Below are 57671 nucleotides of genomic sequence, written 5' to 3'. Positions count from 1 at the left end.
CAGCGCGGAGTTCGTCGAGAAGGTCCGCCGGCTGCGCAAGATGCTCGGCGGCGGGATGCGCCAGTCCGGCCTGCTGGCCGCCGCCGCCCTGGTCGCCCTGGACACCCGGGGGCGGCTGGCCGAGGACCACGCCAACGCCCGGCGGCTGGCCGAGGGGCTGGCCGTGCTCCCCGGCGTGCGGCTGGACGTCGACACCGTCGCGACCAACATCGTCATCTTCGAGGTCACCGACGAGCGCTTCACCTGGCGCACCTTCCTGGACTCGCTGGCCCGCCGCGGCGTGGCCGCCACCGAGTTCGGCCACGGCCGGATCCGCCTGGTGGTCCACCACGGTGTGAGCGCCGAGGACGTGACGGCCGCCGTCGCGATCGTGGCCCGGGTGCTCCAGGACGGCCCCGTGCCCGCCTGATCCGCCTGCGGCCGGTCTCCCCGGGCAACCGCACCGGCCTCCCGGGCAACCGCACCGGCCCCCGGGCAACCGCACCGGCCCCCCGGGCAACCGCACCGGCCCCCCGGGCAACCGCATCGGCAACCGCACCGACAACCGTGCCAGGGCGCGAACGACCCGTCCGCGCTCCGGGCCTGACGTTCACGAATCGGTGTCGGCGGGTAGTCGGATGGGTGCCGAGAGTAGCCGAGTGGGGGGTGATGCAGGGAGCGACGATGCCGGAACACGAGGAGAGCGGCGCGCGGGCCGGGACCGAAGGCCCGGAGGGCCGACGGGTACCGCCCCAGGGAAGACCGGGCGCGGCCGATCCGGCCCCCGCCCGCCCCGGGGCGGGCGGCGCGGTCCGCTGGCCCGAGCAGATGCTGCCGCTGCTGCGCACCCCCACCACCGCCCACGCGCCGGCCGACCACGGCGAGGAGGACGACGGCGGCGCGGACGGGCCGGCCCCCGGTGAGGTGGCCGCCGTGCTCGGCCTGGCGCTGCTGGTGGGCGAGTTGATGCTGGCCTGCGGCGAGGCCGCCGAGGACGTCGAGGCGGCGATGCTCGCCGTGGCGCGGACCTACCGGGCCCGTCCCTGCGAGCCCCAGGTGACCTTCACCCGGGTGGCGATCTCCTACCAGCCCGGCCACGGCGAGCCGCCGGTGACGGCCGAGCGCTTCGTGCGCCGCCCCGCCGGGGACTACGCGGGCCTCGCGGCGCTGTTCCGGCTGGTCACCGAGATCACCGCGGGCGGGGTCGCCGTGGACGACGCCCACCGGCGGCTGCGGGCCGTGCGTCGGCACTGCCGCCACTACCCGGCCTGGGTGCTGGTGCTCTCCTCCGGCCTGCTGGCCGGCGCCGCCACCCTGCTGGTCGGCGGCCGGGCCGACGCCCGGGCCTGGCTGGTGTTCGTGAGCGCCGTGATCACCACGATGGCGGGCGCCCTGCTGGCCGCCCTGGTCGAGCGGCACGACCTGCCGGAGTTCTACCGGATCGCCGCGGCCGCGACCCCGGCCGCGGTGGTCGGCATGCTGATGTCCTTCAACCAACTGCACCTGCGCGGCTCGGTGGTGATCACCGGCGGACTGTACGCGCTGCTGCCCGGCTGGCCGATGGTGGCGGCCGTGCAGGACGGCCTCGCGGGCTTCTACCTCACCGCCGCGGCCCGGCTGCTGGAGGTGCTCTACCTGCTGGCGGGCGTGGTCGTCGGGGTGATGACCGTGCTCTACATCGGGGTCAACAACGGCGCCGACCTGGCCGCCCAGAGCGGCCCGGCGGCGCCCGCCAACCCGCCGCTCCAGCTGGCCGCGGCGGTCCTGCTGGCGCTGGCCTTCGCGGTGCTGCTCAACACCGAGCCGGCCACCCTGCCGGCCGTCCTGGCCAACAGCGCGACGGGCTGGACGACGTACTCGGTGCTGGTCGGCGCCGGCGCGGAGCCGATCATGGCCAACGGCCTCGCCGCGGTGCTGGTGGGCCTGTCCGGCCAGCTGATGGCCCGGTACCGGGGCAGTTCGGTGCTGCCGTTCGTCACCGCCGCCCTGGGGGCGCTGCTGCCCGGGTCGGTGCTGTACTTCGGGCTGCTCGCCTTCGTCCGCGGCGAGCCCGAGGCCGGACTCAGCGGCCTGGGGCACGCCACGGCCACCGCGATGGCCCTCGCCGTCGGTGTCAACCTGGGGCGGGAGGCGGCCCGGCTGTTCCTCCCGGCGCGGGGGCCGGCCCCGGCCGTCCGCCGCCGGGGTCGGCACCGCCGCTGACGGCCGCTGACCGCCGCTGACCGGCGCTGACGGGCGCAGACGGACGCTCTCGGTCGGGCCGGCGGGCATGAACGGGCGGGACGGGGTTAGACGAACGGGGCAACCACCCCGACCGGAAGGATCCGCCGTGGCCGACCTCTCCCGCCTGCCCGAAGCACCCGAGCGCCGCTGGCGCCCCGCGCCGACGGCGGCCTGCCGCGGCGCCGACCACGGGCCGCTGTTCCTCCCCGCCGCCGAGCACGGCGCCGCCGCGACGGCGCGGGAGGAGGCGGCGAAGGCCCTCTGCGCGGGCTGCGAGGCACGGGTGGACTGCCGTCGGCACGCGCTCGCGGTGCGGGAGCCGTACGGCGTCCGGGGCGGTCTGACGGCGGCGGAGCGCCGTGCCCTGTTCACCGGCGACCCCGGTTCCCCGGCTCCCCGCCTTTGAGGACGGAGGGCCGGTCGGGGTTTGCCGGGCCCGGACAGCGGTAGACGCGGTTCATGGGTACGGCGGAGGACGTGACGGCTCCGCCACCCGGGCCGGCTCCGCGCCGAGCGTGCCGCGGTCGGCCTTCTCGGCCACCGTCCCCATCACCCTAGGGAGACACCGTGATCATCCTGGGCGTCATCCTGCTCATCGTCGGCTTCGTCATCGGGTTCCCGATCCTGTGGACCATCGGGATCATCCTGGTCGCCATCGGCCTCGTCCTGTGGGTCGCCGGCACCCTCGGGCACGCTGTCGGCGGACGGCGTCACTACTACTGACCGGCAGTCGCTCGCACGCGGGTCGGGCCGGCCAGGAGGATCCTCCTGGCCGGCCCGTGCCGGTTGCGCCGGACTGCCGTCAGGGCGCCACCGCGTCCGCTGCGGGCGGCTCCGGGTCGTCGTCGTGGGTCTCGGCCCGGCGCCGGACGTCCGCCGGGGTGGGGGCGGTGATCGAGCGCTCCTCGGCGGACCGCTCCCGGTCCCCGACCGGCCCCTCCGCCTTCTCCCGGACGTCGGCCGGGGTGGGCGACGTGATCGAACGCTCCTCGGCGGACCGCTCCTGCGCCGGTTCGTCCGGCTCGGTCCCGTGGTGGTCACGCGTGGTCATGGTTCGCTCCCCTTCCGAGGCGGCTGCGGATGGACGATCAGGCGGGTGCCCGGAAAGCCGGTACCGAATCAGCCGGCACGGGCCGGACGGCTGCGGTGCCCGGGCCGCCCTGGCGCCTCGGCGCAGTAGCGGGAGGAGCTCCTCAGCGCAGCAGTGGGAGGAAGAGGGAGTCGACGATCTCCTCCAGGACGGCGTCGGGCACCGGGGCGTAGGTGGTGAGGATCTCGTGGCGCAGCAGGTCGAAGGGGAGGGACTTGAGGCGGGCGGTGAGGCGGTCCGGGTCGACCTCGCCGCGGGCGGCGGCGCGGGCGTAGAGGGTGTCGAGGGCTTCCGCGCGGCCGGTGACGAGGGGGTCGCGCAGTTCGCCGGGGGCGGTGCCGGTCTGCTGGTGGTGGTCGGCGAGGTGCAGGTTCATCACGGTGATGAACTGCGCCCGGGTGGAGTTGATCTCCCGCATCAGGGTGAGCACGTCCCCGCGCAGGCTGCCGGTGTCGGGGGTGTCGAGGCGGGCCCGGCGGAGGGCGTGGACGAGGGCGGCGCGGACCAGTTCGTCGCAAGGTGATGGCGATCATCACCGTGCCCACCGCGCTCGGCCCGATCCTCGGGCCGGTCCTCGGCGGCGCCATCCTCCACCTGGCCGACTGGCGCTGGCTGTTCCTGGTCAACATCCCGTTCTGCCTGGCCGGCCTCTGGCTCGCCGGGCGCAACCTGCCCGAGGACCGGCCCGCGCCCGGTGAGCCCCGCACCCCGCTGGACGCCGTCGGACTGCTGCTGCTCTCCCCGGGCTGCGCCCTGCTCGTCTACGGCCTCTCCCGGATCGACGGCCGGACCGGCCTCGGCGGCGCCGGGCTGCTGCTCGTCCCGCAGGGCGTCGGGGCGCTGTTCGCCCGCGGGCTGGCGGGCCGGTACACCGACCGGATCGGGCCGCGCCGGGTCGCCCTCGGGGCCTTCACGCTGGTCGCCGCGTCCACCGTGCCGTTCGCCTTCGTCACCGCCGAGACCGGTGCGGTGCCGCTGATGGCGGCGCTGTTCGTGCGCGGGCTCGCGCTGGGCGCGGCCTACGTCGGGCTGGAGCGGGCGCAGATCCCGGACGCCAGCATCATCACCCGGGTCGCCCAGCAGATCGGCGGCTCGGTGGGCATCGCGGTGCTCGCCGTCCTCCTCCAGCACGGCAGCGGCGACGCCCGCACCCCGGCCGCCCTGGCGGCGGGCTTCGACCAGGCCTTCGGGTGGTCGGTGGGGCTCACCGCGGTCGCCGTCCCGCTCTGCCTGCTGCTGCCCGGCCGCCCGTCGGCCGCCCGGTGACGGTGCCCGGTGACGGTGCCCGGGCACGCCGGGGCCCCGCGTCCTCCCGGGGAATCCACCGGGAGGACGCGGGGCGGCGGCGCTCAGTGCTCGTGGAGGGCCCACTTGCTGCCGTCGACCCTGGCCGTGCCGGGCAGGGCGATGAGTTCGGGCTTGAACAGCGGGGGCGCGCCCATCGCGGGCTCCCAGGTCGCCAGCGACTCGTCCTGGGGGACTTCGATCCGCCGGTCCGCGGCGAGGTCGGTGACCACCTTGAGGAGCAGCCGCACCCCGAGCGGCGCCAGGTGGTCGCGCCACAGGCTCTGGGCGGTCGAACCCGGCGGGACGAACAGGTGCTGCTGGGCGGCGATCGGACCGGCGTCGGTGCGTTCGGTGAGGTGGTAGACACTGCCACCGGTCACCTTGTCGCCGTCGCGCACCGTCCACCGGATGGCGTCCCGGCCGCGGTGCAGCGGCAGCAGGCTGGGGTGGTAGCCGATGGTGGCGACGGCGGCCCGGGCGCGGGTCTCCCGGCCGAGGAAGGCGTGGGAGTGCGCGGCGAGGATGATGTCCACCCCGTCGGGCACGTGCCGGGCGCGCAGTTCGGCCGAGTCGGTCCAGGGAATGTCCCGGGGGTACGCCCAGGAGCGCAGCCGGTCCCAGCACATCGCGTTGGCCTCGTCGGACTGCCCCTTGCGCAGCCGGGGGGCGGCCGCGCCGACGATCTTGTGTCCGCTGTCCAGCAGGGCTTCCGCGACCTGCACCGCGAACGCCCCTTGTCCCGATAGGTAGATGTTCATCCGTACTCCTGCGCTGGCTGGTCGGGTCTCGGTCGGTGTCAGGTCGTCACCCGGCTCCTTCCAGTCCGGCGCGGTCGGGCTCGAACCGCACCGGCATGGTGGAGAACCCGGTCAGGAAGTTGGAGCGGATCCGCCGGGCCGGTTCGGTCTGCTCGAAACCGGTGGTGAAGTCCCGTAGGGCGGTGAGCAGTTCGGCGATCTCCACCTTGGCCAGGTAGGAGCCGACGCAGAAGTGCGGGCCGTAGCCGAAGGCCAGGTGCTTGTTGGGGGTGCGGCCGAGGTCGAACTCCCCGGGCCGGGCGAAGACCCGCTCGTCGCGGTTGCCGGAGGCGTGCCAGAGCGTGACGATCTCGCCCGGCCGCAGCCGTACGCCGTGCAGTTCGGTCTCCCGGCGGACGCTGCGCCCGAAGTGCATGGTGGGCGAGGCCCAGCGCAGCACCTCGTCCACGGCGGTCTCCACCGCGACCTCGCGCCGCTTGAGCCGCTGCCACTGCTCGGGGCGGGCGGCGAGGGTGCGGACGCAGTCGATCATCGTCAGCCGGCTGGTTTCGTCGCCGCCGATGATCAGGCTGTAGCAGTTGAGCACCACGTCCTCGTCGGTCAGCGGCACGCCGTCGACGGAGCTGGCGATCAGCATGCTGATGACGTCCTCGCCGGGGGCTTCGCGGCGCTCCTCGACGAGGTCCATGAAGTACATCAGGATCTCGTTGCGGGCCATCTCGGAGTCGACCTCGTCGATCGACTCGTGGTCCGCGGAGAGCGCCGCCTTGGTGAGGCCGAGCAGGTAGTCCTGGTCCTGTTCGGGGACGCCGAGCAGGTTGGAGATGGTGGTCATCGGGATCCGGGCGGCGATCCGTTCGGCGAAGTCGCAGCCGCCGGACTCCACGGCCTCGCGGATCCACCGCCGGGTGTTGGCCCGGACGGTCTTCGCGACCTCGTCCAACACCCTTGGGGAGAGCACCCGTTGGAGGATCTTGCGGAGTTCGTGGTGGCGGTGGCCGTCGGTGACGGCGAGCATCCGGCCGGCCCCGGCGTCGCCGCCCTCCAGCAGGGTGACCAGCACGTTGCCGCGCTCGGAGGTGAAGTTCGCGTCGTCCCGGTAGGTGGCCATGATGTCCTCGTGCCGGGTGAGCACCCAGAAGCCGCGGCGGCCGTCCACCGGGGGGTTCCAGTGCAGTGGCGCGGTGTCCCGCAGGGTGCGCCAGAAGGCGTCGAGGTCATGGCCGGCGAAGGTGGCCGGGTCGCCCAGGTCCACGGTGGCCGGGGTCGGGGTCGGGGCCGGGGCCGGGGCCGGTGTCGGTGTCGGGGCCGGTGCGTTCATGGTCACCAGTCCGTGCGCCAGAACCGGCGCGGCCGGAACGGGTAGGTGGGCAGCGGCACCCGGTGGCTGGTCTCGCCGCGGTGCAGGGCGGCGAAGTCCACCTGCCGGCCGGTCACCCAGGCGGCGGCCAGGTCGGTCAGCGCCCGGGCGTCCCGGCCGGCCGGCACCAGCCCCTGGTCGGTGCGGGTGAAGGCGCCGGTGTCGACGGGCGTGGCGGTGGCGGTCGTGGCGGCGGCCGGGCCGCCCGCCTCCTCGGACAGCGCGGCGATCAGCTCGGCGCGGCTGCGGACCACGGCCGCCCAGCGCCGGGGCATCACCTTGCGGCCGAGGTTGAGGCTGTAGCAGACGTCGTCCAGCCGCAGGCCGGGGTCGGCCTCCAGACGCTCGCGGAGCCGGGCGCGCTGACGGGCCAGCGCCTCGTCGTCCAGGGCGGACAGGGTGGCCAGCCGGGGCCGGCCCGGCTCCTCGGGGGCCCGCCCGGCGGGGGCGGGCGGCTCCTCCAGTAGCAGGTGGGCGTTGTAGCCGCCGCCGCCGATCGAGGTGATGCCCGCGCGGCGGATGCCGGACTCCGGCTCCCAGTCCGCGCCTTCGAGCTGCGGCACGAAGGGGGTGCCGGGGAGGTCGAGGTCGGGGTTGACCTCGGTGAGGTTGATCGTCGCCGGGAGCTGCTTGTGGTAGAGCGCCAGCGCCGCCTTGATCGCCCCGAAGCCGCCGGAGACCACGCCGCCGTGGCCCACGTTGCCCTTGACGCCGCCGATCGAGGTGGTGGCGGTCTGCTTGCCGAAGGCCATGGTCGCGGCGTGCACCTCCAGCTCGTCGGTCACCGGCAGGCCCAGGCCGTTGGCCTCGTACATGCCCACCGTGTCGGGGGTGACCCCGCCGACCTCCATGGCGGCGGCGATGCAGGCGCTCAGTCGCTCGGGCTGGGCCAGGCCGTAGGCCATCGCGCTGACGCCGTTGTTGTTGACGGCCGAGCCCTTGACCACGGCGTAGATGTGGTCGCGGTCGGCGACGGCGTGGCTGAGCGGCTTCAGCAGCACGGTGACGACGCCGCTGGACAGCGCGGTGCCGGTGCCGTTGGCGTCGAACGGGCGGCAGTGGCCGTCCTTCGACAGGATCCGGTTCTCCTCCCACAGGTGGCCGCGCGGGTGCGGCAGGCGCACCATCGCGCCACCGGCGATGGCCAGGTCGGTCTGGCCGAGCAGCAGCGACTGGCAGGCCAGGTGCACCGAGTAGTGGAAGCCCGCGCAGACCGCGGCCACCGTGACGGCCTCGCCGGTGAGCCCCATGTAGTAGAGGGCGTTGGAGGTCATGGTGTCCGGGGACCACGCCAGGCTGGCCTCGATCGCCTCGGGGCCGACCGACACCCGGTCCGGCGGGGAGCTGTAGAGCGCGGCGGTCTGCGGGTTGTTGGCGCCGTACATGCCGATCTCGGCCTGGAGCCGGTCCGGGTCGTAGCCGCCGTCCTCCAGCGACTCCCAGGCGCTCTCCAGGAACAGCCGGTTCTCCGGGGTCATCGCGGCGGCCATCCGGTCGCTGATGCCGAACACCGAGGGGTCGAACTTGTCGTACGTGTCCAGCACGCCGCAGGCCCGGACGTAGAACGGACTGTGGATCAGGGTCTCGTCGACGTGGATGTCGTCCTTGGCCAGGAAGCTGACGGACTCCCGGCCGTGGACGAGGTTGTCCCAGAACTGCTCCTTGGTACGGGCGCCGGGGGCCCGCAGCGACATGCCGATGACGGCCACGTCGCCCGGGTCGTAGTCCTGCTCGGGGCGGTCGGTCATGAGGGGGCTCCTGCCTCGTTCTTCGTCGGGGGTGGGGGCGCGGCTCAGCGGTCGTCGGCGGAGCGGCCGCGCAGCGCGGCGCGGCGGGCGCCGGCGCGCCGGCGGGCGGACTGGACCACCTCGGGGGTGTCGCCGCTGTCGTCGTCGAGCCACCGGGCCAGCGAGGCGATGTCGCGGAAGCTGAAGAGGTCGGGCACCCGGACCCGCCGGTCGAAGCGCCGGGTCATCAGCCGGGCCAGCCGGATCAGCAGCAGCGAGTCGCCGCCGAGGTCGTAGAAGGCGGACTGGACGTCGATGCCGGCCGGATCGAGGTCGAGCAGCTGGCCCCAGATCTCGGCGAGCGCGACCTCGGTGGGCGTGCTCGGGGCGGTCCGCGGCCCGCCGGTGTCGGCGGCCGGCGGCTCGGGGAGCGCGTTGCGGTCGAGCTTGCCGCCCGGGCCGAGCGGCAGGGCGGGCAGGACCACCAGGGTCGCGGGGACCATGTAGTCCGGCAGTTCGGTGGCGAGCCGGGCGGTGACGGCGCTCTGCAGCGCGGCGTCCAGCCGGGGGCCGTCGGGGGCGGGGCCGTCGCCGGCCGGCACCAGGTAGCCGACCAGCCGGTTGCCCCGGACGACGGCGGCGGCCTCCCGGACCTCGGGGCAGCCGGTCAGCCGGGCCTCGACCTCCTCCAGTTCGATCCGGTAGCCGCGCAGCTTGACCTGGTGGTCGCTGCGGCCGTGGAAGCGCAGTTCGCCGTCGTCGGTGAACTCGACCAGGTCGCCGGTGCGGTACAGCCGCTCGCCGGGCGTGAACGGGTCCGGGACGAAGCGCTCGGCGGTGGTGCGCGGCCGGTTGACGTAGCCGTGGGCCAGGCCGGCGCCGCCGAGGTACAGCTCGCCGGGCGTACCGGCCGGGAGCGGCCGCAGCTGCTCGTCCAGCACGTGCAGCCGGGTGCCCTCGGTGGGCGGGCCGAGCGTCGGCTCCTCGGCGGAGTCCTCGGGGACGGGCCCGAAGGAGCAGAACACGGTGCCCTCGGTGGGGCCGTAGGCGTTGAACACCCGGGTGGCGCCGGTCTCCCGGTAGGTGCGGTCGACCAGCTTGCGGCGCAGCGCCTCGCCGCCGAAGACCACTGAGCGGAGCCCGGGCGGCAGGGCCCCGGCGTCGAGCAGGCCGTTCATCACCGAGGGGACGACGTTGAGGTGGGTGATCCGGTCGGCGTACCGGCTCTCCGGCAGGTGCACGGCGCTCTCCACCAGCACCACGGCGCCGCCCCGGCAGAGCGCGTTGAAGATCTCCATCACCGACATGTCGAAGCAGACCGAGCTGGCCGCCGCGACCCCGCTCAGGTCGCAGCCCTCCAGGACGCGGTCCATCGCGGCGAGCATCGCCACGGCGCCGCCGTGCCGCACCGCCACGCCCTTGGGGCGGCCGGTGGAGCCCGAGGTGTAGATGACGTACGCGGTGTCCTCGGGCACGACCGGGACGGGCTTCGCGCCGGGTTCGATGGTCCCGCCGCTCCCGCCGCTCCCGCCGCTCCCGCCGCCGTCGAGTACCAGGACGGTCGGGCCGGGCGGGCAACTGGCCCGGGAGGCGGGCGTGGTGAGCAGCAGCCGGGTGCCGCTGTCCTGGACCATGAAGGTCAGCCGGTCGGCGGGGTAGTTCGGGTCCAGCGGCAGGTAGCAGGAGCCGCTGCGCAGGGCGGCCAGGATGCCGACCAGCAGGTCCGGGGTGCGCTCGACGCAGATGCCGACCGGGACGCCCGGACCGGCGCCGGCGGCGGTCAGCCGTTCGGCCAACGCCCTTGAGCGCTGGTCGAGTTCGCCGTAGCTGAGGACGCCGGTCTCGGCGTACACGGCGGTCGCGTCGGGGCTCTTGGCGGCCAGTTCGACGAAGGCGGAGTGCAGGGTGTCGGTCACCGGTCGGTCTCCTCGGGCAGGCCGGCCGGCGCGACGGCGCCCAGGGCCAGGTCGGGTCGGGCGATCGAGTCGAAGAGCACGCTGCGGTACAGCGCGAGCAGTGCGGTCACGGTCTGCCTTTCCAGGTAGCTCGGTTTGAACTGGACGTGGCCGGCCACCTCGCCGTCGATGTCGGCCATCGAGATCTCCAGGTCGAACTTGGCGAGGTGCCGGCGCACCTGGAGCGGTTCGAGGGGCAGCGGGCCGTCCGGGGTGAGGGTTTCGCCGACGCCGTGGAAGAGCTTGACGGAGCGGGGGAAGGCGTCCGAGGACAGCCAGTTCACCACCACGTCGAACCACGGGGAGCGGCCCTCGGCCCGCGGCGGCTTCAGCTGGGAGGCCAGCAGGTCCAGGGGGTAGTTCATGTGCTCCAGCAGGCCGAGCGAGAAGGCGTGGACCTCGCGCAGCAGCTCGCGGAAGCTGCGGTCGGCGGCCGGGTTGGCCCGGACCAGCACGGTGTTGAGGTAGTAGCCGATCGCCGACTCCCAGCCGGGTTCGGAGCGTTGGGCGATCGCGGTGGCCAGGACGGCGTCCTCGGTGCCGACCGCGCGGTTGAGGGTGGCGAAGAACCCGGCCAGGACGACGGTGCTGATCGACACGCCCTCGCGCACCGCGAACTCCCGCAGTAGACGGGTCTCCTCGGCGCTCCAGCGGAACGCCAGGTCGCGGCCCTCGTAGGTGACGCCCGGCGGCCGCTCCTTGGCGGACAGGTCGAGGTGGGCGGGCGGGTCGGCCAGCTTCTCCGACCACCAGTCCAGCGCCGCCTCGGCGGCCGGCCCGGCCAGCCACTGCCGCTCCCAGGCGACGAACTCGGTGTACGGGGCGGCGGGCGCGTCGGCGGCCGGGCCGGCGCCCTGGTAGTACTCCTGGAGTTCGCGGATCATCACGTCGGCCGAGGCCGCGTCCGAGGCGATGTGGTGGACCAGCACCAGCAGGTAGTGGTCGGCCGGCCCGCGGTTCAGCAGGACGACCCGCACCAGCGGCCCGTTGTCCAGGTCCAGCGGCCGGTGCCCGTGCCGGGCCAGCTCCTCGCGGGCCTGCTCGTCGTCCAGCCCGGAGCCGTCCACCACCAGGTACTCGTACACCGGCTCGTCCAGCACGACCTGGTACGGCCGGCCGCCGGCCTCCACGAACAGGGTGCGCAGCGCGGGGTGGCGGGTCAGCACGGCCCGGACGGCGCGCTCCAGGGCCTGGTCGTCGACGGCCGTGCGGATCCGGGCGGTGACCATGAAGTTGTAGGGCACGGCGTCCGGCGAGACCATCTGCATGAACCACAGCGAGGCCTGGCCGTGCGAGGCCGGTGCCAGCTGCAGGCCGAGGCCCTCGGCGCGAAGCTGCTCCAGGGCGGGGGAGTCGTCGGCCTCCAGCAGGCCGCGGGCGTCCAGTTCGTCCAGCAGTTCCTCGGCGTCCAGCTCGGACAGCTCGGCGAGGAAGGCGTGGTCCGGCTCGGCCCGCGGCGGGGGAGCGGGCGTGGCGGCCGGGGCCGGGGCCGGGGCCGGGGTCGCGGCGGGGGCCGCGGCGGGGGCGGGCGCTCCGGAGGTGAGCTCGACGAAGTGCCCGACCACCTCGGAGATCGACCGGCCGTCCAGGAACACCACCGGCGACACCCGGTGCCCGAACAGCGACTGCATCCGGTTGACCAGCCGGATCCCCAGCATCGAGTCGAGGCCGAAGTCCCGCAGGCAGGCCTCGGTGTCGAAGCCGCTCACCGGCACGCCCAGGGCGTCGGCGAGTTCGGCGAGGACGACCTCGGCCACCGGCCGGCTCGCCTCCCGTTCGACCGGCCGGGCCTCGGGCGCCACCGTCGCCACCGTCGTCGTCGCGGCGGTCGGCTCGGCGGCCGGGGCCGGCGCCCGCGGCGCCGTCGGCTCGGTGTCGATCCAGTGGCGCTCCTTCTGCCACTGCACCAGCGGGGTCTCCACCAGCTCGACGTCGTCGCCGAACAGCGGGTCGAAGGTCAGCGGCAGGCCCCGGACGTACAGCGAGGCGGCGGCGCCCAGCAGGCAGCGCAGGTCGCTCTCCTCGCGCCGCAGCGAGTTGACGGCGTGCACCCGGGCGCCCCGGGTCAGGGCGATCTCCTCCACCGCGCCGCGCAGCGTCTCGTGCGGGCCGATCTCGATGAAGGTGTCGACACCCCGGTCCACCAGCGCCCCGACGGTCTCGGCGAACCGGACCTGGTTGCGCAGGTTGTGCACCCAGTACTCCACGTCGGTGGCCGGGTTGACGGTGTCGGCCAGTGCCGTGGAGTGGAAGTCGATGACCGGCGGCAGCGCGGTGATGCCCTCGATGCCCTCCCGCAGCGGCGGGAGCAGCGGGTCCATCCCGGGGCTGTGCACCGGGCGCTCCACCCGGATCCGGCGGACCGAGACGCCGTCCCGCTCCAGCTCGGCCGCCAGGGCGTCGACGGCCTCCGGCGAGCCCGAGACGGCCGCGCTGGTGGGGCTGTTGACCACGGCGACGGCCGCGTGCGCGGCGTACCGGGCGAGCCGGGGCAGCAGCTCCGCCTCCGGCAGGTCGACCGAGATCATCGCGCCCGCGGCGGCCTTGCGTTCGAGCAGGTGCGAGCGGGTGACCACGACCCGGGCGGCGTCCTCCAGCGACAGCGCGCCGGCCACGCAGGCGGCCGCGACCTCGCCCAGGCTGTGCCCGACCACGGCGGTCGGCTCGATGCCCAGGTCGAGCCAGACCTGCGCCAGCGAGACCTGGAGGGCGAACAGCACCGGCTGCTGGAAGTCCATCTCCTCGTACCGGGCCTCCTCGGCCGGCGCGGCCAGCTGCTCCAGCACCGAGCAGCCGCCGGCCGCGCGCACGGCGGCGTCGCAGGCCCGCATCCGGCTCCGGAACCCGGCGTGGGAGCGCAGCAGTTCGCGGCCCATGCCGACCCACTGGGTGCCGCCGCCGGAGAACACCAGCGCCACCCGGCGGTCGGCGTTGCCGGAGACGCTGCCGGTGACCACGTCGGGGTGCGGGCGGCCGGCCGCGACCCGGGCCAGGCCGTCCAGGACGTCCTGCCGGTTGCGGGCGAACAGCGCGACCCGGTGGCCGTGGTGGGTGCGCCGGGCGGCCAGGGTGTAGGCGAGGTCGGAGACCCGCAGGCCCGGGTCGCGCTCCACGTGGTTGGACAGCTCGCGGCAGGTGTCGGCCAGCGCGTCGGCCGTACGGGCGGTGACCGGCACCAGGTGCAGCTGCTCGTCGGGGGCACGGTCGCCGGGGCTCGGCGCGGTGTGCCGGCCCCGGTCGCCGGCCAGGAACGGGTGGGCGGGGACGGGCAGTCCGGCGGTGTACAGGGCGCCGAGTGAGCCGAGCAGGGTGGCGGCCTCGTCGGCGCCGCGGCGCATGGAGGGCAGGGTGGTCGCGGGGAGGATCTCCGAGACCGACTTGAGCAGCAGCGGGTGCGGGCTGAGCTCGACCACCGCGTCCACGTCGTGGTCGCGCAGCCCGGTCAGGGCGTCGACGATCCGGATCTCCCGGCGCAGGTTGTCCGCCCAGTAGTCCGGGCCGAGTTCGGCGCCGTCGACGGCCTCGCCGGTGACCGTGGAGATCATCGGGATCCGGGCCGTCCGGGGCCGGATGCCGTCGAGTTCGGCCTTCAAAGGGGCGAGGACGTGGTCGACCAGCGGGGAGTGCGGGGCGTGGCCCATCCGCACCCGGTGGTTGGTGACGCCCAGGTCGGTCAGCCGCCGGACCAGGCCGTCGATCTCCTGCGGGGTGCCGGTGACCAGGGTGGAACGCAGCCCGTTGCGGCCGGACAGCGTGAGCCCGCCGGTCAGGTACGGCTCGACCTCCTCGGCGGCGGTCATCACCACGATGCCCTCGCCCCGCCCGACCGCCAACTGCTGGAGCAGGCGGCCGTGGTGGGCGGCCAGCCGGGAGGCGTCCGCGAAGTCCAGCGCCCCGGCGACGTGGGCGGCGGCGAACTCGCCGACGCTCTGCCCGACCACGACGTCCGGCTCCACCCCCAGCGCGCGCCAGGCCTCGGCCAGCGCGACCTGGAGCGAGAACAGCAGCGGCTGGAAGACGTCCATGTCGTCCAGCCGGCCGTCCGGCGACAGCAGCTGGTCGACCAGCGAGAAGCCCAGCAGCTCCCGCATCCGCCGGTCGGAGCGCATCATCGAGCGGCGGAACACCGGCAGCCCGGCCAGCAGTTGGCGGCCCATGCCGACCCACTGCGAGCCGTTGCCGGAGAACAGGAAGGCCACCCGCGGCCGGCGCCCGACGGCCTCCCCGACGCTCAGCCCGTCGGCCTTCGCGCCGCTGCCGAAGGCGTCCAGCTGGGAGCGGAGTTCGGCCAGGTCGTGGGCGGCGGCCGCGAGCCGGAACGGGCCCTCGCCGGGGGTGCGGCGGCAGAGCGCGCGCAGGTCGGTGGCGTCGCGCAGCGCGTGGGCCCGTTCGGCCAGCTGCTCCGGGGAGTCGGCGGCCAGCAGCAGCAGCGAGCTCTCCGGGCGCGGCAGTTCCTCCACGGCGACGTGGCAGATCGCGCCGCCGAAGCCGAAGGAACTGACGCCGCCCCGGCGGGCGTCCGAGCGCCGCGGCCAGGGCGTCAGCCGGTCCTGGACGGTCAGGTTGTACTCGTCGAACATGATCTGCGGGTTGGGCGCGCTGAAGTGCAGGCTCGGCGGCAGCACGCCGTTGCGCATCGACATCGCCAGCTTGACCAGCCCGACGATGCCGGCCGCCGCCTCCAGGTGCCCGACGTTGGACTTGACCGAGCCCAGCCGCAGCGGCTCGGTGCGGTCGCCGCCGAGGACGGCGCCGATGGCGTTGGCCTCGATCGGGTCGCCGAGCGGCGTCGCGGAGCCGTGGCACTCGATGTAGTCCACCAGGTGCGGGGCGATGCCGGCCCGCCGGTACGCGGTGCGCAGCATCTTCTCCTGCGCCAGCGGGTTGGGCGCCGTCATGCCGTTGCTCAGGCCGTCGTTGTTGGAGGAGCTGCCCTTGATCAGGCAGTACACCGGCAGGTCGCGTTCGAGGGCGACGCTCAGCGGGGCGAGCACCACCACCCCGGCGCCCTCGCCCCGGACGTAGCCGTTGGCGCGGGCGTCGAAGGACTTGCAGCGGCCGTCCGGGGCGAGCGCGCCCATCGCGTCCATGGCGGTGTAGTAGTCGGAGACGAAGCTCAGGTTCACCCCGCCGGCCAGCACGAGGTCGCTCTCGCCGAGCTGGATGGACTGGCAGCCCACGTGCACCGAGACCAGCGAGCCGGCGCAGGCCGCGTCGATGGCCATGCTGGGGCCCTGGAGGCCGAGGACGTAGGAGACCCGGTTGGCGATGATGCCGTCGTGCATGCCGGTCGCGGTGTGCGGGGTGATCTGGGCGTCCGGGCCGCGGTAGTGGGCCAGCGCGGCGTAGTCGCCCCAGCAGGAGGCCATGAAGACGCCGGTGTCGCTGCCGAGCAGGGTGTGCGGCGCGATGCCCGCGTCCTCCAGGGCCTCCCAGCACAGTTCCAGGACCAGCCGCTGCTGCGGGTCCATCTGGACGGCCTCTCGGGGCGAGATGCCGAAGAACAGCGGGTCGAAGCGGTCGATGCCGTCGATGAACCCGCCCCAGCGCACCGCGTCGTTCATCAGCTCGCGGCGGGCGGCGGGCACCGGTCCGACCGCGTCGCCGCCCTCGACCAGCAGCCGCCAGAACGCGGACGGGTCCGGCCCGCCGGGGAACCGGCAGCCGATGCCCACGATCGCGACCGGCTCCTGGGCGGGCCGGCGGCGCTCGTCGCCGGGGGCGGCTTCGGCGGCGCGCGGGCCCGCGACCAGGGCGCGGGCCAGCTCGTCCACGGTCGGGTACTGCCAGAGCCAGGTGGCGGGCACCTGTCGGCCGAGGAACTCGGACAGCGCGGCGGCCAGGGCCACCGACCGTCCGGAATCCAGTCCGTAGCGGTGCAGCGGCGCCCGGCGGTCCAGGGCGGTCGGGGCCACGGCCAGCAGCTCGGCGGCGCGGGACAGCAGGAAGTCCGTGACGGCGGACAGGTCTCGCGCGGCGCGTTGTTCGGGCATGGCGACTCCCTCGGCGGGCCGGGTGGAATGGGCGGTCAGGGGGGTGGGGGTGCGCGTGGTCAACGGCTGTTGTGTCGTTCAGGATTGAATGAAAGCGCGGGCGGGCCGGGGGCGGCTGGGGCGCGGGAATCCGTGGCGCTGGTCGCTTCATCCGCCGTGGGGAACCGGGCGGGCGGGAACGCATGGTCGCTGAGGTGAGGGCAACGAGTATGCGGATTAAATGGGGCCGGATTGCCTGATGCTTACCTGATCTGCACACATCAGAGTGCCACCCTGTGAATGGTGAGACAAGCGCACTTTGAGGGTCGGCTGAGGCAGTGGCGGGTTCTGACCTCGAACGTGTCTGAATCATTCTCTTCAGGCGCGAAAACTGCGCAGAATCCTTCGGAATCTTTCGGATCACCCGGCCGAAACCACGCATCCTCGGCCAAGCCGGACCACCCTCCCGCCCGGCCCGAGCCCTCGCGCCCGGCTGCCCGCCGGGGTCGGCCGCCCAGGTCAGCGGCACCCCCGGGGATCGGGCGGGCGGTGGCGGGCGGGTCACGGAGGATAACGGCTGACAGGTTCACGCGCACCGGAGCGAACCAGCCGCCCACGACCCGTCATCCGGAGCCCGCCGTCAGTCGGATGTCAGCCATCCGTCAGCGGACGGCCGGCCGCCGGCCGGTCGGTCGCGCCCCAACGGAGGTGGAACGAGTGGCAGTTCGGGCCCGGGCGGGGTGGACAGCAGTTGCGTGACCACTGCAGTCTGATCAGCATGGCAGTTGAGAACATTGAGACGGCGTCAGCCCGGCCCGGTCGGTCCTTAGCCGAACGCCCCCCGCACCACCCGGCGTCCACCCCCCGCGATGCCCGTACCAGTCAGCACGGTCAGCACGGCCGGCACGGAGAGGGCGGAGCGGCATGACCGACACCGCGGTCGCGCCGCTGCGCCGACCAGGACTCGCCCTCGGAGTGCTCGCCGGCGCACTCGCCCTGGACGTGAGCGGCCTCGGGGTGCTCAACGCCGCCCTGCCCTCCGTCGGAGAGCGCTTCCAGCTGCACGACAGCACCCTCCAGTGGGTGATGACCGCCTACGCCGTCACCTTCGCCGGCTTCCTGCTGGTCGGCGGCCGACTCGCCGACGTGCTCGGCCGGCGGCGGGTGTTCGAGGTCGGCATCGCCCTGTTCACCGCCTCCGCACTGGTCGGGGCGATCGCACCGAACATCGGGGTGCTGCTGGGCGCCCGCGCCGTCCAGGGCATCGGCGCCGCCCTCTCGGGGCCCGCCGCGCTGGCCCTGCTCACCGAGACCTTCCCGGCCGGCCCGGCCCGCAACCGGGCCCTCGGCGTGTACGCGGCGGTCGGCGCCGCCAGCTTCAGCGGGGGCGTGCTGCTGGGCGGTGTGCTGACCCAGTTCCTCGGCTGGCGCTCGGTGCTGGGGTTCTCGGTGCTGCTCGGGGTCGCGGTGCTCGCCGTGACCCGGGTCGGACTGCCCGACGGCACCGGCCACAGCGGCCGGCTCGACCTGCCCGGCGCGGTGTCCGGCACCCTCGGCCTCACCCTGCTCGTGGTCGGCGTCAGCACCGACGGCGCCACCGCCTGGGCGGTGCTCGGCGCCGCGGTGCTCTGCCTGGTGCTGTTCGTGGTGCGGGAGAGCCGCACCGCCGACCCGGTGCTGCCGCTCGGCCTCTTCCGGCTCGCCTCGGTGCGCTCCGCCAGCCTGGCGGCCTTCCTCCAGTACATGGGCTCGGTCGGACTGCTGTTCTTCGCGCCGCTGTACCTCCAGGGCATGCTGCACTACTCGCCCTCGGAGTCCGGCCTGGCGCTGGTCCCGATGTCCGCCGCCGTCTTCCTCACCGCCAACTTCGCCACCGGCCGCCTGCTGGCCCGCTACACCCCGCGCGCCCTGATGGCCGTCGGCCTGGTGCTGATCGGCGTCGGCGCCGGACTCTGGCTCACCACCCCGCACGAGGGCAACTACCTCCTGCACGTGATGCCCGGCCTGGTGATCAGCGGCATCGGCCAGGGCCTCAACTTCCCGTCGATGACCTCGGCCGGCCTCACCGGCGTCCCCGCCGAACAGCACGCCGTCGCCGGCGCGGTGAACGTCGTCACCCAGCAGATCGGCGCCGGCGTCGGTACGGCGGTGATGGTCCTGGTCGCCGCGACCAGCACCGACCAGCTCACCGGCTACCACCTCGCCTACGCCACCGCCGCGGGCGCCTGCGTCCTCGGCGCCGTCGTCATCGCCACCCGCCGCCAGGCCTGAACCCGCGCCCGGAGCCCGGAGAGCCCGGCGTGGCCGCCGGGCTCTCCGGAGAGGAGGCGTTCCCTTCCGGATCTTCGAGGGGTAAGAAGGAGTCCGGCCGTGGCCCGCTCCCACCACCCCCCGAAAGGCGCGCCCGATGACGTCCCTGCTGCTGTCCCGCCGTGACCTCGACTTCCTGCTGTACGAGTGGCTGGACGTGGCCGCCCTCACCGGGCGGGAGCGGTACGCCGAGCACTCCCGGGAGACCTTCGACGCCGCGCTGGAGCTGAGCGAGCAGGTCGCCACCCGGCACTTCGCGCCGCACAACCGGAGGAACGACGCGGAGGAGCCGCGGTTCGACGGGGAGCGGGTGCACCTCATCCCGGAGGTGAAGGAGGCGCTGACGGTCTTCGCCGGCACCGGGCTGCTGGGCAGCGCGATGGACCACGAGGTGGGCGGCGGCCAGCTGCCCTCCGTCGTCGCCAACGCCTGCTTCGCCTGGTTCCAGGCCGCGAACCCGGCGACGTCCGGATACCCGTTCCTCACCGCCGGCAATGCCAACCTGCTGCTGGCGCACGGCAGTCGGGACCAGATCGACACCTATGTGCGGCCGATGCTGGAGGGCCGGTTCTTCGGCACCATGTGCCTGTCCGAGCCGCAGGCCGGCTCCTCGCTGGCCGACCTGCGCACCCGGGCCGAGCCGCGGGCGGACGGCACCTACCGGCTGTTCGGCAACAAGATGTGGATCTCCGGCGGCGACCACGAGCTGTCCGAGAACATCGTCCACCTGGTGCTGGCCAGGATCCCCGGCGGGCCGCCCGGGGTGAAGGGGCTGTCGCTGTTCATCGTGCCCAAGGTGCTGGTCGGGGCGGACGGTACGGCCGGGGAGCGCAATGACGTCGTCCTGGCCGGGCTGAACCACAAGATGGGCTTCCGGGGGACGACCAACACCCTGCTCAACTTCGGTGAGGGCGTGCACCGGCCGGGCGGCGAGCCGGGCGCCGTCGGGCACCTGGTCGGCGAACCGCACCACGGGCTGGCCCACATGTTCCACATGATGAACGAGGCCCGGATCGGCGTCGGGCTGGGCGCCGCCGCCCTCGGCTACACCGGCTACCTGCACGCCCTGGAGTACGCCCGCAGCCGCCCCCAGGGCCGTCCGGTCGGCGCCAAGGACCCGGCCGCTCCGCAGGTGCCGATCATCGCCCACGCCGACGTCCGCCGGATGCTGCTGGCCCAGAAGTGCTACGCCGAGGGGGCGTTGGCGCTGGTGCTGTACGCCGGTCGGCTGCTGGACGAGGAGCGCACCGGCGCGACGCCGGAGGACCGGGCCCGCGCCAAGCTGCTGCTGGACGTCCTCACGCCGGTGGTCAAGAGCTGGCCCTCCCAGTGGTGCCTGGAGGCCAACAGCCTCGCCATCCAGGTGCACGGCGGCTACGGCTACACCCGCGAGTACGCCGTGGAGCAGTTCTACCGGGACAACCGGCTCAACCCGATCCACGAGGGCACCCACGGCATCCACGGGCTGGACCTGCTCGGCCGCAAGGTGGTGATGGACGGCGGGGCGGGGCTGCGCCTGCTGGCCGGGACGGTCGCGGCGACGGTCGCCCGGGCCGAGGCCCTCGGCGGGGAGGCCGGAGAGTACGCGGCGCGGCTGGACGCGGCCGTCCGGCGCGTCGTCGAGGTCACCGAACGGCTCTGGGCGACGGGCGATCCGGAGACCGCGCTGGCCAATGCCACCGTCTACCTGGAGGCGGTCGGCCACACCGTGGTCGCCTGGCTGTGGCTGGAGCAGCTGCTCGCCGCCGAGGGCGGCAGCGGCCGCCCCTTCTACCAGGGCAAGCGGCACGCCTGCCGGTTCTTCTTCCGCCATGAACTACCCAGGACGGAGGCGCAGTTCCGGCTCCTGGAGAGCCTGGACCGGACCGCCGTGGAGATCCCCGACGACGCGTTCTGAGCACCCTCTACGACCGCAGCGCGGCGTACGTCGACGTGGTGAGGTACGCCGTGGTGAGGGCGGCGGCCTCCCGGAGGGCCTCGGCCCAGGGCGCGGGCGCGAGCCGGGCGGCGAGCAGGCAGGCGAACAGGATGTCGCCGGCGCCGACGGTGAGCGGCTGCCCGTTGATGGTGGGGGCGGGCTGGTGGAGCAGGTCGCCGCCGTCCCCGGGGACGAGCACCGAGCCCTGGGCGCCGAGGGTGACGAGGGCATGGCCGTCGGCGGTGACGAGCTTGCGGGCGGCGGCGATCGCCCCGTGCTCGGCCAGCCCGGGCAGGCCGGACGGCTCGGGGAGTCCGGGCAGCTCGGTGCCGGCCCAGAGCGAGAGTTCGCGGGCGTTGAGCGAGACGAAGGCGGCCTGCTCGCCGTCGGGGACCAGCTTGTGGACCTCGGTCGGGTCGGCGGAGAGCAGCCAGAACGGGACGCCGCGCTCGCGGGCGGTGGCGGCCAGCCAGGCCAGGGTGGCGGGGTGGCCGTCGGTGCCGGACACGATGACCGACGCCTGGTCGAACAACTCGGGCCGGGTGCTGAGCAGTTCGGGGGTGAGCAGGTCGAGCGCCTCCTGCCCGACGAAGTGCTTGTCGACGACCGAGCCGTCCACCAGCTGGGCCTCGAACAGCGGCAGCGGGGTCGGGACGGGCAGGGCGATCCGGTCGACGCCGTGGGCGGCGAGGTGCGCGGCCACGGCGGGGGCGAGGTCGCCGGTGTAGTCGGCGGTGAGGAACAGCGGGTCGCTGCCGCGGGCGGCCATCGCACACGCGACGTTGTGGATGACGCCGCCCCAGCGCAGGGCCGCGGGCGGCAGGGCGCGGCCGACCGGCCCCTCGTGGAGGTAGTCGAGGGTGACGGTGCCTATCAGCAGGGGGCGCTTGGTGGTCATCTGCGGTCCAGTAGTTCGGCGAGGTGGAGGCTCTCGCGGTGGGCGAGCTGGTCGAGCTGGGTGCGGCAGGAGAAGCCGTCGGCGAGCAGGTCGGTGTCCGCGCCGGCGGCGCGCACGGCGGGCAGCAGCGAGGTTTCGGCGACCTGCACGCTGGTCTCGTAGTGGCCGCGTTCGGCGCCGAAGTTCCCGGCCAGCCCGCAACAGCCGTCCACCGCCCGGACGGTGGCGCCGGCCCGGGTGAGCAGCTCGCGGTCGGCGGCCCAGCCGAGGACGGCGCGGTGGTGGCAGTGCGGCTGGGCGAGGACCTGGGTGCCGGTGAGCGGCGGGGGCGTCCAGCCGGGGGTGTCGGTGAGCAGTTCGGCCAGGGTGCGGGTGGCCCGGGCGACGGCGGCCACGGCCGGGGTGGCGCCCAGGAGTTCGGCGGCGTCGCCGCGGAAGACGGCGGTGCAGGACGGCTCCAGCCCGACGACCGGGACGCCGGCCTCGGCGTGCGGGGCGAGGGCGGCGACGCTGCGGCCGAGGGTGCGGCGGGCGAGGTCCAGCTGTCCGGTGCTGATGGTGGTGAGGCCGCAGCAGAGCTGCCGGTCGGGGATCCGCACCCGGTAGCCGGCCCCTTCGAGGACCCGTACGGCCGCCTGGCCGACCTGCGGGGCGAAGTGGTTGGTGAAGGTGTCGACCCAGAGCAGCACCGGCTCGCCGGTGGCGGCCGGCCGGGGGCGGGCGGCGAACCACTGGCGGAAGGTCCGGGGGGCGAAGCGCGGGAGGTCCCGGCGCGGGTCCACCCCGGCGGCCCGCCGGCCCAGCCGGCCGAGCGGCCCGGCCAGGGCGCGGTTGGTGAGCCCCGGGGCGAGGGCGGCGAGCCGGGCCCAGTACGGGAGCAGGCCGAGCGAGTAGTGGGAGGCGGGGCGCAGCCGGCCCCGGTAGCGCTGGTGGAGGTACTCGGCCTTGTAGGCGGCCATGTCGACGCCGCTGGGGCAGTCGGAGGAGCAGCCCTTGCAGGCCAGGCAGAGGTCCAGGGCCTCGGCGAGTTCGGGGGCCTGCCAGCCCCGCACCAGGGTGCCGTTGACCATCTCCTGGAGCACCCGGGCGCGGCCCCGGGTGGAGTCCTTCTCGTCCCGGGTGGCCAGGTAGCTGGGGCACATCACGGAGTCCGGGGCGGGGCTGGGGGCGCGGCACTTGCCGACGCCGGTGCAGCGGTGGACGGCCCGGGTGAAGTCGCCGCCGTCGCGCTGGTGGGCGAGGGCGAGGCCGGTGCGCAGCGGGGCGGCGGCGGGGATCCGCAGGTCGGCGTCGAGCGGGGCCGGGTGCACCAGGACGCCGGGGTTGAGCAGGCCGTCGGGGTCGAAGACGGCCTTGACCGCGCCGAAGGCCTCCAGCGCGGCGGGGGAGTACATGTGCGGGAGGAGTTCGCCGCGGGCGCGGCCGTCGCCGTGCTCGCCGGACATCGAACCGCCGTGCCGGCCGACCAGTTGCGCGGCCTGCTCCAGGAAGGAGCGGAACACGGCCGGGCCGCCCGGCCGTTCGAGCGGGAAGTCGAGCCGGACGTGGACGCAGCCGTCGCCGAAGTGCCCGTACGGGATGCCGGTGAGGCCGTGCTCGGTCAGCAGGGCCTCGAACTCCCGTAGGTAGGCGCCGAGTCGGTCGGGCGGGACGGCGGCGTCCTCCCAGCCGGGGTGGGCGCGGCCGGTGCGGGCGACCAGGCCGGCGCCGTCCTCGCGGATCCGCCAGAGCGCCGCGGCCTCCGCCGGGTCGGTGATCAGCCGGGAGTCCAGGGCCCCGGCGGCGGCGATCACCCGGGCCGCGCCGGCCCGGGCCTCGGCCGCCGTGTCGCCGGGCACCTCGACCAGCAGCCAGCCGCCGCCGCGCGGCAGTCGGGGCAGGGCGGCGGCGCCGCGCAGTCCGCGGACGATGTCGACGATGCGCCGGTCCAGGCCCTCGACGGCGACCGGTGCGCAGGGCAGCAGTCGGGGGACGTCGTCGGCGGCGTCCGCCATGTCGGGGTAGCCCAGCACCGCCAGGGCGGTCGCGGCCGGGACGGCGGTGAGCCGTACCCGGGCCCCGAGCAGGACGCCGAGGGTGCCCTCGGAGCCGGTGAGGGCGGCCGGGAGGTCGAAACCCCGTTCCGGCAGCAGGTGTTCGAGGGAGTAGCCGGACACCTGCCGCCCGAACCGGCCGAGTTCGGTGCGGATGACGGCCAGCCGCTCCCGCACCACGCCGGAGAGCGCGGTGAGGGTGGGCGAGCCGGTCGGGTCCGCGCCCCTGCGGGCGGTGAGGCGTTCGCCGGTGCCGGTGACCACGTCCAGTTCGGCCACGTTGTCGGCGGTGCGCCCGTAGCCGAGCGCGCGGGAGCCGCAGGCGTTGTTGCCGATCATCCCGCCGATGGTGCAGCGGCTGTGGGTGGACGGGTCGGGGCCGAAGCGCAGCCCGTGGGGGGCGGCGGCCCGCTGCAGGTCGTCCAGGACGACTCCCGGGTCCACCACCGCTGTTCGGGCCTCCGGGTCGATCGAGTGCACCCGGTTCAGGTGGCGGGAGAAGTCCAGCACGATGCCGGGGCCGACCGCGTTCCCGGCGATCGACGTGCCGGCGCCCCGGGCCGTCAGCGGAACGCCGAGCGAGCGGCAGACCTCCAGTGCCGCCACCACCTCCTCGGCGTCGCGCGGGAACGCGACGGCGGCCGGGACGATCCGGTAGAGCGAGGCGTCACTGGAGTACTCCGCTCTGCGCCGGGTGGAGCCGTCGGCCCCGACCCCGGCGTGGCGGAGCGCGGCGGTCACCTCGCCCGGCTCGATCACGTCCCCAACTCCCATGAGCTATAGCCTAGTTCTTTGATGCCCCGACCAGCCCGACCCGCTCCAGCAACTGCGGTTCGGGCAGCGCGGCGTGGAACTCCTCGACGGCCGCGGTGAGCCGCTGCTCGGGCTTCGGGGTGTCCGGGCGCCCGCCGAGCCACAGCGCGGTGAGCGCCTGGTAGACCTCGGCGGTGGCCGTCACCAACCGGGCGCTCAGGCGCTCGGGCCGCGGCCACTGGGAGCGCGGCGTGCCGTTGCGCACGGCCGCCTGGACCTGGTCGCGCAGTCCGGGGTGGAGCAGCCGCAGCAACTCCTTGCAGACCGGGGTCCCGTGGAAGTAGAAGCGGTTCTCGTCCGGGGTGCCGACGTGGTCGATCAGCAGCGGACGGCGGTGCTCGTCGAAGCCGTACTCGGCCTTGCCGTCCGCGAGCCGCAGCCCGACCGTGCCCGCGTGGGCGGTCAGCACCCCGGCGACGGTGCGGGTCAGCTCGGCGATCCCGGCCAGGTCGCCGGGGGTGACCCGGCCGACCAGGGCCGCCTCCTCGGCGGTGACGAAGCGGTCGGTCTCCTCGAACTTGGTGGTGAACTCCACCATCGGGGCGGCCAGCCAGGGTGCGCCGTCGGCGCCGTACGGGGGCACCAGGGCCCGGTCCAGGGTGCCGGCGGCGGTGCGGCGGTGCACGGACGACTCGCGCGGCAGCGCGTTGCGGTAGACCACCTGGAGCGGGATCATCCCGGCCGGGCCGGTGGCGGCGTTGCGGCCCGCGAGGTCGATGTCCAGCAGCCGGATGCGCAGCGAGCGCTCGTCGACCTGCTCCACGAAGTGGGTCGCGATGCCGGCCGCCTCCAGCAGCCCGAAGGAGTGCACGGCCATGGTGGCGGAGGCGATGCCCTTGCCGGGGATCTCGTCCGGCATCACGCCGAAGTCGTACACCGAGTAGCGGTCGGTGAAGGTGAGGATGCCGTCACCGGGGCGGCCGTCGGCCGGCGGGCGGAGGATTTCCAAGTCCTTGGTGGACCAGCGCTTCACAGGGACTCCAACAGATAGGGGCGGGCTCAGGCGGAGGCCGCGGACAGCGCGGCGCGGCCGCCGAGGGCGACGGAGAACTGGTCGGTGACCTGGGCCAGGGCGTCGGCGGCCGGCTCGGCGACCGCCACCGTGCCGTCCTCCCGCACGGTGATCTCGCGGTCGAGGGTGAACCATCCGGGGGTGACCTGCGCGGGACCCATCGAGGTGAGCACCGGGCGCAGCGCGTAGTCGATCGCCAGGACGTGCGCGGTGCTGCCGCCGGTGGCCAGCGGCAGCACCACCTTCCCGGCGAGGGCGTACTGCGGCAGCAGGTCGAGCAGGGACTTCAGCAGACCGGAGTAGGCGGCCTTGTAGACGGGCGTGCCGACCACGATCCCGTCGGCCGACTCGACGAGTCCGGCCACCGCCGCGATGGCGGGGTGCCGGGGGTCGGCGCCGAGCAGCGCCTCGGCCGGCAGCGACCGGACCTCCAACGGTGTCACCCGGTGGCCGTGGGCGGTGAGACGGGTGCCGAGGTGGCGCAGCAGGGCGGTGGTGCGGGACGTCGCGGACGGACTTCCCGAGATGGACAGCACGTGGGCCATGGCAGATCCTCCTCCGAGTGGCGTGGCGGCGAAGTGACTGGGCGGGCTGGGCGAGTTGGGCTAGTTGGGCGGGCTGGGCGGGCCGGGCGGGCCGGCCTCAGGAGACCAGGCCGCGCCAGTCGGTGCCCTCCGGGACGACCATGTTGGCGGAGGTCGCCTTGCCGTAGTCGGCGTCGGCCCCGAGCCCGGGCGGGGTGCCGCCGTTGGCGTGGGTGTCGAGGGCGTCCAGCATGTAGCGGCGGGCGCGGACGATGCCGCGGTCGCTCTTGCCCGGGTTCTCGATGGTCCGGTCGACGATCGGGCCCATGCTCTCCTGCACGGCGACGTCCTGGAGCACCAGGCCGCGGATGCCGGAGAAGCTGCGGCCGTCGGCCATCGCGGCGCGGTCCTGGCCCCAGAGGTTCTCGCGGGTGTAGCCCTCGCGGATGTTGTCGGGGTTCAGCCGGTCGAGGTCGAGGCCGAACTGCCCGGCGAAGTACGTCGGGTCGACGGGCTTGTCGTCGTTCCACCACAGGTACCACATGATGGTCTGGTGGTCGTTGACGGGCACCCAGGCGTGCCAGAGCCGGTCACCGGTGGGCAGTTCGGGCACCACGGTGTACCAGGGCATGGCGAACGGCTTGATCCGCACCAGTGAGTCACCGGAGGACAGCGAGCGGATCGCGGCGTAGCGCAGCCCGTACGGCTGCTCGTCGATCTCGTCGCGCGGGGCGGTGTCGTCCAGCAGGTCGCGCAGCGGGCCGTTGCGGGCCTCGGTCTCGTGCAGCAGTGAGACGTGCGCCGAGTCGATGTCCGCCTCGACGCCCTGGAACCAGTTGCAGTCCACCAGCGCGACGGTGGCGAAGACCTGCTCGGCCGGGAGCTTGGTGAAGGGGAACGCCGGGAAGGGGTTGGGCTCCCGGCCGGTGCCGCCGAGCCACACCCAGATGACGCCGCCGGCCTCCACCACCGGGTGGTGCTTGAGCGAGACCCGGGAGGCGAACCGGCCGCCGTCCTCGGGCTCCGACGGGGTGTCCAGCACCTTGCCGGAGACGTCGAACTTCCAGCCGTGGTAGACGCAGCGCAGCGCGCAGTCCTCGTTCCGGGCCAGCGCCAGCGAGGCGCCGCGGTGCGGGCAGGCCTCGTCGAAGCAGCCGACCCGGCCGTCCGCGCCGCGGAACAGCACGTACTTCTCGCCGAGCAGCTCGACCGGGACGGGCGCGCCGCCGGGCTCGGCCAGCCGCTCGCTGCGCATCACCGGAAGCCAGTACTCGCGGAGCATCCGGCCCATGGGCGTGCCCGGTCCGACCCGGGTCAGGGATTCGTTGACCTTCCGCGTAGCCACTGGTGGCCTCCGTTTCGGTGGTCGCGACCTGCGATCGCGATGATCGGCTTCCACTCCTGAGACGAATCGGCGATCGCGGATGTGACACCCCAGGTGAGGAGCGGTCCGACGGAATGCGGTGATTGACGGTGCGTCCGGAACCGGTCCAAGATTGCATCGCCGCGGGCCCCGCAGCCGCTTCCGGTTGCCCCGGACACGCCCCAGGGGCGTGACGCGCCGACGACCGGCCATGCCCCCGAATCCAGCGACCCCCCGGACCCCGTGTTCCGCGTGCGGACCGGCGCGCCCGTGACCGTGATCGACGATCAACCGGAGGTCCCACCATGGCACTTGACCGACCCGACCGAAGCGGTGCCGTCCGGGTGTCCGCTCCGGCCCGGCTGAGCTTCACCCTGATCAGCCTCGACGGCAGCTCGCAGCGCCGCAACGGCATCGCCGCGATGGCCGTCGACCGGCCCGGCCTGACCGCCGAGGTGCGGGAGGCCGCGGACGGGATCGTCGCGGTGACCGGCACCGCCGAGGAGACGGCGCGCGAGCTGACCGCCGCCGTGGAGACCCTGCGCAAGCTGTGGGACGGTCCGGCCGCCCGGGTCGACGTCCTCGAAGCGCTGCCCCAGCACAGCGGTTTCGGCTCCAAGACCAGCACGCTGCTGGCCGTCGGCCAGGCCTACGGACGGCTGTGCGGGCTGGAGCCGGACCAGCGGGAAGTGGCCCGCGTCCTCGGCCGCGGCCGGACCTCGGGCGCCAGCACCGGGCTGTCCGCGTACGGCGGCTTCCTGGTCGACGGCGGCCACGTCAACCCGCCGGACTTCGCCGAGCAGCCGCAGAAGTACCTGCGGCCGAGCCGCTTCGCCCAGCAGGTGGCGCCGCCGAAGCCGGTGGTCCGGCTGGACTTCCCGGACTGGCCGATCCTGGTGCTGCTCACCCACGGTCGCCACCTGGGCGGCCAGGAGGAGCTGGACTGGTTCCACTCGGTCACGCCGATCCCGGCCGAGGAGTCCTGGCGCACCTCCCACCTGGTCTTCATGGGGCTCGCCCCGGCCGTCCTGGAGCAGGACTTCGACGCGTTCTGCGCGGCGGTCAACGAGATCACCTTCACCGGCCACTTCAAGCAGGCGCAGATCGCCTTCCAGGGCGAGGCGGTGCAGAGCGTGCTGGAGGCCGGCCGGGCCGCCCCGTCGGTGGACGCGATCGCGCTCAGCGTCACCGGCCCGGCCTGCTTCGCCTTCACCCGGCGCCCGCAGGACGCCGAGCGGTGGGCCTGGGAGCTGAAGAACCGCGGCCTGATCCGGGACTTCTGGTTCACCCGGGCCAACAACCAGGGCCTGACCACCACCGAGGTCTCCTGACCCGGAGCCCCACCGCACCGGAGGCCCCGGAGGACCCGGAGCCCCACCGCACCGGAGGCCCCGGAGGACCCGGAGCCCCACCGCACCGGAGGCCCCGGAAGACGCCGTGCGGAAGACCGCGCGGACGACACCCCACCCGAAAGCAGGGCAATGAAGACCGACATCCCCGACGTCCTGGCCGCTCGCTACGCCTCGCCCCAGCTGGTCGAACTCTGGTCGGCCGAGCACAAGATCGTGCTGGAGCGCCGGCTGTGGCTGGCCGTGCTGAGCGCCCAGCGCGACCTCGGCATAGCCGTCCCGGACGGCGTGGTGGCCGACTACGAGAAGGTCCTGGACCGGATCGACCACGCCTCCATCGAGGCGCGCGAGCGGGTCACCCGGCACGATGTGAAGGCCCGGATCGAGGAGTTCAACGCCCTGGCCGGGCACGAGCACATCCACAAGGGGATGACCTCCCGGGACCTCACCGAGAACGTCGAGCAGCTGCAGATCCGGGAGAGCCTGCTGCTGGTGCGCGGCCGCTGCGTCGCGCTGCTGACCAGGCTGGGGGCGCTGGCCGCCGAGCACGCCGAGCTGGTGATGGCCGGCCGCTCGCACAACGTGGCCGCCCAGGCCACCACGCTGGGCAAGCGCTTCGCGACCGTGGCGGACGAGGTGCTGGCCGGCCTGGTGCGGCTGGAGGAGCTGGTCGAGCGCTACCCGATGCGCGGCATCAAGGGCCCGATGGGGACGGCCCAGGACATGCTGGACCTGCTCGGCGGCGACACCGGGAAGCTCACCGAGCTGGAGGACCGGGTGGCCGGCCACCTCGGGTTCGCCCACCGCCTCACCAGCGTCGGCCAGGTCTACCCGCGCTCGCTCGACTACGAGGTGCTGAGCCTGCTGGTGCAGCTGGCGGCGGGCCCGTCCTCGCTGGCCAAGTCGATCCGGCTGATGGCCGGCGACGAGCTGGTGACCGAGGGCTTCGCGGAGGGCCAGGTCGGCTCCTCGGCGATGCCGCACAAGATGAACTCCCGCTCCTGCGAGCGGATCAACGGCCTGATGATCGTGCTGCGCGGGTTCGCCTCGATGGCCGCCGAGCTGTCCGGCGACCAGTGGAACGAGGGCGACGTGTCCTGCTCGGTGGTGCGCCGGGTCGCGCTGCCGGACGCCTTCTTCGCCTTCGACGGCATGCTGGAGACGCTGCTGACCGTGCTGGACGAGTTCGGCGTCTTCCCGTCGATGGTCGGCGCCGAGCTGGAGCGCTACCTGCCGTTCCTGGGCACCACCAAGATCCTGATGGCGGCGGTGCGCGCGGGCGTCGGCCGGGAGACCGCGCACGAGGTCATCAAGGAGCACGCCGTCGGCGCGGCCCTGGACATGCGCTCCGAGGGCGGCGACAACCACATGCTGGCCCGGCTCGCCGCGGACGACCGACTGCCGCTGGACCGCGCGCAGTTGGACGCCCTGCTGGCCGACCGGATCGGCTTCACCGGCGCCGCCACCGACCAGGTCGCGGCCGTGGTGGCGCGGATCGAGGAACTCGCCGCCCGCCACCCCGAGGCGTCCGGCTACCGGCCCGCCCCGCTGCTCTGACCACCTCCCCGTCCCGAGCCCGCTCGACCCCTGAGGATTGGACTGCCGTGCGACAGGTTGAAACCGACTCCCTGGTGATCGGCTCCGGCGGTGCCGGACTGCTGGCGGCCTGCCGCGCCGCCGACGCCGGGCACCGGGTGCTGGTCCTCGAACGCACCCCCGCGCTGGGCGGCACCACCGCCGTGTCCGGCGGCATGATCTGGGTGCCCGACAGCTCCGTGATGCGCGAGCACGGCATGCCCGACTCCGCCGAGGACGCGCTGCGCTACCTGGAACTCGTCACCGAGGGCGAGGTCGAGCGGTGGCGGCTGGAGCAGTACGTCGAGGCGGCGCCGCGGGTGGTCGACTACCTGCACGCCGAGACGCCCGTCCGGCTGTTCCCGATCGACCGGCCCGACTACCACTCGGACTGGCCCGGCGCCCGGGACGTCGGCCGCACCCTCGACAACGTGCCGTTCCCGACCGCCGACCGCCCCGGCCTGCTGGAGCGGATCAGGAAGGGCAGCCACTTCGACGCCGTCACCTACGACGAGCGGCACCGCTGGCAGATCCCCGGCCGCTACGACCACGAGCTGGTCGCCCGCCGCAAGGCCGAGGGCGTCGTCACGGTGGGCGCCGCGCTGGTGGCCGGCCTGGTGGCGGCCTGCGACGACCGCGGGGTGGCCTTCGAGACCGGGGTGCGGGCCGGCGAGCTGCTGGTCGAGGACGGCCGGGTGGTCGGCGTCCGGGCCGAGGGCGCGGACGGCCCGGTCGAGTACCGGGCGCGGGCCGGCGTGGTGCTGGCCACCGGCGGCTTCGAGTGGAACGAGCGGCTCAAGCGGGCCCACCTCGGGCTGGCCGGGACGCGCCCGGTCAGCCCGCCGTGGAACCACGGCGACGGCCTGCTGATGGCGACCGTCCTGGGGGCGGCGCTCGGCACCATGTCCCAGGCCTGGTGGGTGCCCGCGGTGTCCGGCCAGGGCGAGGAGTACGACGGGGTGCCGATGTCCCGGCACCTGGTCGGCGAGCGCTGCCTGCCCGGTTCGATCCTGGTCAACCGGCACGGCCGGCGCTTCGTCAACGAGGCCGTCAACTACAACGACGTCACCAAGGCCTTCCTGGCCTTCGACCCCACTCGGCACGAGCGCCCCAACCTGCCCGCCTGGCTGGTCTTCGACGAGGCGTTCCGCCGCACCTACCCGATCGCCGGCGCGCAGCCGGGCGGCCCGGTGCCCGGCTGGTACACCAGCGCCGACACCCCCGCCGAACTCGCCCGGCTGATCGGGGTGGACGAGCAGGGCCTGACCGAGACCCTGGCCGTGTTCAACCCGGACGCCGTCCGGGGCGTCGACACCGCCTTCGGCCGCGGCGGGACCAGCCACGACCGCTACTACGGCGACCCGCTGCACGAGCCCAACCCGTGCCTGGCGCCGCTGGTCGAGCCGCCGTTCCACGCCGTCCGGGTCGAGCCGGGCATGCTCGGCACCAAGGGCGGCCTGGTCACCGACGAGCGCGGCCGGGTGCTGCGGCACGACGACACGCCCGTCCCCGGGCTGTACGCCTGCGGGAACGTCACCTCGCCGGTGATGGGCCCGGGCTACCCGGGCTCCGGCGGTACCCTCGGGCCGGCCCTGGTCGGCGGCTACCTGTGCGGGACGGCGCTCGGCAAGGAGGAGCAGCGGTGACCAGGATCGTCGTCGTCGGAGCCGGATCGATCGGCAGCTGCGTCGCCCTGCGGCTGGCCGAACAGGGCGCCGAGGTCGTCCTGGTGGACGCCCGGGAGCCCGCCGAGGGGCTCTCCGCCCACGGCTTCGGCTGGGTCAACGCGGTGGACAACGGGTTCGACCCCTACTACCGGCTCTCGGCCGAGGCCCTGCGCGCCCACGAGCGGCTGGCCGTCGCCACCGGCGGCGAGCCCTGGTTCTTCCGGCGCGGCAACCTGCACTGGGCCGACAGCGCGGAGGGGGCCCGGCGGCTGGCCGGCATCGCCGACGGCTACCGGGCCAAGGGCTACCCGGTCGAGGAGCTGGACGCCGAGCGGGTCCGGCGCGAACTCCAGCCGGGCCTGGCGCTCGACGGCCTGCACGGGCCGCTGTGGTACTACCCGGACGACGCCCACGTGGTCAGCGACCGGCTGGTCTCGGCCGTCCAGGAGCGGGCCCGGAGCCTGGGCGTCCGGCTGCGGATCGGGGACGCCGTCACCGGGCTGCTCGGCACCGACCGGGTGCGCGGCGTCCGGCTGGCCTCCGGGCAGCAGATCGAGGCGGACGCCGTGGTCGGCTGCGCCGGGCGCGGCACCCGGGAGCTGCTCGGCCACGCCGGCGCGGACGTGCCGCTGGTGGAGCCGGGGGACGACTCCGGGGTCACCGTGCGCGGGCTGCTGGTGCGGACCTCCCCGGTGCCCGTCCGGGTGGAGCGGGTGCTGCACGCGCCGCACCTGAGCATCCGTCCGCACAGCGGCGGGCGGCTGGTGCTGCACTGCCACGACGTGGACGAGGAGCTGACCGACGAGAGCCAGGGCCCGGCCGCCGCGGAGAAGGTGCTCGGGCGCCTCGCCGAGGTGCTGCCCGGCACCGCGGGGGCGGACATCACGGTGGAGGACGCCTTCGTCGGGGTCCGCCCGATGCCGGCGGACGGCATGAGCGTGCTGGGCTGGGTGCCCGGGGCCCGTTCGCTGTACGTGGTGGTGACCCACAGCGGGCTCACCCTGGCGCCGGTGCTCGGGGAGATCGTCGCGCGGGAGGTGCTGGGCGAGCCGTCCGAACTGGCGGCGGCGTTCCGGCCCGAGCGCTTCGCAGCGGTGTGAGACGGGACGAGGAGAGGAAGACGACATGGGCACGTTGGCAGTCACGGGGGCCGGGTGTGTGGTCTCCGGTGATCTCACCGCTCCGCTGGTCGACGGCGCGGACACCGTCCTGTGCGTGGACGGCCGCATCACGGCGGTGGGCCGGGCCGCCGACCTGGCGGACGGCCTGGCCGCCGCCGACCGGGTCCTGGACGCGGCCGGGGCCACGGTGGCGCCCGGCCTGATCGATTCGCACGGGCACGTCGCCTTCGGCGACTACTCGCCCCGGCAGAAGGCCGTGGACTACCTGGAGGGGTACGTCCACGGCGGCATCACCCGGACCATCTCGGCCGGGGAGGTGCACGTCCCCGGCCGTCCGCGCGACCGGGCCGGGGTCAAGGCGCTCGCGGTCGCCGCCCGGGCCTCGTACGACAACTTCCGCCCCGGCGGGATGCGGGTGCACGCCGGCAACGTGCTGCTCGAACCCACCCTGGACGAGGCCGACTTCGCGGAGCTGGCGAGCTGCGGGGTGTGGCTGGCGAAGTTCGGCTTCGGCGCCTACGAGAAGGCCGTGGACGGCGTCGAGCAGATCCGCTGGGCGAAGGCGCACGGCCTGACGGTGATGTGCCACGCCGGGGGCGCCAGCGCCGCCGGCTCCGCCTCGCTCGGCGCGGACGACCTGCTGGCGCTCGACCCGGACGTCTGCGGGCACGCCAACGGCGGCCCCACCGCGCTGCCCGACGCCGCCGTGGACCGGCTGCTGGCCGAGAGCCGGATGGCGCTGCAGATCGTCCAGGCCGGGAACCTCCGGGCCGGCCTGCGGATCGTCCGGCGGGCCGTGGAGGAGGGTGCGCTGGAGCGGATCGTGCTGGGCTCGGACACCCCCTCGGGCTTCGGGGTGATCCCGCTGGCGGTGCTGAAGACGGTGGTGGAGCTGTCCGCGCTGGGACCGGTGGAGCCGGCCCGGGTCTGGGCGCTCGCCACCGGCAACGTCGCCGACGTCTGGGGCCTGCCCGCCGGACGGCTGCGGGCGGGCGACGAGGCGGACCTCGTGCTCCTGGACGCGCCGCGCGGCTCGGCCGCGGACACCGCCCTGGAGGCCCTGGCGATCGGCGACATGCCCGGCATCTCGGCGGTGGTGACGGCGGGCGAGGTGCGCTTCCTGGCCAGCCGCAACACCCCCCGGGCGAGCCGTCCCGCGGTGCTCACCGAGCGTCCCGCCGTGATCACCGGGTAGGGTGGGCCCGTTCGCCCCACGCGGGACGCGAACGGGTCCAACGGCCCTGCGGTGCGCGGCCGATGACGTGAAATCGACGGAACGGCCGGATGAGACGGCCCGGTGGAACGCCGGATGGAACGGCCGGACGGAACGGCCGGACGGAACGAGGAGTGCTGAGGATGACGAGCGGGACGCAGACCCCCGGCCTGGCCGAGCTGCTGGGCGGCTACCGGCCCCAGGGCGCGGCCGAGACGGCGGACCACGAGCGGCTGCTGGGCCTGGTCGGCAAGCCCGACGCCTGGGACCGCGCGACCCCGCTGCACTTCACGGCCTCCGCCCTGATCGTCCACCCGGAGACCAAGCGGGTGCTGCTGCGCTGGCACGTCCGCCAGCAGGCCTGGCTGCAGGTCGGCGGGCACGGCGACCCGGGCGAGACGCTCCCGCTGGAGATCGCGCTGCGGGAGGGCCTGGAGGAGACCCACCTGACCGACCTGGTGCCGTGGCCGGACGCCACCCTGGTGCACCTCACCGTGGTGCCGGTGCCGGCCTCGCCCCGCGAGCCCGCGCACGAGCACGCGGACCTGCGGTTCCTGCTGGCCACCGGCACGCCGGAGAGCGCCCGGCCGGAGAACCCGGAGTCGCCGCTGGAGTGGCTCACGGTGGCCGAGGCGCGCGAGCGGACCACCGAGGAGAACTTCCGCGAGACCCTCGACCGGGCCGGCCGGCTGCTCGACACCCTCTGACGCACTGGGGCAACCGAGCCCGCGGACCCTGGGTGGGTCCGCGGGCTCAGCCGTGTGCACGCCCCGGTCACGCCGGGTCGAAGCCCAGCGTCCGCCCGTACAGGTCGAGTTCGGCCTCCAGGCAGCGCACCACGGTGTCCCGGCGGCGGAACCCGTGGCGCTCCCCGGGGAACAGCAGGTAGGTGTGCGGGAGCCCGGCCCGGACCAGCCGGTCCACCAGCCGCTCCGCCTGGGCGGGCGGGCAGATGCCGTCCAGCTCGCCCTGGAACAGCACCACCGGGACGTCCAGGCCCTCGGCCAGCCGGACCGGCGAGCGCTCCTCGTACGCGGCGCGCTGCTGCGGCCACGGGCCGATCAGGGCGTCCGTGTACCGGGACTCGAAGTCATGGGTGCCGCCGGTGCGCCAGGTGACCGGGTCCAGCACCGGGAAGTAGAGGCCGGCCGCCCGGTACAGCTCCGGCTCGGCGAGCGCCGACAGGATCGCCGTCCAACCGCCGGCGCTGGCGCCGCGGATGGCGATCCGGGCCGGGTCCGCCAGGCCCTCGGCGACCAGGGCGCGCACCGCCGTCGCGCAGTCCTGGACGTCCACCTGCCCCCAGCGGCCGCGCAGCCGCTCCCGGTAGGCCCGGCCGAAGCCGCTGGAGCCGCCGTACTGGACGTCCACCACGCCGATGCCCCGGCTGGTGAAGTAGCTGAACTCCTGGTTGCGCACCGGCTGGCTGCGGCTGTTGGGCCCGCCGTGGACGAACACCAGGTACGGCGGCAGCTCGCCGGCCGGCCCCCGGTACTCCGGGTGGTACGGCGGGTGGACGTAGGCGTGCACGGGGGAGTCCGGGCCCTGGAAGGTCCGCACCACCGGGCGGGAGGCGTACTCCTCGTGGGCCCGCAGCGGTGCCCGGACCACCTCGGCGGTGCCCCGGGCCGGGTCGACCAGCACCACGGTGCGGCGGTGCTCCGGACCGGCCACCACGGCCGCGATCCGCCGGCCATCGGTGGCCACCGAGGACCACTCGGTGTACGGGAGGTCGAGGTCGGTCAGCCCGCCGTCGGGGGCGAGCAGGCCGAGCCGGCGCCGGCCGGTGCCGTGGACGGTGGCGAGGGTGCCGTCGCGCAGCGGCAGCAGCCAGCGCAGGCCGATCCGCCACGGGGCCTCGCCGAACTCCTCCTCGGCCGGGTGGAGCGCGCGCACCACGCCGTCCGGCCCCAGGGCCGGTCCCAGCTCGTGGACGTTCCACCAGCCCTCCGGGTCGGAGACCGCGTACAGCCGCCCCGAGCCGTCGGCCGCCCAGTCGGCCTGCACCACGGCCTCGCGGGCGCCGCCCAGCAGCCGGACCGGCTCGTCGAGCGTGCCGTCGGGGCGGATGCCGGCGGCCATCAGCTCACTGCCGTCCCAGGGCATGTTCGGGTGGTCCCAGCCCAGCCAGCAGACCCGGCCGCCGTCGGGCGAGAGCCGTGGCCCCGTCAGAAAGGCGTGGGTGGCGGCCAGTTCGCGGACGGCCTTCGGGTCCTCGGCCGCGCCGCCGTCCAGCGGCAGGGCCACCAGGTGGCGTCGGACCTCGGTGCCGGCCTCGTCCAGGACGGTCTCGCGCAGCGACCACACCTCGGAGCCGCGCACCGCGAAGTCGCAGTAGCGCAGTTGGGTGCCGGCCGGCGGTTCGGGGCTCAGCGGGACGGGCTCCCGGCCGGGGGACCACCGGTAGAGCCGTTGGTCGCCGCGGTGGCTGAAGACCACCCCGTCGTCGGCCCGGTCGGACACCGCCGTCCACGGCCGGCCGCCGTACTCGATGACGCCGCTGCGCACGTCCCAGCCGGGCGGCAGCACCTGGACGGCGTTGCCGTCCGGGCCGCGCCGCATCAGGGCGTTGCGGCCGCCGTCCTCCGGGAGCACCTCCGTCCAGCAGGGGTCGGCTCCCAGGAAGCCGACCCACTCGACGAGGACCCCGCTGCGCACCACGTCGGCGGGGGTGACGGGGGAGGGCCAGGTGCCGTACGGCGCGCTTCGGGCGCGGTCTGCCATGCGTTCTCCTCGGCAGTCATGGGGGCCGGGTCGGGAACGGGGACCGGGGGGCGGGAGAGCACGGACGGGGCCGGCGGGTGCGTGCGGGCAGGGCGGAAGTCGCTTGCGCCGCAGGCGGGTTCGGTGACGTGGAACAGTCGGACGGCCGGCGCGGGAGTCCACCCGGGGCCGCCCCGGTCGGACTGATCATCCTGCCAGAGGCGGACCGGTCCCGCCCGAGGTCCGGACAAGTTTCTACCGGAAGGAAGGATTTCGGCCAAGCGGGTGCGCCGGGCGGGCCGGACCAGGGCGGTGGGTGTCCGGAGGACGAAACCGACGGGTGTTCCACCCAGGATCGGAGAAGTCGCTAACTCACGTGCAACAGATGGCCTTTGACGGTGGAACAGCAGGTGTCCACGGGTGCCGCCGGCGAAGTGGCCGGTGATCGTCGGGGAGACGGCGCTGACCGGAAGAGACCTGTTGACATGTCTCTGAGGGCAAATCATGCTGGTGGTGAACCCGGGGGCGGCGTTGTCGACGGTGCCCGTGTTAACTGAGAATCCTGAAACCCGGTCCGGGGCCGGGACTGCGCGGCGATACCCATGCCGCCGACTCGGGATTCCCGTCAATTCTTCCGTGTGCTTCTCCGCAAACGGTCGCGTGCCACTCCGACGCGGCCCGCGGAGTCGTGCGCGGAACTTTCTGCGATCGGTTACCGTGCGAAAACCCTCGCACATTCCGCGTAACCGAACAGGTTTGACCACCGGTCAGGCCGGAGAGGCAATCGAAGGCCTCTCGGGTCATCGTTGGATCTGCTCGGCTTTCTCATCCGGCAAGGCAAAGTGGAGGGTCCTGTGGCGAAGCGCCATGTTCTTTTCGTGAACCTGCGGAGGATTCAGCGGGAGGGTCTCGAATCCCTGCTCGCGGCCCGTCGTCTCGGATATGGTGTGGTGCTTCTCGGCCGTTCCGTCCCGGAATTCGCGAAGCCACTCGTGGACGAATTCCGCCAGGTCGACACCTACGACCGGGAGGCCTCCCTGGCGGCCGCCCGGGAGCTCGCCAAGAGCTACGACCTGGCCGGCGTCGCCAACTTCACCGAGGTCGACGTCCAGCTGGTCTCGGCGATCGCCGCCGACCTCGGCCTGCGCGGCATGTCCGAGACCGCCGCGCTGCGGGCCCGCAACAAGTACGCGATGAAGGAGGCGCTGCGCCACCTCGGCGGCGTGCTCCCGCGCTTCGCCCGGGTCACCGGCCTGGACGAACTGCGCACCGCCCTGGACGAGGTCGGGCTGCCGGCCGTCGTCAAGCCCACCGGGGCCTCCGGTTCCAAGGGCATCTTCGAGCTGCGCGAGCCGGCCGACCTGGAACCGGCCATGGCGCGGCTGGCCGGCATCGCCCGGCCGGACTTCGACCCGGTGTTCCGCCAGTTCGGCGCGGAGTTCATCGTCGAGGAGTACCTGGAGGGCGACGAGCTGAGCGTCGAGGGCTTCGTCTCGGACGGCGAGGTGCACGTCGTCACCGTCACCGACAAGGTGACCAGCGTCCCGTACCACCTGGAGCTGTCGCACCAGGTCCCCAGCGCGCTGCCCGCCGACGCCTGGGCGGAGATCACCGCGACCACCAAGGACATCGTGGCCGGCCTGGGCTTCGACCACTGCGCCTTCCACCTGGAGGCCAAGTGGGGCGAGCAGGGCCTGCGGTTCATCGAGATCGCCGCCCGCCCGGCCGGTGACTACATCGGCTCGCACCTGGTGCCGCTGGCCACCGGTGTCGACTACTTCGAGAACGTCATCCGGGTCGCCACCGGGGACCCGCTGCGGCTGGAGCACGACCGGCGGATGAACGCGGGCCTGCGGTTCGTGCTCGCCGAGCGGGCCGGCCGCTTCGAGGAGGTCGGCGGCCTCCAGGGGCTCTGCGAGCAGGCGGGCTTCGACCACGTCTTCTACGAGGTTCCGGCCGGCACCGAAGTCGCCCTGCCGCCGGAGAACTTCGGCCAGCAGCGGGTCGCCGCGGTGATCGCCCGGCACGTCGACCGGGCCGGCCTGGAGGCGCTGCTGGACCGGGTGCCCGCCGAGACGGTGGCCCGGGTGACCGCGGCCGACGGCGAGTAGGCGCCGTGACCCCCCTGGCGCGGGGACGGCGCTCGTGAGGGCGGCGCTGGTGGGTTGCGGGCAGATGGGCCGGGCCGCCGCGTACGCGCTGGCGACCGGCCCGGACACCACCGAGCTGACGCTGGTCGACCGGGACCGCGAGCGGGCCGAGGAACTGGCCCGCTGGCTGGCCGGGTTCGGCGACCGTACGGTCCGGGTCGAGACCGACCCGGCCGACGCGCTCGCCGGGCGGGACGCCGTCGCCACGGCACTGCCGTGGGCGGCGACCCGGGCGGTGATCCGCACCGTGGTGCGCACCGACCCGAGGGTGCCGGTGGCCAGCATCACCCGGCCGCCGACCGAGGAACTCCCCGGTCTGGACGCCTGGTTCCGGGCGGCCGGCGCCACCGTGCTGCTGCCGCTCGGGCTCGAACCGGGCCTCACCGAGCTGCTCGCGGTGCACGTGGCCCAGCGCCTGGACCAGGTCGAGTCGCTGGAGATCTGCTGCGGCGGCGTGCCCGAGCAGCCGCGCGAACCGCTCGGCTACACCGCCTTCTTCGGCGGCGAGAACGACCACCACCTGCCGATCGCCCAGCGCGAGGCACTCGCCCTGAGCGGTGGCCGGCGGGTGCGGCACGCCCGGTTCTCCGGGGTCGAGACGCGGGAGGTCGACGGGGTCGGCCGACTGGAGGCCTACCACGACGGCATGGCCCCCTGGCTCGGCGAGCACCCGCTGCTGCGAGGGGCCGACTGCACCCAGAAGACCCTGCGCTGGCCCGGCTTCGCCCAGGCCGTCTCCGACCTGGCCCGGCTCGGGCTGCTGGCCGAGGACACGGTGGACGTCGACGGCGTCGAGGTACCGCCCAAGCGAGTGGTCGAACGGGTACTGGCCCCGCAGGTGCGCGCCCGGGCCGGCGACCGGGACCTGGTGGTCCTGGAGGTGACCGCGCACGGCAGGCTGGCCGGTGCGCCGGCCAGCCTGCGCAGCACCCTCCTGGACTCCGCGGACGAGGCGACCGGCCTCTCCGCGATGGCCCGCACCACCGGGTTCGCGCTGGCCGGGGCGACCGGGCTGCTCGCCGACCGGTCGATCACCGGCCCGGGCTGGCACAAACCGCACCGCACCCTGTCCGCCGAGCAGTTCGACGGACTGATGCGGTCGCTCACCGCCCGGGGAGTGACCTGGCTACCGGCGCACGAGATCGGCTGACCCAGCACCCTAGTGACTACGGGAGAGACAGCATGAGTGAGATGCCGGAGACTTTCGATCTGGTGGGTGTCGGCATAGGTCCCTCGAATCTGAGTCTCGCGGCACTGACGTCGGGGGAACCGGGCCTGTCGACCCTCTTCGTCGACCACAAGGAACGATTCGAGTGGCACCCCGGCCTGATGCTGCCGGGCGCCGAGATGCAGGTCCACTTCCTGAAGGACCTGGTCACTCCGGTCGACCCGACCAATCCGTTCTCCTTCCTGGCCTTCCAGGTGGACACCAAGCGGCTCTACCGGCTGCTGGTGACCGGCCGGTCCAAGGTGCCGCGCCGGGAGTTCGAGCAGTACTGCCAGTGGGCGGTGGCCGGCCTGGACAACCTGCGCTTCGGCGTGCGGGCCGAGAACGTCGAGTGGGACGGCGGCGCCTTCGTCGTCCACACCAGCGACGGCCTGCTCCAGGCCCGCAACCTGGTGGTGGGCACCGGCCTGTCGCCGCGACTGCCGCACAGCCTGCGCGGCCACGACCCGGAGAAGGTCTTCCACACCGACCAACTGCTCCGCCGGCCGCGCGACTTCGCCGGCAAGCGGGTCGCAGTGGTCGGCGGCGGGCAGAGCGGCGCGGAGGTGGTCAACTACCTGCTGGCCGGCGAGGACCGCCGCCCCGAGCAGATCCTCTGGGGCACCCGGCGGACCAACCTGCTCCCGCTGGACGACAGCCCGTTCGTCGACGAGCTCTACCTGCCGGACTACAGCCACCACTTCTACGGCCTGCCGGAGCAGGAGCGCGAGGAGATCGTCCAGCGGCTGCGCCTCACCAGCGACGGCATCTCCATCCCGCTGCTGGAGGACCTCTACCGCCGGCTCTACGACCTGGACCTCCTGGAGGGGCGCGGGCGCAGCTGCCGGATCCTGCTCGACCACACCCTGGAGGACCTCGAGGAGACCGACGACGGGCTGGTCATCGACTGGCGCCCGGCCCGCGGCGGGAAGTCGGTGCGGGAGGCGGTGGACATCGTCATCTGCGCCACCGGCTACGAGCACGCCATGCCCGACCTGCTGCTCGGCCTCAAGGACCGGCTCGCGATCAGCGACGGCCTGCCGGTGGTGGGGCCGGACTTCAGCCTCCAGTGGGACGGCCCGGCGGAGAACCGCATCTTCGTCCAGAACGCCGCGCGGCGGGAGTACGGGGTCGCGGACCCCAACCTCAGCCTGCTCGCCTGGCGCAGCGCGATGATCACCAACAGCCTGCTCGGCCGCCGGCGCTACGACACCGGATCGGTCAGTACGGCCCTGGACTGGGCCTCCGCCGGTCCGCAGGAGGCGGGCGACGCGCCCGTCGAACTCGCCCTGCACGCCCGGCACTGAGCCGCCGCCCGGCACTGAGCCGCCGCCGGGCACCGAGCCGACACCGGGCACGGGCCCGGCACGCACCGACCGAGCACCGAAGGCACCGACCGAGCACCAATGACTCCGGGAGAGGAGCCGGGGGCGAGTCCACCCCCACCACACGATGGACATCGTGACCGTTCCACGCACCGTCAACGAGATGGGGCTGCCGGACTTCGTCCGCAGCGTCCAGCCGGCCTGGGCCCAGAACCCCGAACTCCCCGTCAACGTCCGCAGGGTGACCCTGCGGCCCGGCGAGACCACCGCCCCGCACAACCACCACGACATCGAGGTCTGGGTGATCCTCGACGGCAGCGGCGAGGTCACCGCGGACGGCGAGACCGTGCCGGTGACGGCGGGCGACGCGCTGCGCATCCCGCCGCTGGGCGTGCACACCCTGCACAACCCGGCCGAGGACCGGCCGCTGTCCTTCCTCACCTTCTGGTGGGAGGACCTGGCCGCGTTCGACGCCGAGCACGAGCGGCGCGCCGCCCGCACCGCGCAGGCCGGGCGCCCCGTCCTGCTGCTGCCCTCCTTCCCGACGCCCAACGGGGAACTCCACCTGGGGCACCTGGCCGGCCCGTTCCTCAACGCCGACCTGCTGCGCCGCGGCCTGGCCGCGCGGGGCACCCCGGTCCGGCTGCTGCTGGGCACCGTCGGCCACCAGAGCCAGGTCGCGGCCGCCGCCCAGGAGCAGGGGCTGACGTTCTACCAGCTGGCCGAGCGCAACACCGACGCGATCCAGGAGGCGCTGGCCGCCGCCCGGGTCGAGTGGGACGTCTTCGTCCGGCCGTCCTCCCCGCGTTACCCGCAGGTGGCCCTGGAGGTGTTCGAGCGGCTGCGCGCCGACGGGACGGTGGTGGCCAAGACCGTCCAGGCCAACTACTGTGCCCCGTGCGGGACGTACCTGTTCGAGGCGTTCGTCGCGGGGGCCTGTCCGCACTGCGGCTCGCGGGACACCGCGGGCATCGAGTGCGAGGCCTGCGCGCTGCCGTTCGCCGACGACGAGCTGCTGGACCCGAGCTGCCGCGCCTGCGGTACGCCGGCCGAGCAGCGCGAACTCACCCGCTACTACATGCCGTTGGAGCCGCTGCGGGCCCGGCTGACCGGCTACCTGCGGTCGGTCTCGATGAGCGCCCGGCTGCGGTCCTACGTGGACCGGGTGCTGGCCGCCCCGCTGCCCGACCTGCCGGTGAGCACCGTCGCCGCGGACGGCATCCTGCTGCCCGCGGACCCGTCCGGCGCCACCGACGGCCAGCGGATGTACTCGGCCTTCGAACTGGCCGCGCGCTTCCTCACCGCGGTGGACGACCTGGCGGTCGGGCAGGGCCTGGCCGGCTGGGAGGAGTACGCCGAGGCCGAGGCGCCGCGCACGGTGCTGTTCTTCGGCTTCGACAACGCCTTCCTGCGCGCGGTGGTCTTCCCGGCCGTCCTGGGAGCGTTCACCGACAAGCTGGCGCTCGCCGACACCATGGTGTGCAACGAGTTCTACCTGCTCGACGGGCAGAAGTTCTCGACCGGGCGCAAGCACGCGATCTGGGGCCGGGACGCCTTCCGCCCGGAGACCAGCGACCAGCTGCGGCTCTACCTGGCCGCCACCAGCCCGGACATCCGGCGCCGGGACTTCGTCGTCGCGGACTACCGGGAGTTCGTCCGCACCGAGCTGCTCGGCGAGTGGGAGGGCTGGCTGGCCTCGGTCGACGCCCGGCTGCGCAAGCACTTCGACGGCGTGGCGCCGGAGGCGGGCAGCTGGAACGGCGAGGCCGAGCAGTTCTACGGCCGGATCCGCGCCTTCGCCGCCCGGCTGGCGAACGCCCTGGAGCCGGAACGGTTCTCCGCCCGCACCGCCGCGCGCGAACTGCGCGAGTTCGTGGCCGAGGCCCGCCGGTTCACCGAGGTCTGCGAGGACGTCCTGCTGGTGCAGCCGGTCTCGGCCACCGCGCGGACCTGCACGGCCCTGGAGCTGAGCGCCGTCCGGGCCCTGGCGGTGGCGGCCGAGCCGCTGCTGCCGGAGCTGTCCGCCCGCCTCGCACGGCAGTTGGGGGAGAGCGGCCCGGCGGCCGGGGACGCCCCCGTGCGGTGGGTCGCGCCCGGCACCGCGGTCGCCCTGACCGGGCCGTACTTCTCCGCGGACGCGCCGACCGGCCCCGCGCACTGACCCGGCCCCGCCGCACCTGACCCCCCGTCCCAGACCAGACCAGACCAGACCAGACCAGACCAGACCAGACCAGACCGGACCAGACCAGACCCGGCGCGCCGGCCGGCGATCCGCCGCACCCCGCGCCGAGCGCACCCTTGCCCCGCCCCATGTCCTGCCTCTGCCCTGCCCGATTCCGAAGGCCGTCCAGGCCCGTCCCGAAGGGTTGCCCGTGAACACCGAGAAGTCCGCCGCCCTGTACGCCCGCGCCGTCGAGGTCATGCCCGGTGGCAACAGCCGCACCGCCGTCTACAGCTCGCCCTACCCCGTCTACGTCCGTTCCGGCAGCGGCGCCCGGGTCACCGACGTCGACGGTGTCGAGCGGATCGACTTCCTGAACAACAGCACCACGCTGATCCACGGCCACGCCCACCCCGAGATGGTCGAGGCCATCGCGGGGGCGGTCGGCCACGGCACCAGCTTCGGCATGCCCACCCCGGTGGAGGTCGAGTACGCCGAGGCGCTGTCGGCCCGCAACGAGACCTTCGAGCACGTCCGCTTCACCAGCTCCGGCACCGAGGCCGTGATGATGGCCGTCCAGGCCGCCCGCGCCTTCACCGAGCGCCCGAAGATCGCCAAGATCGCCGGCGCCTACCACGGCGCCTACGACGCCGTCGCGGTCAACAACGACGGCTCGGGCAACCTGATCAGCCACGCCGTCACCGGCAACCCCCAGGGCGTGGTCGGCAACACCGTGGTCATCCCGTTCAACGACCCGGAGGGCTCGCTGGAGGTGCTGCGCAAGCACGCCGACGAGCTGGCCTGCGTGCTGATCGACCCGGTGCCGTGGCGGATCGGCCTGCTGCCCGCCAGCAAGGAGTGGCTGGACGCGCTGCGCGAGTTCTGTGACGCCAGCGGCGCGGTGCTGATCTCCGACGAGGTCGGCTCCTACCGGGTCGGCTACCACGGCGCGATGCAGCTGCTCGGCGCCGAGGCCGACATCACCGTCATGGGCAAGGTCATCGCCGCCGGCATGCCGATCGGCGCGGTGGCCGGCCGTCGCCGCTTCATGAGCGTCTTCGACCCGAGCAAGGGCAAGCCGGCCCTGCCGCACTCGGGCTCGTACAACGCCAACCCGGTCAGCATGAGCTCCGGCATCGCCGCGCTGCGGCTGCTCACCCCGGAGGCGCACGAGCGGATCGGCCTGCTCGGCGAGCAGGCCCGGGCCGGGATGCGCGCCGCCCTCACCGAGGCCGGCCTGGACTGGGAGGTCAACGGCCTCGGCTCGCTGTTCCGGGTGGTCGCCAACAGCGCCCCCGCCGGGTACGACAGCGCGGCCACCGCGATGAAGGCCCTGTACTGGAAGCTGCTGGAGAACGGCATCCACCTCGGTGACAGCGGCCTGGGCTGCATCTCCACCCCGATGGGCGAGGGGGAGATCGCCGAGTACTCCGCGGCGTTCGCCAAGAGCCTGGGCCAGGTCCTGGCCGAGGGCCGCTGACACGAGCCTGCGTCCGGTGCGGGGCCGCGGCCACGTCCGCGACCGCGGCCCCGCACCGGCACAGCCCTGGGAGGCAGCACCGTTGTCCCGCCCCGTCCAAGAGCGAGAACAAGCACCCGACGAGCAGCACGACGAGCGGTTCGAGAGCCAGCGCCCCCGGCTGATGGCGCTCGCCTACCGACGGCTCGGATCCGTCGCCGAGGCCGAGGACATCGTCTCCGAGGCGTGGCTGCGCTGGTCCGCCGCACGGAACGTGGAGAACCACGCCGCGTTCCTCGCCACCGTGGTCAGCCGGCTGTGTGCCGACCACCTGAAGTCCGCGCACGCCCGGAAGGTCTCCTACGTCGGCGCCCTGGTGCCCGAGGAGGCCCTGCCGAGCAGCGGCGAACCGCACGAACTGGTCGGCGACGAGGACGCGTTGGGCGGCCGGATGACCTGGCTGCTGGAACGCCTCGGCCCGGCCGAACGCGCCGTGCTGCTGCTGCGCCGCGCCTTCGACTACAGCCACCGGGAGATCGCCGCCGCACTCGGCATCAGCGAGGCCTACAGCCGCAAGCTGTACGGCCGGGCCTGCGACCGGCTGGCCGCCGACCGCTCCCGCTTCACCCCCGCGCCCACCGAGCGCACCGAGCTGACCCGGCGGTTCCTGGCCGCCAGCCGCGGCGGCGAACTCAAGCCGCTGGAGCACCTGCTCGCCGCCGCCATGGCCGCGTGACGCGGCCCCACCACCCTTCCACCCCCTGCCTGAGGAGACCCGCCATGCGACCCACCGTGGTCCTGATCGGCTCGATGTACGCCCCCGAAGCCGAGGAGCTGCTGGAGCAGCACGCCGACGTCCGCCGGGTGGACGACCAGGACCGGCCGGCGATCCTCGCCGCCGTCGCCGGGGCGCACGGCATCGTGGCCCGCTACCCCGCCCGGATCGACGCCGAGCTGATCGCCGCCGCCCCGAACCTGGTCGCCGTCCTCTCCAGCGGCCGCGGCGTGGACAACATCGACCTGGACGCGGCGACCGCGGCCGGCGTCGTCGTCGCCAACAACCCCGGTCTCGGCGGCAAGCCGGTCTCCGAGCACGCCCTCGGCCTGCTGCTGATGGTCACCCGCGGCCTCACCGCGATCAGCCGGGACGGCATCGAGAAGGCCTGGGACGCCCGCCTGACCACCCACCGGGTCGAGCTGACCGGCAAGGTGCTCGGCATCGTCGGCCTCGGCAACGTCGGCGGCTGGATGGCCCGCCGCGCCCACGGCGGCTTCCTGATGCGGGTGCTCGCCTACGACCCCTACGTCTCCGCCGAGAAGATGGCCGAGGTCGGCGCCGAGAAGGTCGAGACGCTGGAGGAGCTGCTCTCCCGCGCCGACTTCGTCACCTGCCACCCGGAGCTCAACGACGAGACCGAGCAGATGTTCAACGACAAGACCTTCGCGCAGATGAAGCCCGGCGCGTACTTCATGAACACCTCGCGCGGCCGGGTCGTCGACGGCGCGGCGCTGGCCCGGGCGCTGCGCAGCGGCCACCTCGGCGGCGCGGCCCTGGACGTCTACGAGGACGAGCCGCTGGCCGCCGACAGCGAGCTGCTGGACATCGAGAACCTGGTGCTCAGCGCGCACATCGCCGACTTCACCGTGGAGACCAAGCGGGCCCTGGCCCTCTCCGCCGCCACCCAGCTGCTGAGCGCGCTGGAGGGCAAGCAGCCGCCGGCCGTCCTCAACCCGGACGTCTGGGGCCAGGCCGCCGAGCGGCGCCGCGCCCTGCTGGCCTGACCACCGTACCGACGCCGAGCTGAGGGAGTTTCGTCGTGCTGAAGGCAATCGTGGGCCTCAACTGGGGTGACGAGGGCAAGGGAAGAATGGTCGACAACCTCTCCGCCGAGGCCGACTACACGGTTCGCTACCACGGCGGCAGCAACGCCGGTCACACGATCCACACGGACCAGGGGAAGTTCAAGCTGCACAGCCTGCCCAGCAGCGTGCTGCACCCCACCGTCACCGGCGTGCTGGGCCCCGGCATGACCGTCGACGTCGAGGGCTTCCTCGGCGAGTTCGAGGCGATCCGGGACCAGGGCGTGACGGCCGACCGGCTGCTGGTCGCGGACGCCGCCTCGATCTGCTTCCCGTTCCACCGCGACCTCGACGGCGCCGAGGAGGAGCGGCTCTCGGACGGCCGGTACGGCTCCACCCGGCGCGGCATCTCGCCGGCCTACGGCGACCGGGTGATGAAGAAGACCCTGCTGGTGCGGGAGCTCTACGACCGGGAGAACCTGCCCGACCGGCTGGCCGCCGTGCTGGACTGGGCGAACGAGCGGCTGGTGCGGATCTACGGCGGAACGCCGCTGCGCCTGGAGGAGGTCACCCGCTGGGCCCTGGAGGTCGCCGATCGGCTGGAGCCGCACGTCGTCGACGCCACCGAACTGCTCGGCAAGGCCCTGGACGACGGCGCCTCCGTCATCGCCGAGGGCCAGCTCGGCGCCCTGAAGGACCTGTACTACGGCATCTACCCGTACACCACCTCGTCCACCTGCCTGGCCGGCCACGCGCCGGTGGGCATCGGCGTCCCGTGGGCGCGGGTGGACCGCACCGTCGGCGTGACCAAGGCCTTCTCCTCGTGCGTCGGCGCCGGGCCGTTCGTCACCGAGTTCGACGAGGAGCGCGCCGACCGGCTGCGCCGCCAGTGGGGCGAGTACGGCTCCACCACCAACCGGCCGCGCCGGCTCGGCGCCTTCGACGCGGTGGCGACCCGCTACGGCGTGCGCGTCCAGGGCGCCGACGAGGTCGCGATCACCAACCTGGACCAGCTCAGCGGCACCGGCGAGCTGGACCTGTGCGTGGCGTACGAGCGGGACGGCCGCACGGTACGGGAGTTCAGCCCCCGGCCGGCCGAACTCGACGCCAGCACCCCGGTGTACGAGACCCTGCCCGGCTGGGACGACGACATCTCCGGCGTCCGCGGCTACGAGCAACTCCCGGCCGGCGCCCGGCAGTACGTCGAGGCGATCGAGGAACTGCTCGGGGTGCCGGTGCGCCACGTGTCGGTGGGCTCCCACCGGGACGCGCTGATCGAGATCAAGTAGCCGACCACTCGAGGTCACCCGAGATCACCCGGGATCACCCGAGATCACTCAGACCACTCAAGGAGGATCGCTGACATGCTGGCCGTACTCGCGGTGAGCGACAAGCGGAACATCGAGCCGCTGGCCGCCGGACTGCTCCGGCTGGGCTGGAGGGTCGCGGCCACGGAGGGGACGTACCGGCTGCTGCGCGACGCGGGCCACCAGGTCGAGAACATCGCCGACCTGGCCGGCGTCCCGACCCTGCTGGGCGGCCGGGTCAAGACCCTGACCGTCTCCGTGATGGGCGGCATCCTGGCCCGGGAGACCGAGTCCGACCTGCGCGAGATGGCGGAGTACGGCATCCCCCGGATCGACCTGGTCTGCAACAACTACTACCTGCTGCCCGAGCCGCAGCCGGGCCTGGAGCCGGCCGGCTTCCGGGAGAAGGTCGACGTCGGCGGGCCCGCGATGCTGCGCGGGGCGGCGAAGAACTTCGAGCACGTCATCCCGCTCAGCGACCCGGACGACTACGACGAGGTGCTGAAGCTGCTGGAGCAGGGCGGCGGCAGCCCGTCCGCCGTCCCGGTGGAGCGCCGGCTGGCGCTGGCCGGCAAGGCGTTCCGGATCAGCAGCGCGTACGACGCCTCGGTGGCGGAGCTGTTCGGGGCGAGCGGAGGCCGGTCGTGACCGGACTGGCGCTGGTCTACCAGCTGCCCGAGGAGCTGCTCGCCGGGCCCGCCGCCGGGATCGTCGCGGCGGCCGGGAGGGCCGAGGAGGCCGGGGTGCACGCCCTGCTCCTCGGCGACCGCCCGGCCGCCCGGCCCGGCCGGGCCGCCCCGCCCGCCGCGATCGTCACCGCCTCGATGCTCGCGGTGCGCACCCGGCGGATCGGCCTGGTGATGGACGCCGCGCCGGCCTACTACGAGCCGTACAACCTGGCCCGGATGGTCGCCTCGCTGGACCACATCAGCGGCGGCCGGGCCGGCTGGCGGGTGGTGACCGGCCCCGACCCGGAGGCGGACGCCAACCACCGCCGGGACGGCGTCGACCCGGCGGACGGCCGGGAGGCCCGGGCCGCGGAGTTCCCGCCGCTGCTGCGCGACCTCTGGGACACCTGGGAGGACGGCGCGTTCGTGCACGAGAAGGACACCGGGCGGTTCATCGACCCGGACCGCGTCCACGTGCTGGACCACGTGGGCCCGGTGCTGCGGGTGCGCGGGCCGCTCAACCTGGTCCGCCCGCCGCAGGGCCACCCGGTGGTGCTGGCCCCGGCCGGCGAGCCGCTGCTCGCCGCCGAGGCGGACGTGCTGGTCGCCGGGGCGCCCGACCGGGCGGCGGCCGCGGACCGGCCGCAGCTGGCCACCGTCACCCCGTTCGTCGCGGAGACGGCGCAGCGGGCCCGCGAACTGCACGCGGCCGCGGGCGCCCCGCGGTCGGACGACGGGCACGCGGTGCTGGTCGGCGACCCGGCGCAGGTGGCCGGGCAACTCGCCGCCTGGGCCGACCGCACGCCGCTGGACGGCTTCCTGCTGCGGCTCCCGCAGCCCGCCGGCGTGGCGGCGTTCACCGACCTGGTGCTGCCCGAACTGCGGGCCGCCGGGCGCTACTCCGGCGCGTCCGGGGCGGGCACCCTGCGCGAGCAGCTGGGGCTGGCCCGGCCCGCCAACCGGATCGTCGCCCGGCTCACCGCCGCCGGCGCGGAGAGGAGCTGACGACGTGTCCGAGCGAGAACTGCACCTCGGGCTGATGTTCTGGGCGACCGGCACCCACGCCGCCGGGTGGCGCCACCCCGACGCGGCCGCCGACGCCGCGTACGACATCGGCCTCATCCAGGAGGTCAGCCGGGAAGCCGAGCGGGCCAAGTTCGACTTCGTCTTCCTGGGCGACCGGCTGGCCAGCGACCCGGGCCTGCAGCACAGCAACCCGGCCCAGATCTCCCGGCTGGAGCCGTACAGCACGGCCATGGCGATCGCCGCCGCCACCAGCCACATCGGCGTGGTGGTGACCGCCAACCCGACCTACTCCGACCCGTACGCCATCGCCCGGCTGCTGGCCTCGCTGGACCACCTCAGCGACGGCCGCGCGGCCTGGAACCTGGTCACCGGCGCGGACCCGGCGGCGGCCCACAACTTCGGCCGGGACGCCCACTGGGACACCTCCCGGCGCTACGACTGGGCCGAGGAGACCCTCCGGGTGGTCCGCGAGCTGTGGGACTCCGCCCCGGAGCCGGACGGCACCGGCGCCCGCCGGATCGACCACCGCGGCGAGTTCTTCGCGGTGGACGGCCCGCTGGACGTCGCCCGCCCGCCGCAGGGCCACGTGGTGGTGTTCAACGCCGGCACCTCGGACCGCTCCCGCGAACTCGGCGCCCGCGACGCCGACATCGTGTTCGCCGGCCCGCAGCCGACGCTGGCCAAGCGGCGGGAGTACTACGCCGACATCAAGGCCCGGGCGGCCCGGTACGGCCGCGCCGACCACGTCGCGGTGCTGCCCGGCCTGACCCCGATCGTCGCGCCCACCACCGAGGAGGCGGTCGCCCTGCACGACCGGCTCAACGCGCTGCTGGTGCTCGACCCGGAGCAGGAGATCGGCGACATCGTGCGCGCGGGCGGCATCGGCGAGGGCCACCGGCGCAACCTCACCTCCGCCTCCGAGGTGTTCGGGGTGGACGTGCGCGGCAACGACCTGGCCGCGGCCGTCCCGGCGAGCACCCTGGCGGCGGTCTCCGAGGAGGGCGCCCGGCGGCTCGCCGAGATCACCCGGCTGACCAGGCGCACCGTCGACGGGCCGGACCGGATCACCTACGGGGACCTCGTCCACGCCACCCCCGCCCAGCTCTCGTACACCGTGGTGGGCAACCCGGAGGAGGTGGCCGACATGATCCAGGAGTGGTTCGAGGAGGGCGCCGCCGACGGCTTCAACATCTACCCGGCGTACGTCCCGGGGGCCGTCACGGCGTTCACCGAGCTGGTGGTGCCGGTGCTCCAGCGGCGCGGGCTGTTCCGCAAGGAGTACGGCGGGCGCACCCTGCGCGACCACCTCGGGATGGCCGTCCCGACGCGCTGAGGCGCCGACCCCGCGACGACGGTGGGCCCCCGGAATCCCGGAGGCCCACCGTCGTCGTTCCCGCCGTTCAGTGCTGGGCCGCCTCCGCGGTGGCCGGGGCCGCGGCTGCCGCCGGGGCGGTGGCGAAGCCCTTGCGGCCGAGGGCCAGGATGGTCAGGGTGACCAGGGCGCCCGCGGTGCCGCACAGCGCCGCCCAGTGCTCGTTGGTGTGCGCCAGCACGTTGCCGACGGCCGCCGAGCCCAGCGAGGTGCCGGCCGCGAACAGCGTCACCAGCCAGGCGAAGGCCTCGGTGGTGGTGCCCGGCGGCGCCAACTCGCCCACCAGCACGAAGGTGACGGTCAGCATCGGGGCCAGGAACGCGCCGGTGAGCAGCATCAGCACCACCATGTAGCCCGGCGGCGGCACCAGCACCAGCAGCCCGTACCCGACCACCAGGCCGGCGGCGAACAGCACCCCGCGGTTGGCGAGCGTGCCCGGCCAGCGGCGCGAGCCGTAGACCAGCACACCGGCCAGCGAGCCGAAGGCGTTCAGGGCCAGCAGCGAGGGCGCGCCGCCGGGCACGTCCCAGCGCTCCGCGTACGAGACCACCAGCACGTTCAGGGTGCCGATCGCGAAGCCCACCCCGGTCAGCGCGCTGAGCAGGGTGACCAGCCGGCCGCTGCGCAGCGGGCCCAGCCAGTCGGTCGAGCGCGCCTCGGCCCGCCACTCCCGGGACGGCCGGGCGCTGGCCACCACCGCGACCCCGAACAGCCCCAGCAGCGCCTGGACGTACAGCGCGGCCGTCGGCGACCAGATCGCCACGCTGCCGGTGACCACCAAGGGGCCCGCCACGAAGACGAGTTCCTGGGCGCTGGAGTCCAGCGCGTAGGCCGACTCCAGCTTCTCGGCGGGGGCGATCGCCGGCCAGAGCACCCGCAGGCAGGGCTCCAGCGGGGGCGTCATGGAGCCCGCGAGCACGGCGCCGACCAGCACGGCGGCGGGCTGGTGCGGCGCCAGCGCGATGGCGAGGAAGCCCGCCGCGGCGAGCAGCGCGGTCGGCACCAGGACGCGGGTCTGCCCCCAGCGGTCGACCAGCCGGCCCAGCAGCGGTGAGCCGACCGCCGCCGAGATGGCGTAGGAGCCGGCCGCGGCGCCGACGAAGCCGTACCCCGCCCCGGCCTCGCGCAGCGCCAGCGGGATGGTCAGCGCGGCCATCGCGGAGGGCAGCCTCCCCACCCAACTGCCCAGCAGCAGACGGGTGACGGAGGGGGACCGGAGTAAGACGAGGAAGCTCATGAGCACCACCTTAGGGGGATCTACGCGCGTGTACCCACCGATTCAGGGATTGGCCGGGACATGAAGACGGAGCACCGCCGGACGGTCCGTACGCACCCCCACCTCGATGTCCGTGACGGCGGTCGCGCGGTGGTGCGCCAGGCCCGGCGCGGCGGTGACCCAGGCGTGCCCGGTGGGGCGGTCCGCCCAGCACGCCACCCCGTCGCCGCGGGCCGTGCTGTGCCAGAAGTAGCGGTGCTGGTGCCCGGGCGGGAACAGGGCGAGCAGGGCGGGCGGGGCGTCGCGCAGGTCGACGCCGAGCAGCCGGTCGCGCTCGTCGAAGGTCAGCCAGACCTCGCCGCGGTAGCCGATCCGCACCAGCGGGCCGGTCGCCGGGGCGTCGAACACGGCTTGCAGGAAGCCCGACTTCGGGTCCCAGTCCACCCGGGGCACGGCCACCGGGCCGGGGCCGGGCCCGCCCGTCGGGAGGCCCAGCCCGGCCTCCGTCCGGTAGTCGGCGGCCAGCCGGTGCACCAGGTCCATCCGGTCGGCGGCCAGTCGGCGGGCCGGCGCGGTCAGCAGCTCGCGCTCGGCCCGCAGCAGCGTCTCGTACAGCTCCGGCGGGGCCGGCCGGGGGCGGCCGGCGGCCGGGTCCGGGTCGTCCGGGTGCCAGGGCGGGCCCTCCCCGGTCAGCGCCCGCTGGAGCCCGGCGGCGCCCATCGCGTCGATCCGCTCGGCGTCCAGCACGGCCGCGCCGTACGGGCTTTCGGCGGGCCGGGCGCCCGGGCCGACCACCGTGAGCAGCTCCGGGTGCAGCTTTCCGGGCACCCCCGAGCGGGTCAGGAAGTCCAGGGCGGTGTCCCGGGCGGTGTCCGGGGCGCCGCCCGGGGCGTCCCGCGCGCCGGGCAGCCGGAAGCGGTGGTACAGGTAGGCGGCGCAGTGGGCGGTGCCCGCGGCGAGCCCCGACTCCTCGGCGATCCGGCCCGCCAGCACGGCGGTCCGGGAGAGGTGGCCGGTGTCGTAGGGCGCGTCGAGCGCGCCCAGGTCGGCGAGGGTGTGGTCGTGCAGGCGCTCGAATATCGACGTCACGGCCTTCGGACTCCTCGGTCCGTGCTGAGTGGGCGTGGAGCGGCCTGCCCGAGCGCGGCCGGCGGGTGCTGCCGGGCGTCCGGTCGGGCGGGGCCGGTGGGAACGGATCGGTGGAGAGGCGGAACGGCCGACTTCTCTCCGGATCCGCCCGTCAGGATCGTTCGCACCGATCCACCCTGTCAAGAACGCCTACGGGTCTCCCGGCGCCCCGTTAGGCCCTGTCCGGCCGATCGTGCCGGGCCCGCGATCGGCCGGACAGGACCTAGGTCAGGCGCCCGCGCTCCGGATCGACCCGGAACGCGGCGGCCAGGTCCGCCGCCAGCGCCGGGATCTCCGCCAGGGCGAGCCCCGAGACGGTCAGCCGCAGTCCGGGGCCGGAGCGCAGCCGGAAGGTCGCCCCCGGGGCCACCGCCCAGCCCCGCTGGAGCAGTGCCACCACGGCCGAGGTCTCGTCCCGCACCGGGATCCAGACGTTGAAGCCGCTGCGCCCCAGGGCCGGTACGCCCTCCGCGGCCAGCGCGCGGATCAGTGCGCCGCGCCGCTCGGTGTAGTGGGCGGCCACCCGGGCGCGGTCCACCGAGGCGTCCGCCAGCAGCCGGGCGGCGGCCCGCTGGAGCACGTGGCTGACCCAGCCGGTGCCCAGCCGCTGGCGGCCGCGCAGCCGGTCCACGGTGTCGGCGTCGCCGGTCAGCACGGCCAACCGCATGTCGGGGCCGAGGAGTTTGGTGACCGAGCGGACCACCGTCCAGTGCCGCGTGATCGGTTGCCCGTCCGCCGCGCACACCGGGTGGTAGGGGGTGTCCGCGATGGCGTGCCCGAAGTCGTCCTCGATCAGCAGTACGTCGGGGTGGTCCGCCAGCACCGCGCGCAGCTCGGCGGCCCGGGCGGCGCCGACCGTCGCGCCGGTGGGGTTCTGGGCGCGCGAGGTGATCACCAGGGCGGTGGCGCCGGCCGCCAGCGCCTGCGCGACGTCCTGCGGGCGGGGGCCGTCGTCGTCCACCCCGACCCCGGTCATCCGCAGGCCGAGGGCCGGGAGCAGGTCGTGCAGGCTGCCCCAGCCCGGGTCCTCGACGGCGACCAGGTCGCCCGGGCGCAGCCGGGTCTGCAGCACCCGCTCGATCGCGTCCAGCGCGCCCGAGGCGACGGCGGTGGACCCGGCGGGCAGGCCGTCGGCGGTGAACTCCCGCCGGGCGATGGCCAGCAGGCCGGGGTCCATCGCCGGGCGGCCGTACAGCACCGGGTCGCGCAGCTGCTCGCCGGCCGCGAAGGCCAGGGCGGCGGCGAGCGGCGGGAGCAGCGCGGCGTTGGGGTTGCCGTCCGTCAGATCCCGGACCCCGTCCGGGACTTCGAACTGCCGCTGGTCGCGCGGGGTGTGGGTGGGCCGGGGCAGCACCCGGGTGCCGCGCCGGCCCCCGGTCTCGATGACGCCCCGGTCGCGCAGCAGCCGGTAGGCCGCCGCGGCCGTGTTGGGGTTCACGCCCAGCTCGGTGGCGAGTCGGCGGAGCGGGGGCAGGGGGCTGCCCGGGGCGAGGTGTCCGGCGGCGACCGCCTGCTCGACGTCGGCGGCGATCTCGGTGGCTCGACGCCCGCGAATCCGGTGCTGCTCTGGCATGATGACCATTCTGCACGACTGCTTCCGGACCCGTTCGGAGTCCGCCCGGTCGGCTCACGTCCGAACCGCGGGACCGGCTCCCCGGCGCAGTCCCCGGCACGGTCCCCGGCACGGTCCCGGGGCGGTCTCCGGAGCGGTCGTCGGCACAAGTCATCGGTACGTACTTCGAGGTGGATCAGTGATGCTCAAGGGCCAGACGCTCGTCTTCGACGCCGACGACACGCTGTGGGAGAACAACGTTCTCTTCGAGCGCGTCATCGACGGCTTTCTGAACTGGGCCTCCGCGCCCGAGGATCGCACCCGTACCAGGGCGTTGCTGGACGAGATCGAGGCGAAGAACGCCGTCACCCTCGGGTACGGCGCGGAGATGTTCCGGCAGAGCCTGCGGGACTGCCTGGAGTCCCTCCACGGGCGAATCCCGACCGCCGCCGAGATCGACCGGGTGGAGGAACTCCTCAGCCCTCTGACGAATCGCCAGGTCGAGCTGATCGAGGGCGTCGCGGAAACCCTCCTCACCCTCTCCGGGGAGCACGAACTCCTGCTGCTCACCAAGGGGAACCTGGAGGAGCAGCAGCGGAAGGTGGACGCCTCCCGGATCGCCCACCACTTCCGCAGCATCCACATCGTGCCCGAGAAGAACGTGGACACGTACCGGCAGCTCACCGCCGATCTGGGCCTGGAGGCCGGGCGCACCTGGATGATCGGGAACTCGCCGAAGTCCGACATCCTGCCCGCACTCCGGGCCGGTCTGAAGGCCGTCTACATTCCGCACGAGCACACCTGGGTGCTGGAGCACGACGAGTTCCGGCCCGAGGAGGCGACGCTCGTGCTGCGCACCTTCGCGGAGTTGCTGGAACACTTCTGAGCCAAGCCCCCCCGATCATGACAAGGCCTCCTCTAAACCTACCGGAAGCCCTTTCTTTCCGGTCACGCCCGTGCCAGACTTGCCGCACCGCTGATCATTTAAGTCCTAGGCACTGTTGTGTGCCCGACCTCCTGAGAGCGACCTGTGGCCTCCTTAGACGCGGTTTCCGTGACTTCCCGCACTCCGGACATCCAGGGGCGGAGTAAAAAACTCTGGCATGTCGACGAGGGCCTCTGCCTGATCGAGATGATTCCCTCGCTCCGGAGTTTCACCTTCGATCGCGACGAACTCATCGACGGAACAGCTGAGTTGCGTCTCGACTTCTTCGAATTCGTTTCGGCGCGGCTCGCCGAACGCGGTGTCCACACCGTCTTCCGCGAGCGGGTGGGGCCGACCAGTTACCTCGCCGACTACCGGCCGGCCCCGCCGTTCGAGGTCATCGTCAAGAACCGGGCCACCGGTTCGACCATCCGCAAGTACCCCGGCCTCTTTGAGGAGGGGCAGGTCCTGGACCACCCGGTCGTCAAGTTCGACTACCGGACCGACCCGGAGGACCAGCCGATCGGCGAGGACTACCTCCGGCTGCTCGGCGTCGACGTGGAACACCACCGGCAGCTCGCGCTCGACTGCAACGCGGCCCTGCGCGACCTGCTCGCGCCGCTCGACCTCTGGGACTTCTGCCTCGTCATCGCGTCCGACGACGAGCACGGACTGGTCGTCAACTCCGAGATCTCGCCGGACTGCATGCGCCTCAAGACCGTCGACGGCATGCCCTACGACAAGGACATGTTCCGGCAGGGCGCCGGCCGGGAGGACATCCTCGCCCGCTGGGCCGAACTGATCAAGATGGTCTCCGGTGGGTGAGCCCTCGGGGCCGCCGGTCGCCCTGGTGACCGGCAGCAACCGGGGCACCGGACGGGCCGTCCGCAGCCGGCTGATCGCCGACGGGTACCGCGTCCGCTGCCTCAACCGCACCCCCTGCGACGACCACGAGGACGCCGTCACCGTCGACTTCGCCGACCCGGCCGCCGTCGCCCTGGCCGCCGAGCGGGTGCTGGCCGACGCCCCGCGACTGGACCTGCTGGTCGTCAACGCCGTCACCCGCGGCTTCGGCGCCGTCGCGGACGTCACCGCGCAGGACTGGGACGAGGCCGTCGCGGTCAACCTCACCGCGCCGGTGCGGCTCGTCCAGGCCGCGCTGCCGCTGCTGCGCCGCAGCCAGGGGCACATCGTGCTGATGGGCTCGCACGCGGGCTCCCGGCCGTTCGAGGGCGGGGTCGCCTACTGCGCGACCAAGGCCGCGCTCAAGCAGGTGGCCGAGGTGCTGCTGATGGAGGAGCGCCGGCACGGGGTGCGCACCACCCTGCTCAGCCCCGGAGCGATCCGGAACTTCGACGACGACCACTCCGCGTACAAGATGAGCGTGGAGTCCGTCGCCGAAGTGGTGTCCTGGGCGGCGTCCACGCCGCGCGACACCGTCCTCGGGGAGATCGAACTCCGACCCGGCAGGCTGGACACCCCACCTGTCGTCGGGCTCGATCGCCTCCAGTACGTCTGACCGCAC

The 57671-nt window shown here is 74.2% G+C and carries 41 protein-coding genes and 2 pseudogenes (1 of these 43 cut by a window edge); 27 read left to right on the top strand and 16 right to left on the bottom strand.

Going from position 1 to position 57671, the window contains the following annotated elements; genetic code table 11:
* The 4 genes from ltaE to ACZ47G_RS06065 form a co-directional block, all read left to right on the top strand.
* Positions 1–409, top strand: partial view of a low-specificity L-threonine aldolase gene (gene ltaE / locus ACZ47G_RS06080; protein WP_465740257.1) — the final stretch only. The gene continues 689 nt to the left of window position 1, outside the view; the window shows 409 of its 1098 coding nt (coding positions 690–1098); the start codon falls outside the window, past its left edge; it ends in the stop codon at positions 407–409.
* A 254-nt stretch (positions 410–663) separates the two neighbouring features.
* Positions 664–2181 carry a threonine/serine exporter family protein gene (locus ACZ47G_RS06075; protein ID WP_465740256.1) on the top strand — a complete coding sequence of 506 codons (1518 nt, stop codon included), beginning with the start codon at positions 664–666 and terminating at the stop codon, positions 2179–2181.
* A gap of 127 nt (positions 2182–2308) precedes the next feature.
* A complete protein-coding gene (locus ACZ47G_RS06070) occupies positions 2309–2608 on the top strand; it encodes a WhiB family transcriptional regulator (protein ID WP_465740255.1) in 300 nt (99 codons plus the stop codon).
* A gap of 161 nt (positions 2609–2769) precedes the next feature.
* Positions 2770–2925 (top strand): DUF6131 family protein, encoded by a 156-nt coding sequence (locus ACZ47G_RS06065; protein WP_465740254.1) that lies wholly within the window; start codon positions 2770–2772, stop codon positions 2923–2925.
* Positions 2926–3004: 79 nt separating this feature from the next.
* Here the strand turns inward: ACZ47G_RS06065 and ACZ47G_RS06060 are convergent, their stop codons facing one another.
* Both ACZ47G_RS06060 and ACZ47G_RS06055 read right to left on the bottom strand, forming a co-directional pair.
* Complete coding sequence (locus tag ACZ47G_RS06060; protein ID WP_465740253.1) at positions 3005–3253, bottom strand: hypothetical protein; 249 nt, start codon at positions 3251–3253, stop codon at positions 3005–3007.
* A 142-nt stretch (positions 3254–3395) separates the two neighbouring features.
* Positions 3396–3806, bottom strand: a pseudogene (locus tag ACZ47G_RS06055) (TetR-like C-terminal domain-containing protein); the annotation flags it as partial.
* A gap of 2 nt (positions 3807–3808) precedes the next feature.
* Here ACZ47G_RS06055 and ACZ47G_RS06050 point away from each other — a divergent pair.
* A pseudogene (locus ACZ47G_RS06050) lies at positions 3809–4558 on the top strand (MFS transporter); the annotation flags it as partial.
* 83 nt (positions 4559–4641) lie between these two features.
* On the opposite strand, the gene ACZ47G_RS06045 reads toward ACZ47G_RS06050, so the two are convergent.
* Genes ACZ47G_RS06045 through ACZ47G_RS06025 form a run of 5 tightly spaced genes read right to left on the bottom strand, consistent with a single transcriptional unit; the run spans position 4642 to position 16372 of the window.
* Entirely contained in the window at positions 4642–5337 is a 696-nt protein-coding gene (locus ACZ47G_RS06045) for a formyltransferase family protein (RefSeq protein ID WP_380462685.1), read from the bottom strand.
* Positions 5338–5383: 46 nt separating this feature from the next.
* Positions 5384–6658 carry a cytochrome P450 gene (locus ACZ47G_RS06040; RefSeq protein ID WP_465740252.1) on the bottom strand — a complete coding sequence of 425 codons (1275 nt, stop codon included), beginning with the start codon at positions 6656–6658 and terminating at the stop codon, positions 5384–5386.
* Between the two features lie 2 nt (positions 6659–6660).
* Positions 6661–8445, bottom strand: coding sequence for a beta-ketoacyl synthase N-terminal-like domain-containing protein (locus ACZ47G_RS06035; RefSeq protein ID WP_465740251.1), 1785 nt, complete (start codon positions 8443–8445; stop codon positions 6661–6663).
* Between the two features lie 44 nt (positions 8446–8489).
* Entirely contained in the window at positions 8490–10340 is a 1851-nt protein-coding gene (locus tag ACZ47G_RS06030) for a non-ribosomal peptide synthetase (protein WP_465740250.1), read from the bottom strand.
* Positions 10337–16372 carry an acyltransferase domain-containing protein gene (locus ACZ47G_RS06025; RefSeq protein WP_465740249.1) on the bottom strand — a complete coding sequence of 2012 codons (6036 nt, stop codon included), beginning with the start codon at positions 16370–16372 and terminating at the stop codon, positions 10337–10339. The genes ACZ47G_RS06030 and ACZ47G_RS06025 overlap by 4 nt, the downstream gene beginning before the upstream one ends.
* Positions 16373–17275: 903 nt before the next feature.
* Here ACZ47G_RS06025 and ACZ47G_RS06020 point away from each other — a divergent pair.
* Positions 17276–18622 (top strand): MFS transporter, encoded by a 1347-nt coding sequence (locus ACZ47G_RS06020; RefSeq protein WP_465740248.1) that lies wholly within the window; start codon positions 17276–17278, stop codon positions 18620–18622.
* A 136-nt stretch (positions 18623–18758) separates the two neighbouring features.
* Positions 18759–20558 carry an acyl-CoA dehydrogenase gene (locus ACZ47G_RS06015; RefSeq protein WP_465740247.1) on the top strand — a complete coding sequence of 600 codons (1800 nt, stop codon included), beginning with the start codon at positions 18759–18761 and terminating at the stop codon, positions 20556–20558.
* 7 nt (positions 20559–20565) lie between these two features.
* Here the strand turns inward: ACZ47G_RS06015 and ACZ47G_RS06010 are convergent, their stop codons facing one another.
* The 5 genes from ACZ47G_RS06010 to ACZ47G_RS05990 all read right to left on the bottom strand — a co-directional run bounded on the left by ACZ47G_RS06010 (position 20566) and on the right by ACZ47G_RS05990 (position 27204).
* Positions 20566–21477: a PfkB family carbohydrate kinase gene (locus ACZ47G_RS06010; RefSeq protein WP_465740246.1), complete on the bottom strand. Its 912-nt coding sequence runs from the start codon at positions 21475–21477 to the stop codon at positions 20566–20568.
* Positions 21474–24284 carry an FAD-binding and (Fe-S)-binding domain-containing protein gene (locus ACZ47G_RS06005; protein WP_465740245.1) on the bottom strand — a complete coding sequence of 937 codons (2811 nt, stop codon included), beginning with the start codon at positions 24282–24284 and terminating at the stop codon, positions 21474–21476. Before ACZ47G_RS06005 ends, ACZ47G_RS06010 begins: the two co-directional genes overlap by 4 nt.
* A gap of 10 nt (positions 24285–24294) precedes the next feature.
* Entirely contained in the window at positions 24295–25296 is a 1002-nt protein-coding gene (locus tag ACZ47G_RS06000) for a phosphoribosylaminoimidazolesuccinocarboxamide synthase (protein ID WP_465740244.1), read from the bottom strand.
* 26 nt (positions 25297–25322) lie between these two features.
* A complete protein-coding gene (ssuE, locus tag ACZ47G_RS05995) occupies positions 25323–25880 on the bottom strand; it encodes an NADPH-dependent FMN reductase (RefSeq protein ID WP_465740243.1) in 558 nt (185 codons plus the stop codon).
* A 97-nt stretch (positions 25881–25977) separates the two neighbouring features.
* The gene (locus tag ACZ47G_RS05990; RefSeq protein ID WP_465740242.1) at positions 25978–27204 is read right to left on the bottom strand and encodes a Rieske 2Fe-2S domain-containing protein; all 1227 of its coding nucleotides are present in this window, start codon (positions 27202–27204) and stop codon (positions 25978–25980) included.
* A gap of 323 nt (positions 27205–27527) precedes the next feature.
* On the opposite strand from ACZ47G_RS05990, the gene ACZ47G_RS05985 reads away from it, so the two are divergent.
* From ACZ47G_RS05985 to ACZ47G_RS05960, 6 genes are all read left to right on the top strand, one after another.
* Positions 27528–28553 carry a beta-ribofuranosylaminobenzene 5'-phosphate synthase family protein gene (locus ACZ47G_RS05985; RefSeq protein ID WP_465740241.1) on the top strand — a complete coding sequence of 342 codons (1026 nt, stop codon included), beginning with the start codon at positions 27528–27530 and terminating at the stop codon, positions 28551–28553.
* A gap of 150 nt (positions 28554–28703) precedes the next feature.
* Positions 28704–30128: an adenylosuccinate lyase gene (gene purB, locus ACZ47G_RS05980; protein ID WP_380462787.1), complete on the top strand. Its 1425-nt coding sequence runs from the start codon at positions 28704–28706 to the stop codon at positions 30126–30128.
* A gap of 47 nt (positions 30129–30175) precedes the next feature.
* The gene (locus ACZ47G_RS05975) at positions 30176–31792 is read left to right on the top strand and encodes an FAD-dependent oxidoreductase (RefSeq protein ID WP_465740240.1); all 1617 of its coding nucleotides are present in this window, start codon (positions 30176–30178) and stop codon (positions 31790–31792) included.
* Positions 31789–32913, top strand: coding sequence for an NAD(P)/FAD-dependent oxidoreductase (locus tag ACZ47G_RS05970; RefSeq protein WP_465740239.1), 1125 nt, complete (start codon positions 31789–31791; stop codon positions 32911–32913). Before ACZ47G_RS05975 ends, ACZ47G_RS05970 begins: the two co-directional genes overlap by 4 nt.
* Positions 32914–32938: 25 nt before the next feature.
* Positions 32939–34129 carry an amidohydrolase family protein gene (locus ACZ47G_RS05965; protein WP_465740238.1) on the top strand — a complete coding sequence of 397 codons (1191 nt, stop codon included), beginning with the start codon at positions 32939–32941 and terminating at the stop codon, positions 34127–34129.
* 161 nt (positions 34130–34290) lie between these two features.
* Positions 34291–34854, top strand: a complete 564-nt coding sequence (locus ACZ47G_RS05960; RefSeq protein ID WP_465740237.1) for an NUDIX hydrolase — start codon at positions 34291–34293, stop codon at positions 34852–34854.
* A gap of 67 nt (positions 34855–34921) precedes the next feature.
* Here ACZ47G_RS05960 and ACZ47G_RS05955 read toward each other — a convergent pair whose 3' ends face one another.
* The gene (locus ACZ47G_RS05955) at positions 34922–36871 is read right to left on the bottom strand and encodes an alpha/beta hydrolase family protein (RefSeq protein ID WP_465740236.1); all 1950 of its coding nucleotides are present in this window, start codon (positions 36869–36871) and stop codon (positions 34922–34924) included.
* Between the two features lie 821 nt (positions 36872–37692).
* On the opposite strand from ACZ47G_RS05955, the gene ACZ47G_RS05950 reads away from it, so the two are divergent.
* The 11 genes from ACZ47G_RS05950 to ACZ47G_RS05900 all read left to right on the top strand — a co-directional run bounded on the left by ACZ47G_RS05950 (position 37693) and on the right by ACZ47G_RS05900 (position 51286).
* Positions 37693–38961, top strand: a complete 1269-nt coding sequence (locus ACZ47G_RS05950) for an ATP-grasp domain-containing protein (protein WP_465740555.1) — start codon at positions 37693–37695, stop codon at positions 38959–38961.
* A 34-nt stretch (positions 38962–38995) separates the two neighbouring features.
* Entirely contained in the window at positions 38996–40150 is a 1155-nt protein-coding gene (locus ACZ47G_RS05945) for a saccharopine dehydrogenase family protein (protein WP_465740235.1), read from the top strand.
* A gap of 32 nt (positions 40151–40182) precedes the next feature.
* The gene (locus ACZ47G_RS05940; RefSeq protein WP_380462734.1) at positions 40183–41514 is read left to right on the top strand and encodes a lysine N(6)-hydroxylase/L-ornithine N(5)-oxygenase family protein; all 1332 of its coding nucleotides are present in this window, start codon (positions 40183–40185) and stop codon (positions 41512–41514) included.
* A 154-nt stretch (positions 41515–41668) separates the two neighbouring features.
* The gene (locus ACZ47G_RS05935) at positions 41669–43693 is read left to right on the top strand and encodes a class I tRNA ligase family protein (RefSeq protein ID WP_465740234.1); all 2025 of its coding nucleotides are present in this window, start codon (positions 41669–41671) and stop codon (positions 43691–43693) included.
* A 211-nt stretch (positions 43694–43904) separates the two neighbouring features.
* The gene (locus tag ACZ47G_RS05930; RefSeq protein WP_465740233.1) at positions 43905–45173 is read left to right on the top strand and encodes an aspartate aminotransferase family protein; all 1269 of its coding nucleotides are present in this window, start codon (positions 43905–43907) and stop codon (positions 45171–45173) included.
* An 82-nt stretch (positions 45174–45255) separates the two neighbouring features.
* A complete protein-coding gene (locus ACZ47G_RS05925) occupies positions 45256–45888 on the top strand; it encodes a sigma-70 family RNA polymerase sigma factor (RefSeq protein WP_465740232.1) in 633 nt (210 codons plus the stop codon).
* 44 nt (positions 45889–45932) lie between these two features.
* Positions 45933–46934: an NAD(P)-dependent oxidoreductase gene (locus ACZ47G_RS05920; RefSeq protein ID WP_465740231.1), complete on the top strand. Its 1002-nt coding sequence runs from the start codon at positions 45933–45935 to the stop codon at positions 46932–46934.
* Positions 46935–46969: 35 nt separating this feature from the next.
* The gene (locus ACZ47G_RS05915) at positions 46970–48241 is read left to right on the top strand and encodes an adenylosuccinate synthase (RefSeq protein ID WP_465740230.1); all 1272 of its coding nucleotides are present in this window, start codon (positions 46970–46972) and stop codon (positions 48239–48241) included.
* Positions 48242–48316: 75 nt separating this feature from the next.
* Positions 48317–48907: a hypothetical protein gene (locus tag ACZ47G_RS05910; protein WP_380462722.1), complete on the top strand. Its 591-nt coding sequence runs from the start codon at positions 48317–48319 to the stop codon at positions 48905–48907.
* On the top strand, positions 48904–49932 hold the full coding sequence (locus tag ACZ47G_RS05905) for an LLM class flavin-dependent oxidoreductase (RefSeq protein ID WP_465740229.1): 1029 nt from the start codon (positions 48904–48906) through the stop codon (positions 49930–49932). Before ACZ47G_RS05910 ends, ACZ47G_RS05905 begins: the two co-directional genes overlap by 4 nt.
* Positions 49933–49936: 4 nt before the next feature.
* Complete coding sequence (locus ACZ47G_RS05900) at positions 49937–51286, top strand: NtaA/DmoA family FMN-dependent monooxygenase (protein WP_380462719.1); 1350 nt, start codon at positions 49937–49939, stop codon at positions 51284–51286.
* Between the two features lie 67 nt (positions 51287–51353).
* Here the strand turns inward: ACZ47G_RS05900 and ACZ47G_RS05895 are convergent, their stop codons facing one another.
* The 3 genes from ACZ47G_RS05895 to ACZ47G_RS05885 all read right to left on the bottom strand — a co-directional run bounded on the left by ACZ47G_RS05895 (position 51354) and on the right by ACZ47G_RS05885 (position 55242).
* The gene (locus ACZ47G_RS05895) at positions 51354–52562 is read right to left on the bottom strand and encodes an MFS transporter (RefSeq protein WP_465740228.1); all 1209 of its coding nucleotides are present in this window, start codon (positions 52560–52562) and stop codon (positions 51354–51356) included.
* Between the two features lie 42 nt (positions 52563–52604).
* Positions 52605–53630, bottom strand: a complete 1026-nt coding sequence (locus ACZ47G_RS05890; RefSeq protein WP_465740227.1) for an HD domain-containing protein — start codon at positions 53628–53630, stop codon at positions 52605–52607.
* A 262-nt stretch (positions 53631–53892) separates the two neighbouring features.
* Entirely contained in the window at positions 53893–55242 is a 1350-nt protein-coding gene (locus ACZ47G_RS05885; RefSeq protein ID WP_465740226.1) for an aminotransferase class I/II-fold pyridoxal phosphate-dependent enzyme, read from the bottom strand.
* 181 nt (positions 55243–55423) lie between these two features.
* Here ACZ47G_RS05885 and ACZ47G_RS05880 point away from each other — a divergent pair, with 181 nt between their 5' ends.
* From ACZ47G_RS05880 to ACZ47G_RS05870, 3 genes are all read left to right on the top strand, one after another.
* On the top strand, positions 55424–56107 hold the full coding sequence (locus tag ACZ47G_RS05880; RefSeq protein ID WP_465740225.1) for an HAD family hydrolase: 684 nt from the start codon (positions 55424–55426) through the stop codon (positions 56105–56107).
* A gap of 168 nt (positions 56108–56275) precedes the next feature.
* A complete protein-coding gene (locus ACZ47G_RS05875) occupies positions 56276–56971 on the top strand; it encodes a phosphoribosylaminoimidazolesuccinocarboxamide synthase (protein ID WP_465740224.1) in 696 nt (231 codons plus the stop codon).
* Positions 56964–57665, top strand: coding sequence for an SDR family oxidoreductase (locus tag ACZ47G_RS05870; protein WP_465740223.1), 702 nt, complete (start codon positions 56964–56966; stop codon positions 57663–57665). Before ACZ47G_RS05875 ends, ACZ47G_RS05870 begins: the two co-directional genes overlap by 8 nt.
* Positions 57666–57671: the final 6 nt, after the last annotated feature.

Source organism: Kitasatospora sp. NPDC030952 (assembly GCF_055571335.1).
This window is presented reverse-complemented; position numbering and strand designations above follow the sequence as displayed.

What these genes read in the sequence shown, in the direction of transcription:
- ACZ47G_RS05985 (WP_465740241.1), top strand. Translation starts at nt 27,528, where the DNA reads ATGGCACTTGACCGACCCGACCGAAGCGGTGCCGTCCGGGTGTCCGCT.
- ssuE (WP_465740243.1), bottom strand. Translation starts at nt 25,880, where the DNA reads ATGGCCCACGTGCTGTCCATCTCGGGAAGTCCGTCCGCGACGTCCCGC.
- ACZ47G_RS05965 (WP_465740238.1), top strand. Translation starts at nt 32,939, where the DNA reads ATGGGCACGTTGGCAGTCACGGGGGCCGGGTGTGTGGTCTCCGGTGAT.
- ACZ47G_RS05955 (WP_465740236.1), bottom strand. Translation starts at nt 36,871, where the DNA reads ATGGCAGACCGCGCCCGAAGCGCGCCGTACGGCACCTGGCCCTCCCCC.
- purB (WP_380462787.1), top strand. Translation starts at nt 28,704, where the DNA reads ATGAAGACCGACATCCCCGACGTCCTGGCCGCTCGCTACGCCTCGCCC.
- ACZ47G_RS05940 (WP_380462734.1), top strand. Translation starts at nt 40,183, where the DNA reads ATGAGTGAGATGCCGGAGACTTTCGATCTGGTGGGTGTCGGCATAGGT.
- ACZ47G_RS06045 (WP_380462685.1), bottom strand. Translation starts at nt 5,337, where the DNA reads ATGAACATCTACCTATCGGGACAAGGGGCGTTCGCGGTGCAGGTCGCG.
- ACZ47G_RS06005 (WP_465740245.1), bottom strand. Translation starts at nt 24,284, where the DNA reads ATGGGAGTTGGGGACGTGATCGAGCCGGGCGAGGTGACCGCCGCGCTC.
- ACZ47G_RS05960 (WP_465740237.1), top strand. Translation starts at nt 34,291, where the DNA reads ATGACGAGCGGGACGCAGACCCCCGGCCTGGCCGAGCTGCTGGGCGGC.
- ACZ47G_RS06040 (WP_465740252.1), bottom strand. Translation starts at nt 6,658, where the DNA reads ATGAACGCACCGGCCCCGACACCGACACCGGCCCCGGCCCCGGCCCCG.
- ACZ47G_RS06015 (WP_465740247.1), top strand. Translation starts at nt 18,759, where the DNA reads ATGACGTCCCTGCTGCTGTCCCGCCGTGACCTCGACTTCCTGCTGTAC.
- ACZ47G_RS05895 (WP_465740228.1), bottom strand. Translation starts at nt 52,562, where the DNA reads ATGAGCTTCCTCGTCTTACTCCGGTCCCCCTCCGTCACCCGTCTGCTG.
- ACZ47G_RS06060 (WP_465740253.1), bottom strand. Translation starts at nt 3,253, where the DNA reads ATGACCACGCGTGACCACCACGGGACCGAGCCGGACGAACCGGCGCAG.
- ACZ47G_RS05880 (WP_465740225.1), top strand. Translation starts at nt 55,424, where the DNA reads ATGCTCAAGGGCCAGACGCTCGTCTTCGACGCCGACGACACGCTGTGG.
- ACZ47G_RS06025 (WP_465740249.1), bottom strand. Translation starts at nt 16,372, where the DNA reads ATGCCCGAACAACGCGCCGCGCGAGACCTGTCCGCCGTCACGGACTTC.
- ACZ47G_RS06020 (WP_465740248.1), top strand. Translation starts at nt 17,276, where the DNA reads ATGACCGACACCGCGGTCGCGCCGCTGCGCCGACCAGGACTCGCCCTC.
- ACZ47G_RS05885 (WP_465740226.1), bottom strand. Translation starts at nt 55,242, where the DNA reads ATGCCAGAGCAGCACCGGATTCGCGGGCGTCGAGCCACCGAGATCGCC.
- ACZ47G_RS05910 (WP_380462722.1), top strand. Translation starts at nt 48,317, where the DNA reads ATGCTGGCCGTACTCGCGGTGAGCGACAAGCGGAACATCGAGCCGCTG.
- ACZ47G_RS05920 (WP_465740231.1), top strand. Translation starts at nt 45,933, where the DNA reads ATGCGACCCACCGTGGTCCTGATCGGCTCGATGTACGCCCCCGAAGCC.
- ACZ47G_RS06075 (WP_465740256.1), top strand. Translation starts at nt 664, where the DNA reads ATGCCGGAACACGAGGAGAGCGGCGCGCGGGCCGGGACCGAAGGCCCG.
- ACZ47G_RS06035 (WP_465740251.1), bottom strand. Translation starts at nt 8,445, where the DNA reads ATGACCGACCGCCCCGAGCAGGACTACGACCCGGGCGACGTGGCCGTC.
- ACZ47G_RS06010 (WP_465740246.1), bottom strand. Translation starts at nt 21,477, where the DNA reads ATGACCACCAAGCGCCCCCTGCTGATAGGCACCGTCACCCTCGACTAC.